Below are 54,842 nucleotides of genomic sequence, written 5' to 3'. Positions count from 1 at the left end.
TGGCCCGGCATTCAAGACCGACAACGCTTCGAGCTGGGTCACCCGCTCGCGCCAGTTCTACCTGCAGGACGACATCGTGCTGAACGATACGTTGAAGCTGGGTGTGGGTTTCAAGGCGGTGGACTTCCGCACCCACGGCGGTGGCCTCGGCGACGCCGCAGATCGGCCGGTGAACGGCACGCTGCGTGCGAAGAGCAACTTCCTGCCGCATGTCTCGCTGTTCTGGAGCCCGACCGAATCCACCGATGCCTTCATCGACCTGGCCAACACCATGAACGGCTACCGCGTGGCCCAGCGCGGCAACATCGGCTACACCGCTTCAGCGTGGACCATCACCGACCAGGAGGAGTTCGATCGTGTGGCCGGTACGCTGCGCCCGGAGAAGAACTGGAATCTGACCGTGGGCGCGTCGCATCGCTTCGAGCGGCTGACGATCACCGGCGACGTGTTCTACAACGACATCCGCAACCGCCTGCTGTCGGCCGCGATCGGCACCCAGTTCGCGCAGATCAATACCGTTCGGCTGATGCCGAAGATGCATGTGATCGGTGCGGACCTCGGCATTACCGCCGACCTGACCGATCACCTGCAGTTCTACCAGGGCGTGGCCGTGGCCCGTTCGTACTACGACAGTGATTTCGTGGTGGGCGACACGGTGTACCCGATCAAGGGCAACGCGCAGCCGGGCTACCCGCAGCTCTCGCTGGTCAGCGACCTGTCCGCCCACTTCGGTGACTGGCGTTTCGGCGCGACCAGTACCTCGTACCTGCGCCAGCCCTTCACCTACGAGAACGATATCCGCGTGCCGACCTTCTGGCAGGTCAACACCTATGCCGCGTACCGGTTCGGTGCGGACAGCGCGGTGCCGGGGCTGGAACTGCGTCTGGACGTGAGCAACCTGTTCAACCGCCACAACATCGGCACCGCCACCATTGCCGGCTCGTCGTTTTCGGGCGATTACCAGACCCTGCAGCGCAGCGCGCCACGGCAGCTGATGTTCAGTACCTCGATGGCGTTCTAAGGCGATGAGGAGCGGGGTCAGAGCCCTTCGCACCGCAAAGGGATCTGCCCCCAGAATCCGCCGACGAACCCGCCTTGCGCAATCCGCAGCGATTTCCTGGCGGGAACGCAAGGTTCCCACAATGTTGCTGGTCCATCCTATCCACATGGCACAGCACGACCCGCGATCATCGCTGCATGACATCCGGCGTCCAGGACGGGCCCGGCAGGCGTTGTCCGTGGCGCCTGGGTTCGACCTGCAGACCGAGTACCAGTTCTGGCAGATGTACGAACGGGTGGTGCGTCCGCTGCCCGGAGGAGGGCTGCGGCGTGCCTGGCTGGTCTGCCAGAAGGTGTACCGCGACCGGTGGCAGTTTCCGGATGACAGTGATGCCGCGGCGCTGTCGCGGGTGTTGTTCGGCGGGAACATGACGGCGGGCCGGGCATCGGAGCTGGCGGAGCTGCATGCGCTGGTCAGTCGTCGGGTGGCGCTGCTCGCCCGGCGTGGGCGGATGGATCCGGCGGCGTGATGCCCCGCAATGGGGTCAGATCCCTTTGCTGGGCAAAGGGCTCTGACCCCGTATCCAGCACGCTCACGCTTTCCCCCGGTCCAGCTGCCGATACCCGATCGCCTCGGCCAGGTGCGCCGTCTGGATCGTTTCACAATCAGCCAGATCCGCAATCGTGCGCGCCACCCGCAGAATGCGGTGCATTGCCCGCGCCGACAGCTGCAGGCGCTCGATGGCCTGCTCCAACAGATCCTGATCGGCCTCGCTCAGCTTCGTGCACGCGCGGAGTGCGGCAGGCGGCAGGTGTGCATTGAGCCCACCACGCGCCTGCTGGCGGGCATGGGCGGCTTCCACCCGCGCGCGGACCGCAGCACTGGGCTCGCCCAGCGGCGTGCTCTCGCGCAGCTCCACCGCATCCATGCGGGTCACCCCGATATGCAGGTCGATACGGTCCAGCAGCGGGCCGGAGACGCGCGCGCGGTAGCGGTTGATGCGCTCATCGCTGCACAGGCAGCGGTTGCTGCGATCACCGGCCCATCCGCATGGGCAGGGATTCATTGCGGCCACCAGCTGGAATCGCGCGGGATACTGCACGCTGCGTGCCGCGCGCGCGATGCGGATGTGGCCGGATTCCAGCGGCTCGCGCAGCGTTTCCAAGGCGCTGCGGTTCCACTCAGGAAGCTCGTCCAGGAACAGCACGCCATGGTGGGCCAGTGAGACTTCACCGGGGCAGGGCGGGTTGCCGCCTCCCACCAGCGCTGCCGCACTCGCGCTGTGATGGGGTGACCGGAAGGGTCGCTGCCGCCAACGCCTCGGGTCCAGGCCCTCGCCACTCACCGAGGCAATCGCGGCCAGCTGCAATGCTTCGGCTTCCCCGGTGTCCGGCAACAGGCTGGGCAGGCGCGAGGCCAGCAACGTCTTGCCGCAGCCGGGGCTGCCGATCAGCAACATATGGTGTCCGCCGGCAGCGGCCACTTCCAGCGCACGCCGTGCGTGCGCCTGGCCGCGCACGTCGGCCAGGTCAGGCAATGGCAGCGGCGTGGTGTCCACACGCTCTACCGGCGGCAGCAGGCGTGGGTTCCCCAACCCGGCGCAGCACTCCAGCAACGTACGCGCTACCCGCACATCAGCGTGCTCGGCCAGTGCAGCCTCGGCGGCATTGCCTGGCGGCACCACCAGAATGCGTCCGGCTGCAGCGGCCGCGATCGCGGCGGGCAGTGCACCGGCCACCGGGCGCAGCTCGCCGGTCAGGCCCAGCTCGCCCAGGAACTCGTACTGCAGCAGCGATTGTGGATCGACCTGTCCACTGGCCGCCAGAATGCCCAGCGCGATGGCGAGGTCGTAGCGCCCGCCCTCCTTGGGCAGGTCGGCGGGTGCCAGATTCAAGGTGATGCGCCGCTGTGGAAAGTCGAAGCGCGCGCAGAGCAGGGCGGCACGCACGCGCTCGCGCGACTCACGCACGCTGGCCTCGGCCAGGCCGACGATCTGGGTGACAGGCAGGCCACCGGAGAGATGTACTTCCACCCGCACCAGCGGGGCCTCGACCCCGGCGCGGGCACGGCTGTGGACCAGCGCCAGGCTCATGTGTGGATTCCTGCGGGAACTGGCAGCAAGAATGCCGTGCGACGTCGATCAGGCGTATCGGAAGACCTCGCTCCGTGGTGTCGGCTTCTGGCGTTCGATCAGTTGATGATCTCGCCGCTGCCCGATGCAACAAATGCCCTCAACTGCCCAATGAACGCCGCATCGTAGGCCTCCCACTCGGTGATCTCGCCCACGACCCGCAGCGGCTGCGCGCTGCGATATGAGCGCGTGGGATTGCCGGGAAACTTCTTGTTGGTCACGTTCGGATCGTCCTCGAACGGTCCGGTTGGCTCCACCACGTAGACGCGAGGCCGCCCACCGCCCCGGGCCATTTCCGCAGCCAGCCCGGCGCCTTTGGCAACCGTGGTGAAGTAGATGTGGTTCATCACCACGCTGTCGCGATAGTTGGAGCGGAATCCAGCGCTCAGCAGCTCGCCCACCGCAAGGTCAGCGCGGGTGCCGTGATAGAACGGCCCGGCAACCTGGTCGCAGGTGTCATGCGCAACGGGTGTCCAGTCGGTGTCCTGCGTCATCGCCACGTCCCCCGCATTGTCCTGCCGGATCGGCAGGTGGGCGAGTCTAGGGCGCCGTGAGGGCCTTGCCGCAAGGCCCCATCAGGGAAATAATCTGAAGGTGGGAGGCGCAGTGCGCCTCCTTTTTCATTCGGCGGTGCCGCGGCCTTCCAGCTCGCGCACGGCCTGTTCCAGCGCATCCAGCTTCTGGCGGGTCTTCAGCAACACGGCGCGCTGCACTTCGAACTCCTCGCGGGTGACCAGGTCGAGCTTGGCCAGGCCGGCCTGCAGTGCACTCTTGAAGGTGGCCTGCAGTTCCTCGCGCGATTCGCGCAGGCCCGGCGGCACCAGGTCGCTGAGGCGACGGGCGAGGTCATCGATTTGATTCAGGTCGATCATGGGGTGCTCCGTGGGGTAGGGCCCGTGCATCCGGCGCGGGCAGGCCGATCGGGCACAAGGATACTGCCGGCACCCACCGGCCGGACAGGCTGCAGCGGCTTCGCATGGGCCGCGTTCAGGCGCTATCCTCCACGCCGGAATACAGGAGATCGACGATGAAGATGGTCATGGCGGTGATCAAGCCGTTCAAGCTCGACGACGTGCGCGAAGCGCTGGCCGAGCGTGGGGTCACCGGGATCACGGTGACGGAAGTGAAGGGCTTCGGGCGCCAGAAGGGCCATACCGAGCTGTACCGTGGCGCGGAGTACGTGGTCGATTTCCTGCCGAAGGTGAAGCTGGAAGTGGCGGTGACCGATGACCAGGTCGAAGCGGTGGTCGAGGCCATCGTGAAAGCGGCCGGCACCGGCAAGATCGGCGACGGCAAGGTGTTCGTGTACGACCTGGGCAGCGTGGTACGCATCCGCACCGGCGAGCTGGACGCGGACGCGCTGTAAACCTGCTTTTCGTAGAGTCGAGCCATGCTCGGCTGCATGTCGCGCGATGCAGGAAGAGCGGTCGAGCAAGCTCGACTCCTACCGGTGAAGCGGAGCGGCGCTTACCGCCGCTTCGCCCACGCATAGAACCGCTTCCAGCGTTGGCGCACGGCGGCCACCCAGCCGGGGTCCGCGACCAGCGCGGCCTGCGCGGCACTCGGTGCCAGGCCGGTCACGCGCTGGCGGATCTTCAGCAGGTTCTTCATGTCGCTGCGGCGCATCTGCCGGCTCAGCGGGTTGCGACGCAGCCAACGCGGTGCGCGCCAGGCCGAGGTGAAGTCCAGCAGCACCGGCACGCCGCCACTGACCACCACGTTGGTGCCATGCAGGTCGTTGTGGGTGATGCCGGCCGCATGCAGGCGGCTCAGCGCCTGCTGCAACTGCTCGAACACTTCGTTGCCGACCGCCTGGGCGCTGCTCAGGGTCTGGCCGGGAATGAACTCCATGCCCAGCGCCAGGCCGCCGAGGGTGCCCAGCAGGGCGGGGGCGTGTTTCCAGCCGCCGAGGCGCTGCAGCATGCGCGCCTCGCGCCGGACCATCAGCCGTGCGACGAGCGACAGCGGGGTGCCACGATAGCGGGAGTAATCCTTGATGACGGCTTCGCGTCCGTCCAGGCAGGTGCGGTAGACGTCGGGGGCCAGGAAGCGTTCGCCGCGCTTGAGCAGCAGCGGTGCCGCGGCGTCATCGCCGCAGGAGGAGGGAGGTATTGCGGGGAGGTACATGTCGGGGTCTCGGACGACCCGGTGGGTGGCGCTGAGCGTCAAGCGAACCGGTAGTGCGGGGGAATACTAAATGTTTTGTTAATTTTAGTACTCGCCAGTTTGCTATTCCACGATTTGTCGGAGAAATGTCGGCGCCGCCGCTGGAACAGTTCGTCACGCATATTCGGACAATACTGTCTCACTTGCCATTTTCGCCTTTTACATCATTGACTTGGACACGGGTTCCGTGGCCAGACGCTGGACAAACGGCAACAGCGCATCACGTAGCTGGTCCAGGCCAGGCTGCTCAATGGGGAAGTGGCCGCAGCCCTCCAGCGACACCTGCTGCTTCGGCGCCGCCAAACGCCGGAAGAAGCGATCGCTGATCGCCATCGGCGTCCAGTCGTCACTGGCCGGGTGCACCATCAGCACCGGACAGCGCTGGAACTGCTCCGGTTCCAGCGCCGGGGCGCTATCGAACAGCGAGGCCAACAGGCCCAGCGGCACACGGTTGCCACCGCCCAGCGGGTCGGCACACACCAGTGCGGTCAGGGCGGGGTCGTGCGACATCCGCTGCATGTGGGTGAACCAGCGCACCGGTACGCGCAGGCCGCGGGTCAACCGGCTCAGCGGTCGCAAGGCTGGCAACAGGGCCCGCATCCACGGCCGCCGGACCAGGGCAGCCTGCACGACCGGATCGCGCGGATCGGCGAGGGTGGTGACCACCAGCCCACGTACCCACGGCGATTCGGCGGCGACCAGGTAGGCCAGGTAACCGCCGATGCTGGCACCCAACAGGATCATCGGGCGGCAACGGCGCTGCTGCTCGGCCTCGATCAGGGCCAGCAATGCCAGCTTCCAGACGCGGTAATCGATCGCGCTCCAGGGTGCTGCACTCAGGCCATAGCCGGGCAGATCCGGCGCCAGAACTTCATGGCCTGCGGCAGCCAACCCCGCCGCCAGGGGCGCGAACATGCGCCCATAGCCCCCGGCGCCATGTACCAGCAGCACGGTCAGGCCGGCATCGGGTGGCCCATGGCGGTCCATCCGCAGCGTGCCGCCGCCCCACCTGAACGGCTCGCTGCGCGGCGTGGCGGCGGGTTGGCCGGCGAAGAAGTCCGCATAGCGGGCGCTCAGGGCGGGGTAGGGATCGGTGTCGAGTGCGGCCATCGCGCCAGTGTAGGTCAGCTGTTCAGCAACGCGACGATGAACCGGACGCACGGGTAACTTGACCCCGGTGCACCGGCTGCGGACCATAAGCTGTTAACCCGCGACATCGGCGGCCGCCCCTCTCCGGCACGTCCCCGTCCCCTGCCGCGTCCCCCACCGGTGCTGGCCGCCAGGCCGTGCATCGCCCCGTTTCCCGTTCCGGCCGCGGCTGGAGGAAAGTGTTTTGATCATCAAAATCGTACTTGCAGCGCTGTTCGTGGCCTGCGTGCTGTACATCCACTTCCGTGGCAAGGTCCGCGCGCGCTGGTCGCGCCAGCTGCTGGATCATTCCAGTTTCATGGCCCCGATCAACGTGGTCATGTACATGTTTTCCAAGGTGCCGACCACGCCGTTCCTGGACCCGGGCAAGGAGTTCCCGCAGCTGGAACCGCTGCGCCAGAACTGGCAGATGATCCGCGACGAGGCGCTGGCACTGCGCGACGCGCAGAAGATCGCCGCCTCCAGCACCTTCAACGATGCCGGCTTCAATTCGTTCTTCCGCCGTGGCTGGAAGCGCTTCTACCTGAAGTGGTACGGCCCCTCGCACCCGTCGGCGAAGGCGATGTGCCCGAAGACCACCGCGCTGCTGGAGTCGCTGCCGGACGTGCGTGCGGCGATGTTCGCGCAGCTGCCGTCGGGCAGTGAACTGCGCCCGCACCGCGATCCGTTCGCCGGTTCGCTGCGCCTGCACCTGGGCCTGGCCACGCCCAACCATGACGGCTGCTACATCGAAGTGGACGGCATCAAGAAGAGCTGGCGCGACGGTGAGTGGATGATGTTCGACGAGACCTACATCCACCATGCGCACAACGAGACGCCGGATGACCGCGTGATCCTGTTCTGCGACATCGCCCGCCCGCTGCGCTTCGGCCTGCCGGGGCTGTTCAATCGTGCGGTGGCGGCTACGCTGCTGGCCGGTGGTGCCTCGCCGAACCTGCCGGGCGACCCGACCGGCGGCGTCAACAAGGCCTTCGGCAGCGTCTACAAGGTACGCCTGAAGGCCAAGGCGCTGCGCGAGCGCAGCGTGGTGGCCTACCAGCTGATCAAGTGGGGCCTGGTGGTGGCGGTGATCGCGGGCATCTGGGCGCTCTGATTCCTGCCTTGCATGAGGTTGCCGGCCAGCGGCCGGCACTACCGGAACATGAAAAACCCGCGCTGTTGCCAGCGCGGGTTTTTGTTTTGCATCGGTGGGTGCCGACCGTGGGTCGGCACGCCTTACTTCAGCGCCGCCTGCACGAACGGCGGGGTCACCAGCACGCCGGTGTGCAGCGCAGCGGTGTAGTACAGGGTCTCGAAGGTCTTGGCGGCCGAGTCGGCCTGGCGGAAGTCGAAGCTGCTTTCGCCCTTGCGCGCCAGGGTCACGCTCCACCAGCCGGTCGGGTAGCACGGCTGCGGGAACGGCAGGGTCTTGAACGAGCCGAAACCGGCCTTGCCCATCTCGGCGCGCATCTCGTTGATCAGCGCCAGCTGCATCAGCGGCGATTCGGACTGCTGCACCAGGATGCCGTCGTCCTTCAGGGCCTTGAAGCAGCTGGCGTAGAACGCCTTGTTGAACAGGCCTTCACCCGGGCCGACCGGATCGGTCGAGTCCACGATCACCACGTCCACGCTGCCGGCCGGGCAGTTGGCCATGTAGGCCACGCCGTCGTCGAACAGCAGTTCGGCGCGGGCGTCGTCATTGGAATCGCACAGTTCCGGGAAGTGCTTGCGCGCCATCACCGTGACCTGCTCGTCGATGTCGCACTGGGTCACGCTCTCCACGCCCTTGTGCTTGAGCACTTCGCGCAGGGTGCCGCAGTCGCCGCCACCGATGATCACCACGCGCTTGGGCGCGGCGTGGGTGAACAGCACCGGGTGGCTGATCATCTCGTGGTAGAAGAAGTTGTCCTTGCTGGTCAGCATGATGGCCCCGTCGATGGTCATCAGGTTGCCCCAGTCGGTGGTCTGGAAGATCTCGATCTTCTGGAACGGCGACTGCACCTCGTCCAGCTTGCCGGTGATGCGGTAGCCGATGGCCGAGCCGGTGCGCTCGAAGTGTTCGATGTACCAGTTGTTGCTGTCAGTCATTGAAAACAGTCCTGTTCGGAGGGGTGAAGCCGGGCTGGCGGGCGGGGCCGCGTGGCACAGATGCCACATCCGGACGGATCGGCCCGTTCAGGTTGAAACCTGTCACGGGCGCGGGCGCGCATGATAACGAACCTGTGGGCATATAGGCGTTATCATGCCCCCCCTTTTATTGCCAACAAGGCCGACTGAAATGACCGATTGGTCCCTCGACCAAGCCCGCAAGACCTACTCGATCCCGCATTGGGCGGACGGTTACTTCGACGTGGATCAGGCCGGGCACATGGTGGTGAGACCGACCGGGGCAGACGGCCCGGTGGTTTCGCTGCCCAAGGTGGTCGATGCCGCGCGCGCGGCCGGTGCCAAGCTGCCGCTGCTGGTGCGCTTCCCGGACATCCTCGGCCAGCGCCTGGGCAAGCTGCAGGCGGCCTTCGCCCAGGCCCAGCAGGACTGGGAGTACAGCGGCGGCTACACCGCCGTGTACCCGATCAAGGTCAACCAGACCCGCGGCGTGGCCGGCACCCTGGCCAGCCACCACGGCGAGGGCTTCGGCCTGGAAGCGGGCAGCAAGCCCGAGCTGATGGCGGTGCTGGCGCTGTCGCGCCCGGGCGGCCTGATCGTCTGCAACGGCTACAAGGACCGCGAGTACATCCGCCTGGCCCTGATCGGCCGCAAGCTGGGCCTGCAGACCTTCATCGTCATCGAGAAGCCGTCCGAACTGAAGCTGGTACTGGAAGAATCCAAGGCGCTGGACGTGAAGCCGGGCCTGGGCGTGCGCATGCGCCTGGCTTCGCTGGGCGCCGGCAAGTGGCAGAACAGTGGTGGTGACAAGGCCAAGTTCGGCCTGTCGCCGCGCCAGCTGCTGGACCTGTGGAAGTCGCTGCGTGACACCGAGTACGCCGACTGCCTGAACCTGCTGCATTTCCACATGGGGTCGCAGATCTCCAACGTGCGCGACATCGCCAACGGCATGCGCGAAGCGACCCGTTACTTCGTGGAGCTGTCGCGCCTGGGCGCGAAGATCACCCACGTCGATGTCGGTGGTGGCCTGGGCGTGGACTATGAAGGCACCCGTTCGCGCAGCTTCTGCTCGATCAACTACGGCCTGCATTCCTATGCCAGCAACATCGTGCAGCCACTGGCCAATGCCTGCGAAGAGTTCGGCCTGACCCCGCCGCGCATCGTCACCGAGTGTGGCCGTGCGATGACCGCGCACCACGCGGTGCTGATCGCCAACGTCTCGGAAGTGGAAGAGGCGCAGGAAGGCCGGGTGCCGGACCAGCACGACGATGAGCCGGCGGCGATCCGCCACCTGCGCGAGATCCACGACGAGCTGGACGTGCGTCCGGCGGTGGAACTGTTCCAGGAGGCGCAGCATTTCCATGCCGAAGGCCTGGCCAGCTACGCGCTGGGCCAGATCGACCTGCCGCAGCGTGCGCGCATCGACGACCTGTTCTATGCCATCGCGCACGGCGTGCGCGCGCGCCTGAGCTACGACGAGAAGAGCCACCGCCCGGTGCTGGATGAGCTGAACGAGCGCCTGGTCGACAAGTACTTCGTCAACTTCAGCGTGTTCGAATCGATCCCGGATGTGTGGGCGATCGACCAGGTGTTCCCGATCGTGCCGATCGAGCGCCTGGACGAAACCCCGGATCGTCGCGGCATCATCGCCGACATGACCTGCGACTCGGACGGCATGGTGGAAACCTATGTCGAGAACGAGAGCCTGGACAGCTCGCTGCCGCTGCACAAGATGAAGCCGGGCGAGAGCTACCGCATCGGCTTCTTCATGGTCGGCGCGTACCAGGAAATCCTGGGCGACATCCACAACCTGTTCGGCGACACCGATGCGGTGGAAGTGCTGGCCGATGCCGATGGCTATGCCATCACCCAGCAGCGCCGTGGCGATACCACCGACGTGATGCTGGACTACGTGGGTTACCGCCTGGACGAGCTGCGCGCGACCTATGCGCAGCGCGTGGCCGCGGCCGAGCTGTCGCCGGAACGTGCGCAGGAGCTGTCGGAGGCGCTGGAAGCCGGCCTGACCGGCTACACCTACCTGTCCGACGAACCGCTGGTCTGATGCAGGGCGCCGGGCCTGCCCGGCGCCACGCCTGCCGATGAGCGCCCGCGCGATCTTCCATCTGTTCCTGCATGCCGCCGTGCCAGCCCTGCTGGCATGGCTGTTCTGGCGCAAGCGTTTCGCCTCGGCCTGGCTGCTGATGCTGCTGGGCTGGATCATCGACCTGGACCACCTGCTGGCCGATCCGATCTACGCGCCGAACCGCTGCAGCATCGGTTTCCATCCGCTGCATACCGCACCGGCGATCGCGGTCTACGCCGGCCTGTGCGTGCCGAAGAAGACGCGGCTGCTGGGTATCGGCCTGATCATCCACATCGTGCTGGATGCGATCGACTGCTGGTGGATGCACCACCGTTGATGCCTGGGGGATGCCGACCTTGGTCGGCGCGTTTGATGCGTGTCGACCCAGGTCGACACCTACCGGGGGCGCGTGAACCGGTAGCGCCGGGCCATGCCCGGCGAGCGCAGCGGTGCGTCACCCCGCCGGCAACCACACCGTAGCCCGCAAACCCGGCGCCGCATTTTCCAACGCCAACCGTCCGCCATAGCTGGCGGAGACATCCCCTACGATCGCCAGGCCCAGCCCACTGCTGCCCTCGCGCTCATCCAGCCGCACGCCGCGCTGGGTGACCCGTTCCAGCGCGTCTGCAGCCAGCCCGGGGCCGTCGTCGCGTACCTCGATGCGCAACTGCCCGTCGCTGGCTTCCGCTTCGACCGTGACCCGCTGTTTCGCCCAGCGCCCGGCGTTGTCGAGCAAATTGCCCAGCATCTCCTCCAGATCCGCACTGGCACCGGCGAACTGCAGCGCCGGATCGATACCCTCGGCCGTGAACGTAATGCCACGTTCACCATGCACGCGTGCCATCAGCCGGGACATCGCCTGTGCGACTGCCGCCACGCCGGCGCGCTGGCGGTGGTCTGCTGCCAACCCTGCGGCCAGGTAACGGTCGACACTGGCCTGCATGCGTGCACTCTGCTCGCGCACGGTGGCACGCCAGTGCGTGCCATCGCCGTCCGCTTCGGTGGCCAATACGCTCAACGGTGTCTTCAGCGCATGCGCCAGATCCTGTGCACTGGTGCGCGCACGCGCGACCATGCGTTGCTGGTGGTCCAGCAGCGCATTGAGTTCTTCACCCAGTGGTGCGACTTCCGCGCCCAGCTCCTGCGTGTTGATGCGCTGCGCATCGCCGCGCCGTACCCGTTCCAGCTGCGTACCGAGGCGATGCAACGGGCGCAGGCCGAACTGAACCTGACTGACCAGCACCGCCAGCCACGCCGCAACCAGTACGCCCAGGGCGATGGCGGTGCGTTTGCGGAACGCAGCGACATCCGCATCCAGCGTGCTGCGATCGGTGGCGACCACGGCCAAGAACGGCTCGCTGGCGCGGGGCAGGCGGACCTGCTGCACGCGTGCGCGCAGGGATTGCTGCAGCGGTCCGGGCAGATTGCGCGTGGCTGGCCCGATAGCCGGTGCCGGCAGGGTTTCATCCCACAGCGAGCGCGACTGCAGCAGCACGCGGCCATCGGCACCGGCGATCTGCCAATAGGCACCGGAGAACACGCGCAGGAAGCGCGCGTCATTGGGTTCCTGGCGCAGGCGCAACTGTCCTTCCGCATCCACTTCGGCCTGTGCGATCAGGGTCAGCATGTCCTGTTGCAGTTCGTGGTCGAGGCGGTCACGCGCGCTGCGCTTGAACAGTTCGCCCAGCAGCGCACTGGCCAGCAGCGATACCAGCAGCAGGCCGATGCCGCCGGCCAGCAGCAGGCGCCACCGCAGCGACGGTTGCCGGTTCATGGCGCAGCCAGCCGCCAGCCCTGGCCGCGCACGGTCTGGATCAGGTCGGTGCCTAGCTTGCGGCGAACCCGTCCCAGCAGCACATCCAGTGCGTTGGAGTCCGGGTCATGGCCGCCGTCGAATACCTGTTCGCCCAGCCGATCCCGGCCGATCACCTGTCCACTGTGATGGATGAAGTAACTGAGCAGGCGAAATTCCTGCGGGCTGAGTGGCAGCGCGTGGCCATCCAGTTCAAAGCGGCCTGCGTTGACGTCCAGTTGCAGCGGACCGCAATGCAGGCGCGGGCTGGCGTGGCCATGGCTGCGGCGGATCAGGGCGCGCAGGCGCAGCACCAGTTCGTCAGCCTGGAACGGTTTGGTCAGGTAGTCATCGGCGCCGGCATCGAAGCCGGCCAGCTTGTCGTGCCAGCGTCCACGGGCGGTCAGCACCAGCACCGGGAAGCCGCGGCCGTTGCCGCGCCAGCGCTCGATCACGCTCAGTCCATCCAGGCCGGGCAGGCCGAGGTCGACGACGGCCGCCTGCAGGTCTTCGATCTGGCCGATCTCCTCGGCCTGGCGACCGTCGGCGACTACTGCCACCACGTAGCCGGCCTGTTCCAGCAGCGGCACCAGGCGCTGTGCCAGTGCGGCATCGTCTTCGGCCAACAGGATGCGCATCAGTCGTCGAGCTCCGTCTTCAGCAGCTTTCCGCTGCGCGCATCATAGTCCAGCTCCACCACCACACCGTCGCCGCGCAGGATCTCCACCTCGTAGACGCCGTCGTCCAGCTCCACTTCCAGCAGTTGGCCCGGAAAGCGCTTGAGTGCATCGCGCACCACGCTTTCCAATGGTACGTAGCGCCCCTGCTGCACGGCGCGGCGCGCGACCTGCTGCGCCGGGTCCTGTGCGGGCGCGGCGGCGGTCGGGGCGCTGACGAGGGCCAGCAGCAGGGGCAGGGTGGAGAGCATCGGGGCGCGGGGAGGGCTGGAGGAACAGGCGTGAGTGTGCCGGGGGTGACTAACAGCTGGCTAACAGGGCCGGCTAAGGCGCTGTTAACCACGGGGTGCAGTGTGGCGTTGCCGGGATGGTCCGGCCACAAACACGAACAGGAGAACCCCATGTTGAAGTCGCTCACCCTCGCCACTGTTGCGCTGCTGGCCGTCGCACCGGCCGCACAGGCCGCACCGCTGGGCATGGCCCAGGTCGAGCAGGCCCTGCGCAAGGCTGGCTACACGCAGATCCACGAAATCGAGCGCGATGATGGCCTGTGGGAGGCTGACGTGAGCCGTGCCGATGGCCGCTTCAGCGAGGTCTACGTCGATCCGAAGACCGGCGAGATCTTCGACGAACACAGTGGCCGCGCACTGCTGGATACCCCCCAGGTGCTGGAGCGGGCAAAGGCACACGGCCTGCGCGACATCCACTCCCTGGAACGTGACGGTGCGACCTGGTCGCTGGAAGCCCGCAATGCCCGCAACCAGAAGGTGGACGTACGCCTGAGCGGGTACGACGGCCGGATCCTGCACAGCGAGCGTGATGGTTGGCTGGATTGACGAACGGGTAGCGCTGGCTGCTGGCCGGCGACCCATGATCCTTCCTGAACCAGGAAGTCGCCGGCCAGCGGCCGGCGCTACCGCAGGTTCGGCAGCGGATACATGTTCCCGTGGTGGCCGACCAGGGTCGGCCCGTATCCCGCAGGTGGCGTTACCAGCCAAACGGCGGCGGGTAGTCCCAGTAGCCCGGGCCGCGCCCGTAATAGCCGCCATACGGGCCGAAGAAGCCCGGACCCTTGCCCTCGCTCACGTGGATGTTGAGGTTGACCCCGTGGGTCTTGCCTTCATCGGTGGTGTAGTTCTTGCTGAGGTTCAGCGTGGCCGCGTTGTAGTGGCTGTTGCCACCATTCTTGGAATAGCCGATGCCGGTGGTGAAACTGCCGGATACCTTGACCTTGTCGTCGGTGACGTCGGCGATCTTGGCATCGTCGTGCACGCGCGGGCCGGTCTTGTCGCCGTAGAACGTCCCCGGCGGGTCCTGCTGCAGGGTGGGGTCGTTGAGATAGCGCATCGGCGCCTGCGGCAGCGACAGATCCAGGCCCGCCGCCTGCGGCGCGGTGGCGCCGGCAGCGGACTGGGCCAGCACGGTTCCCGGCAGGGCCAGGCACAGCAGCAGGGTCAGGGGGCGGATCATGACAGCGCTCCAGCGGACGGGTGGCCGCGCAGCACGCGGCGGTACAGGCCGACGCTAGCAGGGGCTGCTTGAATGATGCCTGTCGGCGCCGCGTCGCGGTAGAGCCCGGCCATGCCCGCCGGCAGGCTACAGCCGGGCGAACCCGAACAGGCCTTCCAGCGCGTGCCTGCGCCTCTCGATCCGCGCCCGCAGCAGCTGCGCGCCGATCATCGAATAGGTGATGCCGTTGCCGCCATAGGCCATGGCGAAGTGCACCCGCGCTCCCCATTGCTGGTGCGGGCCGAAGAAGGGCAGGCCATCTGCGGTCTCGGCGAAGGTGCCGGCCCAGGAGAACGCGGGTACCGGGTCCAGCCTCGGGAACCAGTGCCGCAGCTGCTTCATCAACTTGCCGGCCTTGGCCTCCACGCGGCGGTCGCGGCGCGCTGGAATGTCGATGGCGTCGTCCAGGCCGCCGACCAGCAAGCGGCGCTCACCGGTGGCGCGCAGGTACAGGTAGGGGCGCGCGCTTTCCCACACCATGGTGCGCTGCAGGCGGCCCAGCACGTCGGCATCGATGGGGTCGGTGATGAAGGCGTAGCTGCTACGGTTGCGCGCGACCCGTTGCTGCAGCCAGCCCTGGTTGGCATAACCCATCGCCAGCACGACGTGGCGGGCGTGGACCGTGGCACCGGCCTCGGTGAGCGCGCGGACGCCACGCGTCCCGGTCGCCAGCGAATGCAGTACGGTGCGGTCATGCACCTGGCCGCCGCGGCGGCGCACGCGTTGCAGCAGTGCATAGGTCAGGCGATAGGGATCGACCCGCGCGGCCCGGCGGGTCAGCAGGGCGCCACCGGCCTCCACGTCGAAGCCTGCCTGCAGCGCCTCCGGGTCCAGCCAGCGAGCGTCCAGGCCGATTCCGCGCCGCGCGGCACCCTCGGCCATCAGTCGCGGTACGTCGCGCCGGCGGCTGGCCAGGTACAGGCTGTCCATCCGCCGGAAGTCGACATCCAGCCCGCGTGCCACCTCGGCCAGTGCCGGAATCGCGTCCGCGCAGGCCCGGTAGGCCTGCGTGGCAGCATCCTGGCCGTAGCGCTGTGCCAGTTCCAGCAGATGGGTGTCGATCTCGTACTGCAGCAGCGCGGTGCTGGCGGCAGTACTGCCCCAGCCGATATCACGCTGCTCGATGACGGCCACGTCATGGCCATGCGCGGACAGTTCATGGGCGACCAGGGCGCCGGTGACGCCGCCACCGACCACCAGCACATCGCAGCGCAGGTCCTGCTGCAAGGGCGGGAAGGCGTGGATCAGGCCATTGCGCACCGCCCACCAGGGGTAGCCACTCTTCAGGTCCATGGGCGGCGGCGGCTCAGGCGGTGGGATGGCCGGTATGCGGGGTCTTGATCAGTTCGGACAGATCGAAGCCCTGCAGCCGGGCGGTCGCCAGATAATGGTCCTGCACGGTCGCGTCCAGCCGGGGTTCGCGGGCCAGCAGCCACAGGTATCGGCGGTCCGGGCTGCCGACCAGTGACACGCTGTAGTCGGGTGCCACCTGGATCACCCAGTAGTCGCCCTTGGCGAACGGCAACCAGCGCAGGCCCTTGGGCAGGAAGCTCACCTCCAGCCGCGCGCTGTCATTGTCGACCGGGCAGGCCTCGCCATTGGCTTCCTCGACCTCGCCGTCCATGCGGCAGCGGTTGGTGACGCCGACATTGCCGTTGTCGAGCAGGCTGTAGTGCGCCGACACGTCGGTGCAGCCTTCCGGCTCGTGGCGCATCGGCAGGCGCGCGATCTCATACCAGGTGCCCAGGTAGCGGGGCAGTTTGAGGTCGGCGACGGTCTTCAGCGGCGGATGGTCGGTCATCGGTGTTCGTGGCTGGGGCGAGCCTCCACGATGCCGATGGCCTTGCCATGGGCGGGTGAAGCCGGGGCGATGGCCGTGTCCAGAACGTTGCGTCGCCCCGGCGGAGCGCGCGTTGTCACCGGCGCGGCGGTATCCTGCTGCCAGCGCCGTGTTTTCCTGATCCAACCGAGGTGGAGGTGCCGATGTACCAGGTGATCCTGTTGAAGAGTGAATCCGCGTTCGCACGCGAGCAGTGGCCGCAGGTCGATGACCTGGTCGACTACGAGGGGGTCAGCTACAGCCTGCGCGCCGGCCCGCGCCAGCCGCTGCCCACCGACCATGACTGGCACCCGGTGGCGGTGTATGCGCCCGACGAGATCACCGAGGAAGAGTTCCAGGACTGGTATGCGCTGCAGCAACCCAGCGTGGAAGAGCTGCGCCTGAAGTACTGATGCCGCCGGCGGACAGGCCCGCCCATCCGGCCTTTACCGGCGGTGCCGTATAGTCGCGCGCAGGCGCGGTGGTCCGCGCGAACCGGTGTGGCTGGCTTGTCTTCTTTCCTGCGATCGATCCGTGCACGGGGACCCTGGTGGGTCCTGCTGCTGTGCGCTGCCTTCCTGCTGTCCGCGCCGGTACTGGCCCAGGATGAGGACCCCACGCCGAAGCAGCAGCTGGCGGATATCGACTCCAGGCTGAAGGAGGTCGAGCGCAAGCGTGGTGATGCTGAAGCCATCGAAACGCTGGCGATGCTGTCCGAGAATGCCTCGCAGGCACGGCGCGATGCCGAAGCGCTGGAGAAGGCCTTGCAGCCGCAGCTGGATCGGATCAGCGAGCAGCTGGCGCAGTTGGGTACGCCCGCAGAGGGCACTACCGAGCCGCCTGAACTGGCAGCACAACGACGCACCATCACCCGGCAGCGCGATGGCCTGGCCGCTTCGGTGGCCCAGGCCAAGGCCAGTGCCGTACGTGCGCAGCAGCTGGCGACCGATATCGATCAGCAGCGTGCCGCGCAACGTACCGAAGAGCTGGGGCAGAAGGTCGCCTCGCCGTTGTCGCCTGCGTTGTGGAGCAAGGTCGCCGAGCGCCTACCGATCGATATCGCGAGGGTTGCGCCGTTGGCAGAGCAGGGCCGCGATGCGCTGGTTACCGGCATCCGTGCCAATGGCTGGGGCACGCCGTTACTGGGCCTGGTGGCGGCGTTGGTGATGATGTTCCCGCTGCGGCTGTGGTTGCGCGCACTGGGGCGCCGCTTCGCCGCTTCCGAGCGTGCCCCCGATGGTCGGCTGCGTCGCTCCGGGCTGGCCATGTGGCTGCTTCTGGTGGGTACGCTGCTGCCGGGCTATGCCGTGGTAGTGCTGATGGCGGCACTGGACGCGATTGATGCCATCGCACCACGCCTGCAGGTGGTGGCCGATGGCCTGGAGACCGCCACCTTCCGTGCGGCCTTCATCGCAGCGCTCAGCGCCTGTCTTCTGGTGCCCAAGCGCCCGTCGTGGCGGCTGCTGAACCTGGACGACACCGCCGCACTCAAGCTGCGCAAATATGCCTGGGGCGCCGCAGCACTGGCCTGGTTGAGCACGGTGCTGGTCGCCGTCGACCAGGCCACGCGCACCAGCGATGTCACCACCGTGGCGCTCGACGGCTTGATTGCGCTGACCTACCTGGGCCTGATCATGGCCATGCTGGTGACCCTGGCGCGCCTGCATCGCCGGCAGACAGCCGAAGCCGAGGCCAAACTGGAAGCGCAGGCCGATGGACTCGGTGCGAGCACACCTGTGCGCCGCAGCAGCTGGCTGGTGCTGGCACGGGTGGCAGGCAATGTTGCGGTGGTGGCCGCCATCGTCGCGACCTTGCTGGGCTACCTGAACTTCGCCAAGTTCGTGAACCAGCAGCTGATCAACGGAAGCATCGTGGTGTTGGCTGCGACCCTGCTGTTCAAGTTCGTCGATGACCTGAGCACCTGGATGCTGAATGCTGACAGCAAGGTTGGCCAGACCATCCTGCTCAGCACGGGCTTGAGCGTATCGCGGCTGGAGCAGGCGGGCGTGTTGTTGTCGGCGGCACTGCGCACGATTGTGGTGCTGATCGCACTGCTGGCGCTGGTGGCACCGTTCGGCAACATCGCCGCGGTGGTCGAACGTTTCGCTTCGCTGTTCACCTCCGGATTCGACATTGGCGGAACCAAGCTGGAGCCGGTGCGGATCGTGCTGGCGGTGCTGGTGCTGCTGGCGGGGTTGGCGGTTACCCAGCTGGTGCAGCGCTGGCTGACCGATACCTACTTGCCCAAGACTGAGCTGGATCTTGGCGCACGCAACTCGGTGAGCACGGTTGCCCGCTATGTGGGCATCATCATCGCGGTGATCTGGGCGCTGTCGGCAATGGGCCTGCAGCTGAGCAAGCTGGCCTTGCTGGTCAGTGCGCTGTCGGTGGGCATCGGCTTCGGTCTGCAGGTGATCACCCAGAACTTCGTATCCGGTCTGATCCTGCTGGCCGAGCGGCCAGTGAAGATCGGCGACTGGGTGAAGCTGGGCGACCAGGAAGGCGACATCCGGCGCATCAGCCTGCGTTCCACCGAAATCCAGGTGGGCGACAAGTCGACGCTGATCGTGCCCAACTCCGAGCTGGTCACCAAGACCGTGCGCAACATGACGATGGGCAACAACCAGGGCCGCATCCAGATCCAGTTCGCGGTGCCGCCCAGCACCGATGTCGGCAACCTGCGGCAGGCGCTGCTGGATGCGTATACCGCGCATGCCAACGTGCTGAAGCAGCCGGCACCGACGGTCTACATCGACAGCATTGCCGGCGGCCAGATCACCATCAACAGCTATGCCTACGTCGCCAGCCCGCGGCAGGTCTACGCCACCCGCAGCGATCTGTACTTCAGCCTGCTGCAGATCCTGGCCGAGCGGAACATTCCGCTGTCGACCCCGACCGATATCCATATCACCCGCGATCCGCAGGAGTAGCGGTTTGTTTGCAGGGCTGTGCCCTGCACCCGCAGAGGCCGGAGCAACAGCAAAGGCAACGGCAAAAGCTGATTTCCTGTGGGATGGCGGGGTGGGTCCGGTTGCGGGAGACGCCGTAAACCCGTCCATGGGGGCTTGGCCGCGGCATCCATGCCGCGGACACTCCCGCAACCGGACCCACCCCGCCTTCGACAGATTTCCGCGATCTGTTGGAAATGCGCTTGGGGTCAGATCCGCTTTCCTCCGGAAAACGGATCTGACCCCAGATTGATTTCGATATCTGACAGAAGTGTCGACCAAGGTCGACACCCACCAACAGCACACGGAATCTGTCAAAGGTGGGGCGGTGTGGGGTGGCGGGACCGTTGGCGCCATGGATGGCGCCATCGAGCCCCCATGGATGGGTTTACGGCGTGTCCTGCCACCCCACACCGCCCCGCCAAACCACGGAATGCACGCTTTTGCTGTTGTTGTTGCTTGTGCTTCAGCGGGTGCCGGGCGCAGCCCTGCAAGGAACCCTCATCCCCGCGGCCGGCCGCGCGACGGCACCAGCGCGAAGGTATCCACCGCCAGCTTCTCGGCATGGTTCAGCCACGCGCGGATTTCCAGGTCATCCACTTCGTGGTCCAGCCCGAACGTGACGTTGATCTTGCCGTCGGCATCGGGCTGCACCCACTGCTGCGCCAGCACCACCTTGCGCTGCGAGGACACCGCCTCGATCCAGAAGCCGCGATCCGGGCGCGTGCTCGCCACCAGCTGCAGCATGTACTGGCCGGCGCGGGTACGGCGGCCCTTCTGGGTGATCATGTGCGCCTGGCGCACGCTCGGGCGCGGGCCCTGGAACGCATCCAGCGGCGCATCGACGGCAATGCCGCCGCGCAGGTCGTTGTCGCGGTAGAGCTTGATGCCGTTGTCACGGTTGACCAGCAGGGCACACCAGTCACCATCGGCCGAGCCATCCTCGAATGCGGTGCAGCGATCGACGTAGGCCAGGGTATTGTCCGGGTCGGCATCATCGAACTGGCGCGAGGTGTTCTCCAGGTACACCGACTTCAGGCCCCAGTCCTTGTCGTACTCCAGCAGGACCGGTGGCTGCACGTGCTGCAGGCCGACCACCACCTGGTCATCGCCATCGATCTTCAGTTCGCGGGTCGGTTCGCCCAGCCACAATGAACGGGCGAAGGCCAGATACTGCGGATAGTCACGGCCACCATCGCGCTGCGTTGCGACGCTGGCGCTCGGCGCGCGCTGGCTATCGACCAGCGAACGGCCAAAGCCCATCGTCTTCAGGCTCGGGTCCAGCAGGCTGAGCAGGGTCGCACCCGAATCCAGGGTGGTGCCTGCGTCGGCGCTGAGTTGCTGCGGGGCAACGCCATCACCCAGGAACAGCAGCAGGTTCTCGCGCTTCTGCTGGGCCAGGATGTGGGTCAGATCGTTGGGCATCGCCAGATGGTCGGAGGCAATCACGATCAGCGTGTCCTTGCCGTACGGGCTGGCCTGGATGCGCTGCACCAGCTGCGAGATCAGCCGGTCACTGCACTTGAGCGCGTTGAGCATGTTGATGTTGCCGTACTGGCTCTGGTAGCGCTCGCCTTTGCATGACACCGGCAGGTGACCCGCCGGATGGTGGGTATCCATGGTCAGCGTGGTCAGCATGAAGGGCGAGCCGGCACGCGAGAGCTGCTCGAAGCGCTGGTAGGCGGTATCCAGCAGTACATCGTCGTGCACGCCCCAGGCCGAGTAGTGGATGCGGCCGATCTTCTTCTGCTGTTTGAACCATGCCAGGTCGTGCACTTCATCGAAACCGTGGCTGGCCAGGAACTGGCCCTTGCCGGCGAACTGGCCGTTGGCACCGCCGAGGTAGTGGTTGGTGTAGCCCTGCTGCTTCAGGTAGTCGCCCAGGCACACCGCCTTGGGCAGGAAGCTGCCCATGCGGTCCATGCTGTTCTCATCGCCCTGCGAGGTGGTCAGCGGCACGCCGCACATCGACGACACCAGGCCGGCGATGGTCCAGCCACTGCCTTCGGCCGAGGCCACGCCGCGCACGTCCAGTGACTGGGCGGCGAGGCGGTTGAGATTGGGCATCAGGCCGGGGAAGACGGCCTCGTCCAGGTAGGTGCGTTCCAGGCTTTCGCCGTAGATCCAGACGATGTTGCGCGGGCGCTGCAGTGGCTGCGTGGGCACCTGGTACTCGGGTGCGATGCGCGCGAAGTCGACCGGGCGCAGCTGCTGGTAAAGGCGTTGGCCGTCGCGGGCCAGTGGGCTGATCATGATCGTGGCCACCCACACGGCAGCGAAGCCGGCGAACCAGGCGCCGCCGTGGCCGGGCCGGCGCCAGCGCTTTACCCGCGTGGCGAACAGCGGCAGCAGCGAAACCAGTGCCAGCACCACGAAGCCGGCGATGTAGCCCTTGAAGTCGGAGACGCCGGCGCCTTCCATGTCGGCGCCCAGGTGATACAGGGTGGCGGCGTTGAGCCCGTCACCGGAGAGCTTGTCGATCAGCCACCACGCACTGAGCGTGAGCAGCAGCAGTGAAAGGGAGCCGGCTTTCCACCACACCCACCTGCCGGAGGCGAGCAACAACCAGCACAACAGCAACAACGACAGCAGCAGTATCCAGAGCATAGGCAGCTTCGGCAGTGACGGGGTGGTGGTGATGGACGTCGTACCGACGCGTGTCCATCCGACCGGCGCTGCCGCAAGCACATCCACATGACAGGCCGATGACCCGATAGTGCATGCACGAACCTGACTGAAATGTTTGTTGGAAATGCGCGCGCGAACACATGCCCAGATGGTAAATCGAGCGTGAAAGACCTCGTTGGATTACATTAAAAACCGCATGAATACGGCTGATTGAACGATGCGCTAGCGATGCCCGCGTTCTTCGCGCGCACGTGCACGGCGGTCGAACAGCAGGGCACTGGTGACGATGCCCAAGCCCAGCACCACGCCGATCATCAGCAGCACCAGCGCGATGAGCGGATAGCCGAAAAGATGCCAGCCGGTGTCGATCTTCATCATCATTGCAGCGGCCATGATCAGCGCCGCACTGATGATGCCGGCGGCGACGCGGTTGGCGATCTTCTGCAGGTTCTCCATCAACCGCGACTCTTCCAGCCCGGTCACCTTCATCTGCAGGCGGTTTTCGGCCAGCAGCGCCATGATGTCCGACAGCTTGCGCGGCCCATCGCGCAGCAGTTGCTGCAGCTCCATCGCCTCGCTGGCGATGTTGGCGGCCGACAGTGATTTCTTCAGCCGCGCGCGCATCACGTGCTGCAGCTGGCGCTCGACGATGCGACGCGTATCCAGCTCCGGCGCCAGCAGCCGGCAGACGGTTTCCAGGTTGAGCAGGGCCTTGCCGAGCAGGCTCAGTTCCGGCGGCGTGCGCAGTCCGCAGGCCGTGGCGATGCGGACCAGATCCAGCACCACGCGGCCCTCGGAGAAGCTGCCGCTGGCGGCGTAGCGTGCGATCAGCTGGCCGGTCTCGCGCAGGTAGCGTTCTTCGTCGAACGCTTCCAGCCGCGTGCTGATGCTGATCAGGTCGTCGGCGACTTCCTCGCCACGGCCATCCACCGCGGCGAACAGGATCTTCAGCAGCCGCTCGCGCAGGCGCGGTGGCATGTGCGCGACCATGCCCAGATCGAAGATCGCCAGGCGGCCATCGGGCATCACCCGCAGGTTGCCCGGATGCGGGTCGGCATGGATCTCGCCATGCACGAAGATCTGGTCCAGGTAGCCGCGGATCAGGGCCGCCGCCAACGGGTCCATCGATTGCTCGGTGCGGCGCACATCGGGGATCGCATCCACCCGCACGCCGGTGGCCAGCTCCATGGTCAGCACGCGCTGGCTGCTGTAGTCCCACAGCGGCTGCGGTATCCACAGCCGCCGGAACGGCTTCAGGTGGCGGCCGAAGCGGGCCAGGTTCTCGGCCTCGGCCTGGTAGTCCAGCTCCTGCATCAGCGTCTTGGCGAATTCGTTGAGCCAGTCGCGCAGGCGTACGCGGCGGCCGACCTGGGTCAGGTGGTCGGCGGCAAGCGCGAAGCTGCGCAGTGCCTCGAGGTCTGAACGCAGCTGCGCCGCCACTTCGGGCTTCTGCACCTTCACCGCCACCTGGCGGCCATCGTGCAGCACCGCACGGTGCACCTGCGCGATCGACGCGCAGCCCAGCGGCTCGGGGTCGAATGCGGCGAACAGCTTGTTCACCGGTGCGCCCAGTTCCTGCTCGACAATGGCGTGGATGCGCTCGACCGGGATCTCGGCGACCTTCTCCTGCATGCGCTCCAGTGCCGTGGCGAACTCCACCGGCACCATGTCCGGGCGCGTGGACAGCATCTGGCCCAGCTTGACGAAGGTCGGCCCGAGCGCTTCCAGGTCGCTGACGAACTGTTCCGGATTGCCGTCGGGGGGCACATCGGCGTGGTGGCTGGCAGCGTCCAGGTTCATGCCCGAGAACACCCCCGAATGGCGGTAGCGCATCAGCAGGCGCAGGATCTGGCTGCGCCGGTTCATGCCTTTGACCAGCGGAGGATTGCCAGCGGCGGAGGGCGGATTGCTCAAGCGGAACTCCCATGCGGCGAATACAGGTCGTGCCGGCCGCGGGCCGGCAATGTCCGGAACGGCGCGCTTGCTGGCCAACGGCCGGCACTACCGGATTTCGCAGTGTCGCCGGGGGGCGGTAGGCGTGCGGTGAACCCGATGGCTTCCGCAGTGGCCGCTGGATCGGTCAGAATCCGCTCATTCCCTCTCTTGGACGCCTCATGGCCGGTGCCAGCCTGTTCGCCCTGCTCGACGACATTGCCTCATTGCTGGACGATGTCTCGGTACTGACCAAGGTCGCCGCCAAGAAGACCGCGGGTGTGCTGGGCGACGACCTGGCGTTGAACGCGCAGCAGGTGACCGGGGTCAACGCCAACCGCGAACTGCCGGTGGTGTGGGCGGTGGCCAAGGGTTCGCTGGTCAACAAGGTGATCCTGGTGCCGGCGGCGCTGGCGATCAGCGCGCTGGAGGCCTGGCTGCACAGCCGTGGCTGGAACGTGCCGCTGATCGTGCCGCTGATGATGATCGGTGGTGCCTTCCTGTGCTTTGAAGGCGTGGAGAAGCTGGCACATCGATTCCTGCATTCAGCCGACGACGATGCCGAGCGCCTGGCCGAGCGCCGCAAGGCGCTGGCCGACGGCCAGGTGGACATGGTGGCGTGGGAGAAGGACAAGGTGAAGGGCGCGATCCGCACCGACTTCATCCTCTCGGCGGAGATCATCGTGCTGACCCTGGGCGTGGTCGCCGCCGCGCCGCTGGTCAACCAGCTGGGCACGCTGGCGGTGGTCGCGGTGGCGATGACCATTTTCGTCTACGGCCTGGTGGCCGGCATCGTCAAGCTCGACGACGTCGGCCTGTACCTGTCGCGCAAGGGTGGCGCCATTGCCGCCTTCGGTCGTGGCCTGGTCGCCTCGGCACCGTGGCTGATGAAGTTCCTGTCGGTGGCCGGCACCATCGCCATGTTCCTGGTCGGCGGCGGCATCCTGGTGCACAACGTGCCGGCGCTGCACCACGCGGTGCAGGCGCTGGGCGGCGAGGGCCGCTGGGGCTGGCTGGTCAGCGCGGCGGGCAACATGGTGGTGGGCATCATCGCCGGTGCCATCGTGCTGGCCGCGGTCACCGGCGTGCAGAAGCTGCGCGGGAAATAGGCCGGGTTTTCCCCATGGAGCCGAGCCTGCGCTCGGCTGCCTTGCGCCGCGGCGCTGCCCGGTAGAGGCCGACCCTGGTCGGCGCCTTGCTATCGGCGGGGTCAGGTCCCTTTTCCGTCGGGAAAGCGATCTGACCCCGAGCCCATCAACCCGCGTGCACGCGGTTCTTGCCCTGCCGCTTGGCGGCGTACAGCGCATCATCGGCGCGTCGCAGCAGGGTCTCGACATCGTCGCCGGGCTGCCATTGCGCCAGGCCCGCACTGAAATGCACCGGAACCCGCTGCTCGTGCACGGTCAGCACACGGTGTGCCAATGAACGCTGCAGGCGCTGCACGGTGGCCATGCTGTCGGCCCCCTGGGTTTCCGGCAGCACCAGCACGAACTCGTCGCCGCCCAGCCGCGCAATGCCGTCGGTAGCCCGCAGCAGCAGCTTGCACACGGCCACCAGATGCTGCAGCAGTGCATCGCCACCGGCATGGCCATGCGCGTCGTTGGTCTGGTGGAAATCGTCCAGATCGATCATCGCCACGCCCAGCGGCGAGCCGTTGCGTGCGGCACGGGCCAGCTCGCGCTGCAGCAGTTCGTCCAGCCCGCGGCGGTTCAGCGCCTGGGTCAGCGGGTCGATGCGGGCCAGGTCACCGGCGGCGCGTAGTTCCTGCTCCAGCTCGGCAATGCGTTGTTCCGCGCGCTCCACTTCCTGCCGCGCGTTGGCCAGGTGGTCGCGGGCCTGCGCCGCCTGCTGCTGCACCTTGCCGGTATCGCGCATCACGTCCTGCAGCAGCTGGTTGAGATCGGCGATGCTGCGCGCCTCGCGCAGCTGCAGTGCATAGCTGCCGATGCGGTCGTGGTACTCGCCGGTGCTGGTGGCCATGCCATCCATGCGTTCGATGAACTCGCCCATCAGGCCGCGCATCGCCGCCTTCGAATCGTCGATGCCCTGGCGCAGCAGTCCCTGCTTGTAGATCACTTCGCGCAACTCGGCGCGGGTGCGCTCGACCGCCTCGGCTTCCAGCGGCCCGTCCAGCAGCTGGCGTACCGCGGCAATCTGGCCCTGCAGCCAGCTGCGGTCGTCCAGCAGCTCGCTGACGTTCTCCAGCAGCAGCGCGAACAGTTCCAGCAGCAGCGCCTGCTGCTCCTGCCAGCTCTCGGCGCGTACGCCAACCTGGTGGCCGAGTTCGCGCACCCCTTGTTCGATCGGCTCCAGCGCGGTACCGGGCTGCCATTGGCGCAGGCGCATTGCCAGTGCCTGCGCCTGCTCGCGCAGGTCCGGGTCGTGCTGCAGCAGGGCGACCACCGCGCCGCCCAGCAGCAGCCGCAACTGCTCGGACAGGCGCAGGCTTTCCGGCTGCCCGTCCGGCGAATGCTGTTCGATGGTGCGGATGTACTTGTCGATCAGCTGCCGCATCGCCCGCCCGTAGCGGGGCCAATCGGCGCTGGCCTGTGCCGACTGCAGGCGGTCGCCCATGTCGCCCAGTTCGCCGGGCAGGGTCGCCATGCCATTGGCGAACGCCGCCAGCAGCGGCTCCGGTGCGTCGGCCCCGGCGAACAGCTGCTGCAGGGCTACCCCGCCGCCGCCCTGCAGCACCACGCGGTCGCCCAGCCCATCGTCGACCACCGCGCGCATGCGTGCCGGCGGCCCAAGGGCAGTACCGGGGGCGGGGCGGTGGTCAGGCTGGTCCGTCATCGAGTGAATCCCGGGGCTGGCAGGGGCTGGTTCCAGCATATCGGCGCGGCCGCCGATGGCTTGAACGGCTAGGATGGGCGACAGGATGCCGCAGTGGAGGTGGTGATGCGCGTGATGTTGCTGGGGGCGACCGGCCTGGTGGGCGGACTGGCCCTGCCCATGCTGTTGGGCGACCCACGCTGCACCGCGCTGGTCGCACCCACCCGCCGCCCATTGGCGGCCACCCACGGCAAGCTGCGGAACCCGGTGCTCGCCTTCGATGCGTTGCCAGCCGCGCCGGAGTGGGCGCGTGTGGACGCGGTCATCTGCGCACTGGGCAGCACCCTTGCCCAGGCGGGCAGCCGCGAAGCCTTCCACCGCATCGATCACGACTACCCGCTGGCGTTTGCGCGCGTGGCCCAGGCACAGGGCGCCCGCGCCTACGTACTGAACTCCGCCGCCGGTGCCAATGCGAAGTCGTCGATCTTCTACAGCCGGGTGAAGGGGGAGCTGGAGCGCGACCTGCGTGCGCTGGGCTTCGCCTCGCTGACCCTGGTAAGGCCGGGATTGATTGGCGGCCAGCGCAACGAGGTGCGTCGTGGTGAGCGCCTCGCACTGCATGTACTGGGGGCGCTGGGCCCGGTCCTGCCCAGGGCATGGCGGATCAATCCGGCCACGGTGATCGCCGCGGCGCTGGTGGAGGCCGCACTGGCCCCGCAACCCGGTGAGCATGTGGTGGCCTCGAGCGCACTGGTCGGCTGATGTCACGTGCGCTGCGCCTGACCCAGCTGCTGCAGCTGCTGCGCCGCCATCGGCGGCCGGTGGCCGGCCAGGCGCTGGCCGCTGCCCTGGGCATCAGCCTGCGCACGCTGTACCGCGATATCCAGACCCTGCGCGAACAGGGCGCGGACCTGAGCGGTGAGGCTGGTGTCGGCTACCTGCTGGCGCCGAGCGATACCCTGCCGCCGATGACCCTGCCACCGGCCGAGATCGATGCACTGGTGCTTGGCCTGCGCTGGGTCGCGGCACGTACCGAGCCGGCGCTGGCGGAGGCTGCGCGCGATGCCCTGGCGCGGATCGCGCATGTGCTGCCTGCGGCGCGCCGCGCGTCGCTGCGCGACAGCGGCCTGCGGGTCGGCCCCTCGCGTACGGCAGCTACGGTGCCTGCGGCACGCCTGCAGGCGGTGCGCGAATCGGTCGGTGCCCAGCAGCGGCTGCGGTTCGGCTACGAGGATGCGCAGGGGCGTCGCAGCGAACGCATCGTCTGGCCGTTCGCGCTGGGCTACTTCGACGAAGTGCCGATGCTGGCCGCGTGGTGCGAGCAACGCGGGGACTTCCGCCACTTCCGCCTGGACCGCATCCGCCAGGTACGCAGGCTGGAGGAACGCTACCCGGTGCCGCGCGCCACCCTGCTGCGGCGCTGGCAGAAGGCGCAGGGCATCACGCCGGACTGGCTGGACCGGTCGTAGCGTCGAGCCTGCGCGACGGCGCCTGATGGGATGGGATGGCGCCTTTGCTGTGTGCTCTTTGCGCCTGGTGGATGTCGAGCTTGCTCGACGGCCCTTGATCTTCGCGAACAGCCGTCGAGCTGGCTCGACCTCTACCAGGGCGAGGGCAACAGCCGTCGAGCAGGCGCGATGATGCTGACAGGATCTGTCAGCAGGGTGGGACCATGCTGAGGGCTCCCAACAACGGAGCTTCCCCATGTTCAAGCCCAGTACCCTGCTGCAGTACGTGCGCGATGTCGCCAGCAGCGCGGACTTCTACCGCGGCATCCTCGGCGTGCCGCCGGTCGAGCAGTCGCCCGGCTTTGCGCTGTTCCTGCTCGGCGACGGTGCCGCGCTGGGTCTGTGGCAGCGAGACGACGTGCTGCCGCCGGCGGACGCGCAGGCCGGCGCCGCCGAGCTGGCAATGCTGGTGGCTGATCCCGGTGCGGTGCAGCAGATGCACCATGCGTGGCTCGCACTCGGCGTACGGATCCTGCAGGCTCCCGTCACGCTCGAATTCGGCCATACCTTCGTGGGTGCCGATCCAGATGGGCATCGCCTGCGTGTCTACAGCCGCGCCGAGGGGATGGTCGCGCGCGATTGATCGCACGCATCGTGTAGATCCACGCGATGCGTGGGTGCGGGCCAAAAAAACGCCGGGCAGTGCCCGGCGTCTTTCCGTTCATGTGCCAACCAACGGTTGCCACCCACCGACGTGTGCCAACCAATGGTTGGCACCCACCGATCACCCGCCGATAAGGTGGGTGATCAGCTGGCCAGTGCCAGGTCGTCCATCATCGCGCGCAGGAAGCGTGCGGCTTCGCCACCGGTGGCCGCGCGGTGGTCGAAGGTGACCGACAGCGGGATCACCTTGTGCGCTTCCACGCCGCCCATCACCGGGGTCATCTGGTGGCGGGCACGGCCGGCACCGACGATGGCCACGCACGGCGGCACCACGACCGGGGTCGCGTAGCGGCCGGCGAACATGCCGAAGTTGGACAACGAGATGGTGTAGCCGCTCAGTTCCGAAGCCGCGATGGACCGCGACTCGACCTGCTCGCGCAGGCGGTTGACGCCTTCGCGGATGCCGCGTGCATCCAGCATGTCGGCGTTGCGCAGGGCCGGCACGAACAGGCCGTCGTCGGTGTCCACGGCAATGCCGATGTCGACCTGCGCATGCAGGGTACGGGTCAGCGCTTCGCCATCGAACCAGGCGTTCATCGCCGGCACCTTCTGTGCGGCGACCACGATCGAACGCACCAGGCGCGCGGTGACGTCGTTGCCGGGCAGCCAGGCGTGGATGTCGGCATCGTCGTTCAGCGTGGTCGGTACGACCTTGCTGTGTGCATCGGCCATCACCCGCGCCATGTTGCGGCGCACGCCCTTCAGCGGCTCCGGCTGGCCCTTGGCGACCACGCCCGGCGGCTGGGTACGCATCGGCTTGCCGGCGGCGGACAGCGGGGTGCGGGCTTCGCTCTGGACCGGGGCCGAGACTTGGGCCGGGGCCGGCGCGGCATAGGCGGCAGCCGCCACCGGGGCCGGCGCGGCGCCGAGCTTGGCGGTGCCGTTGGCAGCGGCCTGCTTGACGTCGGCCATGGTCACCGCGCCGTCGCTGCCGGTGGCACGCACGCGGCTGAGGTCCACGCCCAGCTTGCGGGCCATCGCACGCACCGCCGGCACGGCCTTGACACCACCCACGGCCAGCGCCTGCTCGGTGTGCACGGCATTGGAGCTCTGCATCGCGCCGACCACGGTACCGGCGTCATCGCGCTCGGCCTTGGCTTCTTCGGCGGCGGCCGGCGCCGGGGTCGGCAGCGGCGGCGGGGTCGGTGCGGCGGCCGCAGCCGGTGCCGGGGCATGCCCGTGGCTGTGGCCGGTATCCTGGCCATCGGCGCGCTGCGGCAGGTTCGGGTCGATCTCGAAGCTGGCCAGCACCGAGCCGGTCGGGATGATGTCGCCGGCGGCGCCAGACAGCTTCAGCACCTTGCCGGACACCGGCGACGGCACTTCCACGACGGCCTTGGCGGTCTCCATCGACACCAGCGGCTCGTCCAGCTTGATCACATCGCCTTCCTTGACGAACCACTCGACGATGGTCGCGTCCGGCAGGCCTTCGCCCAGGTCGGGCAGGTTGAAGTTCTTGGTCTGGCTCATTTGCAGTTCTCTTCCAGCAGTTCCAGTTCGCGGGCCGGCAGCCAGCCCGTCGCGCCATTGGCGCGCTCGGACCACCACCATCCACCGTGTTCGTGATGCAGCTTCACCATCTCGCCGCTTTCCACATCCAGCTCGCGGGCGTCGTAGTCGCACAGGGCTTCGGCGCGACCATCGTCCAGCAGCTGCAGCCAGGCGACGGGCGCCCATCCAGCGCGCCCATCGTTGGTGCGTACCCAGGCAAAGGCCGGCCATTCCTCGTCACGTACACCTACTTCGACGATCTGGCCGGCGCGGAACCGGAGCGGGTTGGGATATTGGCTGCGGTAAGCCCCAAGAAGGCGGGCCCGCATGTCAGCCCGCCGCCACCGCGCGCTTGGCCGCGGTCACGATCCGGTCCACGCTCGGCAGGTACTTCATTTCCAGGCGGAACAGCGGAATGTGGGTGTCGTAGCCGGTAACGCGCTCGACCGGGGCCAGCAGGTCGTACATCGATTCCTCGGCCAGGCGCGCGGCGATCTCGGCACCAAAGCCCGCGGTCTTCGGGGCCTCCTGCACGATCACGCAGCGACCGGTCTTGGACACCGACTCGGCAATGGTGGCGAAGTCCAGCGGACGCAGCGTGGCCACGTCGATGACTTCGGCACTGATGCCTTCGCCGGCCAGCTTGTCGGCCGCTTCCAGCGCTTCCTTGACCTGCGCGCCCCAGGCCACCAGGGTCACATCGGTGCCGTCGCGCAGCACGAAGCACACGTCCAGCGGCAGGGCTTCGCCGTCGTTGACGACCACTTCCTTGTACTGGCGGTAGATGCGCTTGGGCTCCATGTAGATCACCGGATCGGGATCACGCATGGCGGCCAGCAGCAGGCCGTAGGCACGCTGCGGGCTGGACGGCAGCACCACGCGCAGGCCCGGCACGTTGGTGAAGATCGACTCGTTGGCTTCGCTGTGGTGTTCCGGTGCACGGATGCCACCGCCCCACGGCACGCGCAGCACCATCGGGCAGTGCATGCGGCCACGGGTACGGGTACGCAGGCGCGCGGCGTGGCAGATGATGTGGTCGACCATCGGGTAGACGAAGCCGTCGAACTGGGCTTCGGCCACCGGCTTCATGCCCTGTGCGGCCAGACCGACGGTGAGGCCGGCGATGGTGGTTTCATCCAGCGGGGTGTCGAGGATGCGCTGCGAACCGAAACGCTGCTGCAGGCCGGCGGTGGCGCGGAACACGCCGCCGTTGACGCCTACGTCCTCGCCCAGCACCAGCACCGACGGGTCGTGTTCCAGCTCCCAGGCCAGCGCCTGGGTGATGGCTTCGATCAGGGTGATGGGGGTAGCGGTCATTGCGATGTCTCCACCGGCGACAGCGGCACTGTCGGCGGCATTGGCCTGGGAAGCGGAAGCGCCGGTCTTGATGTCATCCATGGCGCTGCTCCAGGGCAATGGCGGCCGCGCGCTGGGCCAGAAGATCCGGCGGCGGATCGGCGTAGAGGTAATCGAACATCGCCTCGACCGGCTGCACCGGGGTGTTGAGGTACTGGTTCACTTCCTCATCGACCTTGGCAGCGCATTGCTCGACCCAGGCCTTCTCTTCCTCTTCGCTCCACACGCCCTGTGCGGTGAGGTACTTGCGCAGGCGCAGCATCGGCTCACGGGTCCAGGCGTCCTTCACCTCGGCATCGTCGCGGTAGCGGCGCGCGTCGTCGGCGGTGGTGTGGTCGGACAGGCGATAGGTCATCAGCTCCAGCACGGTGCCGCCCTCGCCGGCCAGGCCGCGTTCGCGTGCCTGTTCCATCGCGGCCAGCACCGCGATCAGGTCGTTGCCGTCCACCTGCAGGCAGTGCAGGCCGCCGGCCAGGCCCTTCTGGGCCAGCGTTTCGGCACCGGTCTGCGCCGAGCGCGGCACCGAGATGGCCCAGCCGTTGTTGACGATGCACAGGATCAGCGGGAGCTTGTAGGCACCGGCGGAATTCAATGCGGCGTAGAAGTCGGTCTTGGAGCTGCCGCCATCGCCGCACACCGCCACCGCGATCTGCTTTTCATTGTTGAGCTTGAACTTCAGCGCAGCGCCGGCGGCGTGCAGGCACTGGGTGGAGATCGGCACGCAGAACGGGAAGTCCTTCACCGCGTTGCCGGTGAAGTCGTTGCCGCGCTCGTCGCCGCCCCAGTACATCAGCACGTCGTACGGGCGCACGCCACGCATGAACATGGCGCCGTATTCGCGATAGCTCGGGCCGAACACATCGCCGGCGTGCATCGCGGCACCGATGCCCACGTGCGCGGCCTCGTGGCCCAGGCAGGCGGCATAGGTGCCGAGCTTGCCGGTGCGCTGCAGCGCAATGGATTTGCTGTCGAACGTACGTACGTACAGCATCTGCTTGAACAGCGGTACCAGGACCTTGGGGTCGCGCAGCGACGCGGGCAGGTCGTCACGGACGAGCTTGCCGTCCGCGTCCAGGTACTGCAGGTATTCGATCTTGAATTCAGCGGCAACCGTCATTGCGTACTGCACCTTCGACAGAGAAGTTACAAATGATATGAATCACCATGTTAAGGAACGCGTACGGAATAGCCTTCCTGCGGCGCAACACGGCAATCCCCCGTTTTACCCCTGCCGGCGGGTGGGGGGCCAATAACAACAACGTATTCAGTCGTTGCTGCAAAGCATCAGAATATGCCCCTGGCTGACTGCCCGCGCAACGGCCGGATCGGTTCCACGCGCAGGCACGGCATCGCTCGATGCTCCACGGCCAACCGCACGCCCCGGTATGGATGGGGCGGCTGCCAGCGCGGCGGCAACGCGCTACCCTTGCCGCCCCCGATCTGGTCCCACCCATGTCCGTCGACAACAACCAACGCGATCTCGAAGCCGGCATCCATACCGACCTGCAGGGGCGCCTGACCTATGGCGGCTACCTGCGGCTGGACCAGCTGCTCAGCGCGCAGCAGCCGCTGTCCAGTCCGCCGCATCACGACGAGATGCTGTTCATCATCCAGCACCAGACCTCGGAGTTGTGGTTGAAGCTGCTCGGCCACGAACTGCGTGCGGCGATCGGCTTCCTGCAGCGCGATGAAGTGTGGCAGTGCCGCAAGGTGCTGGCGCGCAGCAAGCAGGTGCTGCGCCAGCTCACCGAGCAGTGGTCGGTGCTGGAAACGCTGACCCCGTCCGAGTACATGGGGTTCCGCGATGTGCTGGGCCCGTCGTCGGGCTTCCAGTCGCTGCAGTACCGCTACATCGAGTTTCTGCTGGGCAACAAGAACGCACAGATGCTGCAGGTGTTCGAGCATGACCCGGCCGGGCAGGCGCAGCTGCGCACCGTGCTGGAGGCGCCGAGCCTGTACGAGGAGTTCCTCAAGTACCTGGCCCGCTTCGGCCACGCCATTCCGGACCTGTACAACGGGCGCGACTGGACCCAGCCGCATGTGGCCGACGACGACCTGCAGCCGGTCTTCGCGCGCATCTACCAGGACACCGACCGCTACTGGCGCGAGTACTCGCTGTGCGAGGACCTGGTGGACCTGGAGACCGCGTTCCAGCTCTGGCGCTTCCGCCACATGCGCACGGTGATGCGGGTGATCGGCTTCAAGCGCGGCACCGGCGGCTCGTCCGGGGTGGGCTTCCTGCGACAAGCGCTGGAGCTGACCTTCTTCCCCGAGCTGTTCCAGGTGCGCACCAGCCTGCAGGTTGCGCCCCCGGCAGAGCTGGGCTGACCCCCCCATTCAGCTTTACCCCCGGCCGGTGGCTGGATCGTTTCAGATGCAAGTTCAGCGAGCAGGCCGGCACCTGCCTCAAACGGCGTGTATTTGACGTGAACGCCACAAGTCGGTGATCCTCGCGCGTTGCTCCAACTGCACAGCGGACGTGCTCGTCATCCACCGAACCAGGAAACCCGCATGAGCGTAAACGCCACTGCGAACACCCCAGAGCCGGCGCTGCCGGACTTCAAGACCACGATGGGCCATCCGCGTCCGTTGTGGATGCTGTTCATGACCGAGTTCTGGGAGCGCTTTGCGTTCTACGGCATCCGCTGGGCCTTGGTGCTGTACATCGTCGCCCAGTTCTACAACGGCAGCGCCGCCGGTGAAGGCGATGCCAGCCGCATCTACGGCGCCTACCTGGCACTGGTGTACGCCGCGGCGATCTTCGGTGGCTACGTGGCCGACCGGGTGCTGGGGTACCAGCGCTCAATCCTGACCGGCGCGATCATCATGGCCGCCGGCCTGTTCATGATCTCGCTGCCGCAGGAGCACATCTTCAAGCTCGGCCTGGCCACGATCATCGTCGGCAACGGCCTGTTCAAGCCCAACATCTCGACCATGGTCGGCAAGCTGTACGGGCTGAAGGACGAGCGCCGCGACTCGGGCTTCACCATCTTCTACATGGGCATCAACATCGGCGCGATGATCGCCCCGGTGCTGACCGAATACCTGGCCCGCAAGGTGTTCGGTACCTCGGAAATGCCGTCGTACAAGGTCGTGTTCATCGCCTCGGGCGTGGGCATGCTGATCTCGCTGGTGTGGTTCTACATCGGTCGTGCCGGCCTGAAGGGCATCGGTGCACCGCCGGCCGGCGCTGAAGGCTTCGGCCGCATCATCATGGTGCTGGCCGGTGCCGTGGTCGCCATCCCGGTGGCCTACTTCCTGCTCGCCACCGGCGCCACCGCGCTGGCCTGGATCCTGGGTGCGATGTTCACCGCGCTGGCCATCCTGCTGCTGGTCGAGGGCATCCGCGAAGGCAAGGTGCAGCGCGACCGCGTGATCGCCATGCTGATCATCTTCGCCTTCAACGTGATGTTCTGGATGTTCTTCGAACAGGCCGGCAGCTCGTTCACCTTCCTGGCCGAGAACATCGTCAACCGCCAGTTCGGTGAGTGGACCTTCCCGACCGCCTGGTTCCAGTCGGTCAACTCGGTGGCGATCATCACCCTGGCACCGATCATCGCCTGGATCTGGGTGGCCCTGGGCCGCGCCAATCCGTCGATCCCGCGCAAGTTCGGCCTGGGCCTGCTGTTCAACGGCGCCGCGTTCGCCCTGCTGATGTTCGCCCTGTCGCAGATGGTCGTGGACGGCAAGATCCCGTTCTGGACCCTGTTCATGGTCTACGTCATCCAGTCGGTGGGTGAGCTGTGCCTGTCGCCGATCGGCCTGTCGATGGTGACCAAGCTGGCCCCGGTGCGCCTGGTCGGCTTCGGCATGGGTGGCTGGTTCCTGTCCACCGGCATCGGCAACAACCTGTCCGGCATCTTCGCCGGCGTGGTCAGCGGTGAAGGCGGCATGACGGTCGAGTCGGCCCTGAAGGGGTATACCTTCGGGTTCTGGGCCCTGATCGGCTCCGGCGTGGTGCTGTTCCTGGTCGCCCCGCTGATCAACAAGCTGATGCACGGCGTCAAGTGATGATGAGAGGGTAGAAGGCATGCGCATGAAGCTCGGTGGTGCAATGGCAATGGTCTGTGCGGCGCTGATCGGCGCCTGTTCGCAACCCCAACCGCCCGCCGCCGCCGAGCCCACGCAGCCCTTGGATACCCGTCCCACCGAGCCACCGGTCGCTGATCCCAGCGAACCGGTGGCCTCGGGCAACACCCCGGTGGCGGCGGACATCGCCGCCATCGCCGGGCTCGGCGCACAGTTCGACCCGGCCCGTGACCCCGCCGATGACCTGGCCACCGCCAAGGTGGAAGCCCAGCGCGGCAAGAAACGCATCCTGCTCGAAGTCGGCAACGCCGCCTGCGATCGCTGCCAGGCGCTGGACGAGACGGTGGAAGGCAACGGCGAGCTGCGCCGCTTCCGCGATGCCCACTATGTGTGGGTGAAGGTCAACGCGAGCGACGAGCACCCCAACAGCGCCTTCTTCGCCCAGTTCCCGGAGATGGAGCGCGATTACCCGCGCCTGCTGGTGCTCGACGCCGATGGCAGCCTGCTGGTATCGCAGGCAACCGGCGAGCTGCGCCGCGGCGAAGCCTTCGCGCCTGCGCGGGTGGCCGCCTTCCTCAAGCAATGGGCACCTGACAAACCGGAATAGGGTAGTGCCGGCCGCTGGCCGGCAGCTTCGGTGGGTGCCGACCGTTGCTCGGCACTGATGTTGGGTCGCATCCACGCATGGCGTGGATCTACTGCGTGCGCGGTCACATTCCGTGGATTGCCGCCTCAATTTCACCGCGCGCGCGCCGCTACCGGCAAGGACCTCAGTCGACATCCCGTCGATGCAACCTACCGGAACGCCCATGCACAGCGACCACGCCGAACGATTGCCCGAACCTGCCAGCGACCTGGCCGAGGGCAGGGCAGGCGACGGCGTGACCCTGCCAGCACAGCAGGCGCTGCTGGACGATGCCGGTACCGGCGAGGACACCCTTGAGCTGGCTCCGCCGCGCCATCGGCTGCCGCAGATCGCGCTGCCCGACAACGTGGTGCTGAAGGGCGCCGTGCAGAAGCTGGTGGAACAGAAGTCGCGGCTCGATGCGCTGGCCGCCGAGGGCCAGCTGGCCGGGCTGCTGCCGCCGGAATGGCAGGGCCACGGCGTGCGTGCGATCGAACTGTCCACCTTCATCCAGGGCGTGCTGCCGTTCCTGCAGCCGGGCGAGCGTGGCGAGACCGCCGCGGCGCGGCTGCCGGTGCGCCACGTGCTGGGGGATGACAGCCGCTGGGGCCTGGACGATGTCTCTGAACCGAAATCGCTGGCCTGGTATCTGGCCAGTGACGAGCGCGCGACCGCCGGCAGCAAGGACGTCGCCGAGGCCTGGCTGGTTGGCGCGTTGGGCCTGGCGTGGATGCAGGAAGGGCGCAGTCGCCCCGGCTTCCTGCGCGCGATGGGCCAGGACAGCCTGGCGGCGCGGGTGACCATGCTCGGCTATCCACCGGCCAACGAGCTGGCGCTGTACAGCGTCAGCGCACACGGGCAGCAGCAGATCTGGTGCGTGCACGGCCGCCGCCGCATGCGGCCGCTGGTGGCGCCGTGGCTGAGCGTGCCGCTGCTGACCGCCTACGGCGTGCCGGCGCCGGTCGCCTGGCCCTCCAGCTTCCCGCCGGTGGAGGCGGTGGCCGAGGCCCTGGCAAGCGCGCGGCTGGGCCGCGCACTACCGGAAGTGGACTTGGGCAAGGTGGTGGCGAAGATCGCCGAAGACACCGCTTCCGAGGCCTGGCAGCCGGTCAGCCTGCTGCAGCTCAACACCTGGTCGCCGCGCTGGCACTTCTTCCTGGGCACCTTCGTCGGCCTGCCGTCGCTGCTGCTGGTGGCCGCTGCGCTGGCACTGCCGGGCGCGATCGAAGCCGCCACCGTCGCCGCCTCGCTCGGCTTCGCCGGCGGCGCCATCGCCGCGCTCGCGGTGCCGTGGATCCACGCCCGCCGCAAGCACCTCAGCTGAAAAAAAGGGGACGGAGGGGATTAAGTCGCTTTGGCCCCTATGGCGCCGATCGCGACTTAATCCCCTCCGTCCCCTTTTTGCTCAGACGCCTTCACCCATCCGTTCCAGGCCTTCGCCGGCCAGGCGCAGGATCAGCTTTTCCAGCACCTGCTCTTCCTCGTCGCTCAGCACCGACATCAGCTTGCGGGTGATCTCGATCACCATCGGTGCGATGGTCTCGTACACCTCGAAGCCGGCGGCCGACAGTGCCAGCACCGAGCGGCGGCGGTCGTCGCCGTGGGTCTCGCGCTTGATGAAGCCGCGCTCCAGCAGGCGGGCCACGGCGCGGCTGACCGCCACCTTGTCCATCGCCGTGCGGTCGGAGACCTCGCTGGCCGAGGAGCCCGGATACAGCGCCAGGATGGTGATCACCCGCCACTCGGGGATCGCCAGACCGTAACGATCACCGTATAGCTTGGCGATGTTGCCGCTGACCCGGTTGGACAGCACGCTCAGCCGGTACGGCAGGAACTGTTCCAGGTCGAGCAGGACGTGCGAGGCACGCAGGCGGGTCGAAACGGGATCGGCGGGGCTCATGTTGCGGTGCACCTTGCTGGTGGTTTCAAGTGTAACTATAAGTGTTGGGTCCAGACCCTGCATTCTCGCCGGGTCCCTACCTGCCCGCACCTGGTTTGTACCGATGCGGTACCGATTCGGAGCCACGCCATGAATACCGCAGTCCCGACCGCCTCGCACCCCAATCCCGGCATGCAGGTCACCACCTTCGAGAACCCGATGGGCATCGACGGCTTCGAGTTCGTCGAATTCGCCGCCCCGGCCGGCCGTGGCCAGGAGCTGCACGAGTACTTCCGGAAGATGGGCTTCAGCGCGGTGCTCAAGCACAAGCAGCGTCCGATTACCGTCTATCGCCAGGGCGACGTCAACTTCCTGGTGAATGAGGACCCCGATTCGTTCGCGGCCGACTTCGCCGAAAAGCACGGTCCGTGCGCCTGCGGCTTCGCCATCCGCTTCAAGAAGCCGGGCCAGGAGGTCTACCAGACCGCGCTGGGCAATGGCGCCGAAGCGATCGCGTTCAAGCCGGACAGCAAGGCGGTCAACGCGCCGGTCATCAAGGGTATCGGCGACTGCATGCTGTACCTGGTCGACCGCTACGGCACCGCCGGCAGCATCTACGACGGCGACTACGAGCCGATCGCCGGTGCCGACCTGCACCCGGTGGGCTTCGGCCTGACCTTCATCGACCACCTGACCCACAACCTGTACTTCGGCAACATGCAGCAGTGGTCGGATTACTACGAGCGCCTGTTCAACTTCCGCGAGATCCGCTACTTCGACATCAAGGGTCTGAAGACCGGCCTGGTGTCCAAGGCGATGACCGCGCCGGACGGCATCGTGCGCATCCCGCTGAACGAATCGTCCGACCCGAAGAGCCAGATCAACGAATATCTGGACGCGTACAAGGGCGAGGGCATCCAGCACATTGCCTGCTTCACCGACAACATCTACGACACCGTCGAAGCGATGCGCGCGCAGGGCGTGGACTTCCTCGATACGCCGGAGACCTACTTCGATGTGATCGACCAGCGCGTTCCGAACCACGGCGAGGACGTGCCGCGCCTGGCCAGGAACAAGATCCTGATCGATGCCGATCCGGAAACCCACCAGCGCAAGCTGCTGCAGATCTTCACCCAGAACTGCATCGGCCCGATCTTCTTCGAGATCATCCAGCGCAAGGGCAATGAAGGCTTCGGTGAGGGCAACTTCACCGCGCTGTTCGAGAGCATCGAGCGCGACCAGATCCGCCGCGGCGTGCTGTAAGGTCTGCAGGGATTGCCTGCCGTTGGCCGGCGATCCCTGTCCGAATGGTCGTGCCGGCCGCTGGCCGGCAACCTCTGGAGTTTCCATGTCCCCCTCCATCACCGCCCGCGGCTACCAGTCCGGCTTCGGCAACGAATTCGCCACCGAGGCCGTCGCCGGCGCGCTGCCGGTCGGGCAGAACTCGCCGCAGAAGGTGGCCCACGGCCTGTATGCCGAACAGCTGACCGGCACCGCCTTCACCGCGCCGCGTGGCAGCAACCGCCGCAGTTGGCTATACCGCATCCGCCCGGCGGTGACCCATGGCGAATTCACTCCGTTCGCGCAGTCGCAGCTGCAGTGTGATTTCGGTGCGCAGCCAGCCTCGCCGAACCAGCTGCGCTGGAGTCCGCTGCCGCTTCCGGAACAGCCGACCGACTTCGTCGAGGGCCTGTACACGATGGGCGGCAACGGGTCTCCCGATGCGCATGCCGGTGTCGGCATCCATCTGTACGCGGCCAACCGCGATATGGTCGGCCGCTATTTCTACGATGCCGATGGCGAACTGCTGATCGTGCCGCAGCTGGGCGCGCTGCGCCTGCTGACCGAGATGGGCGTGGTCGAGATCGAACCGCAGCAGATCGCGGTGATTCCGCGTGGCGTGCGCTTCCGCGTGGAACTGCCCGATGGCCCGAGCCGGGGCTACATCTGCGAGAACTACGGCGCGCTGCTGAAGCTGCCCGACCTCGGCCCGATCGGTTCCAACGGGCTGGCCAACCCGCGCGACTTCGAGACCCCGCATGCGGCATTCGAGGATGTCGACGGCGACTTCGAACTGATCGCCAAGTTCGAGGGCCGCCTGTGGCGCGCGCCGATCGACCATTCGCCGTTGGACGTGGTGGCCTGGCACGGCAACTACGCGCCGTACCGCTATGACCTGCGCCGCTTCAACACCATCGGCTCGATCAGTTACGACCACCCGGACCCGTCGATCTTCCTGGTGCTGCATTCCCCCAGCGACACGCCGGGAACCAGCAACATGGACTTCGCGATCTTCCCGCCGCGCTGGCTGGTGGCACAGAACACGTTCCGCCCACCGTGGTTCCACCGCAACATCGCCAGCGAGTTCATGGGCCTGGTGCACGGGGCCTATGACGCCAAGGCCGAAGGCTTCGTCCCCGGCGGCGCATCGCTGCACAACTGCATGAGCGGCCACGGTCCGGATGCCCCGACCTTCGACAAGGCATCCCATGCCGATCTGTCCAGGCCGGACGTGATCAAGGACACGATGGCCTTCATGTTCGAAACCCGCGCCGTGATCCGCCCGACCGCGCAGGCGCTGGCCGCCGGCCACCGCCAGGGCGATTACCAGCAGTGCTGGAACGGCCTGCGCAACAACTACCGCTGACCACAAAAAGGGGACGGAGGGGATTAAGTCGTTTGTGCCACAAACGACTTAATCCCCTCCGTCCCCTTTTTTCTCAGGCGAAGGCGTTGCCGTGTTCCAGTGGCAGTGCCTCCAGCAGGCGCTGCCGCACGCGCTCGCAGTAGCCCTCCGAGGTCAGCCCGGGCAGCATCTGCATGGCGGATTGCATCCGCAACAGCACCTCTTCTTCGGCGCGTGCCTGCTGCAGGTCGCGGAACAGCGCCGCGGCCTGCGGATGGCGCTGCATCTCCAGGATGCCCAGCACATAGATGCGCGCTGCCACCAGCGAACGTCGGCGCTCGACCGGCGTGGCCGCGGCCACTGCCGTCGGCAACGGTGCGGCGGCTACCGGAAGGGCGGTGGCAGCGGGGACGGGCGCGGGATCTGCCGTAACCGGCCCCGTGCTCAGGTAGCCGGCCTGCACCAGCTGCAGGACCATGGCCGGTGCGTCCTGGCCGAGCAGGCCGCTCAGGTCGGCGAGGGTGCGCTGGCCGTCACACAGGATCAGCAGCCGGCGCTGGCGCATGTCCAGCGGCGCGCGGTGGGCCTGCAGCGCGGTTCGGGCGAGGTCGGTCTTGCGCGGTTGCATGGAAGGGACAGCCAAGTCGGTGCACGCCGAGCCTGAACGAGGGCGATGAAACCGCGATGACAATGCAGCGCCTGCACGCGCGTTGCGCTAGCGTGCAGCCACCTTCGTGCCAGGGAACCGCACCCATGAAGCATCTTCCGCTTGCCGGCCTGTTGCTGCTGTCGCTCACTGCCTGCAACCGCAGCGCCGAGGCGCCTGCGGCAGCCGCTGACGCTCCGTCGGCCACCGCCGCGGCCCCCACACCCCCGGCACCGACGTCGGCCGCCGCGGCCGCCGAACAGGGCCCTGCCCATCTGGACGGCTTCGGCGGCGCGAAGCTGGGCGCGGGCATCGCGGAGGTACGCAGCGGCTTCGCTACCCCGCTGCAGGGGCTGGGCACCGATGCCAGCGGCACGCCGCTGCCGGCCGACGACGGCAACGACGGCTGCTACTTCCTGCGCCCGCAGGGCGCCGAGGATCCGCGCCTGATGATCGAAGGCCGCAAGCTGGTGCGCTACGACGTGCACAGCGCGGGCATCACCGCACCGGGGGGCGGCAAGGTCGGCATGACCCTGGGCGAGCTGCAGCTGCTGTATCCCGATCGGGGGGATGTCGGCCCTGACAAGTACGACGAAAAGGCACAGCACCTGCGCGTGCGACCGGCGCAGGAAGGCGGCGCGGTGATCGACTTCGCGCTCGGCGCGGATGGCCGGGTGGGGGCCTGGCGCGTTGGGCAGACTCCGCAGGTCGACTACGTGGAAGGCTGCGGCTGATCCTTGATCGACGGCCCAGCCCCGCGCGCGGGCCCAGCGTAGAATCGCGCCACGACCGCTGCGGGAGTGCTCGATGATCGCCATTGCCATTGCCTGGTTCCTGCTCGGCCTGCTGCTGCTGGCGCTGGGTGGGGACTCCATCGTCAAGGCGGTGTCCGGTCTGGCCCAGCGTTTGGGAGCCAGCCCGTTCACCGCAGGCCTGCTGCTGCTCGGGGTGACCACCTCGTTGCCGGAGCTGGCGGTCAACGCGCGTGCGCTGGCCGTCGGCCAACCGGAACTGGCACTGGGCAATGCGGTGGGCAGCAGCATCGTCAACCTGGGCCTGACCCTCGCCCTGGCGGCGGTTGCCGCGCCGCTGCTGCTGCGTGCACGCCTGCAGACGCTGCTGTGGTGGTCGTTGCTGGCGGCTGCCGTGCTGCTGATCCTGTTCGGTCTTGACGGCCGCCTGGCGCGCTGGGAGGGCGGCGTGCTGGTGGCCGGCTTCATCGTCGTGCAGGTGCTGCTGCTGCGCCGTGGCCGCAACGAGCGTACCGACGTGCAGGCCGCGATCGCCGAATCCGCACTGAGCCGCACCAGCCTGCCTCTGAACGTGCTGCGGCTGTTGATCGCCGCGCTGGCGCTCTACTGGGGTGCGCGCCTGGTGGTCGGTGCCGCCGCCGACGTCGGTGCCGCACTGGGCTGGACGCCGCTGCTGGTCGGCCTGCTGCCGGTGGCGATCGGCACCGCGCTGCCAGAGGTTGCCAGTGCCATCGCTGCGGCGCGTCGCGGTCATGGCGACATGGTGATGGGCCACGTGCTCGGTTCCAGCGTGGTCAACCTGCTGCTGGTGATCGGTGCGATGGCGATGCTGCAGCCGCTCGCGTTGCCGGCCTCGTTCGTGCGCCTGGAGCTACCGGCCCTGCTGGCGTTCGCGCTGGTGCTGTACCCGATGCTGCGCGGCGACCTGAAGATCAGCCGTGGCGAGGGCGTGATCCTGCTGGTGGCCTTCGGCGGCTGGCTGGCGCTTGAGCTGCTGCTGGTGACTGCACCGGCGTTGTAGCGCCGAGCACACAGTAGATCCACGCCATGCGTGGATGCTTTTGATTCCGTGCCGACCCACGGTCGGCACCCACCCACACAGGGTTACCCGCCCCGCGCGTGCTCTTCCCGCGCCGGCTCCGGCGGCGGCAGCTGCTCCTCGGCGGCCGGCTCGTTGCCCGGCAGGCTGGGTCGGGTTTCCATCAGCAGCGACAGCGCGGCCTTGGCCATCATGTGCGCGCTGATCGGCGCGGTGATGAACAGGAACACGGTGATCAGCAGTTCGCGCGGCTGCGGGTCCTGGCCGAGGAAGATGTGGTAGCACACCGAACACACCAGCACGCAGCCCACGCCCAGCGTGCTGGCCTTGGTTGGTGCATGCAGGCGCTTGAAGAAGGTGGACAGCTTCACCAGGCCCAGTGCGCCGACCAGGATGAAGAAGCAGCCGAACAGCAGCAGGATCGATACGCCGATCTGGATCGCGGTGATCATTCGACGATGTCCCGGCGCAGCACGAACTTGCTCAGCACCACGGTGCTGCCGAAGCCGAGCATGGCAATGATCAGCGCGGCCTCGAAGTAGATCGGCGAGTTGAGGTACATGCCGAACAGCATCAGCTCGGCGATGGCGGTCACCGACAGGGTGTCCAGCGCGAGGATGCGGTCGGGCACGGTCGGCCCGCGCAGCAGGCGCCAGGTGGCCAGCAGCATGGCCAGGCCGACCACGTGCATGCATACCACCAGGGTGGTCTGGATGACTTCAAAACCGGTCATGGGAAGATCTCCATCAACGGGGCTTCGTAACGTCGCTTGATCGTGTCGATCAGCGCCTGCGGATCCTCCAGGTGCAGCACGTGCACCAGCAGGAACTTGCGGTCGTCGCTGAGCGCGGCCGAGACCGTGCCCGGGGTCAGGGTGATCATGCTGGTCAGCGCGGCGATGCCGTGGATGTTGGCGATGTCCAGCGGCAACCAGATGAAGCCGGGGTGGATGTTCTTTTCCGGGCCCAGCACCTGGATGGCAACGCGGATGTTGGACATCAGGATGTCCCACAGGGTCACGCACAGCAGCTTCGGCAGCGGGCGCAGGGTGCCGATGCGGGCGAACTCGCGGTCCAGGCGTGCGGCGAACAGCGGCACCACCACGCCCAGCAGCAGGCCCAGCACGATCTGGCCGAGGGTGAAGCTGTCGGACATCAACAGCCAGAACGCGACCACCATGATGCTGAGCGCGGGCGAGGGGATGATGCGGCGGAACAGGGAGCGCTGGGCGGTCATGGCTGGCGGATCTCCGGCGGGGTCGCGCGCAGCTGCTGCACGTACTCGCTGGGGTCCAGCAGCTGTGCGGCGGTGGCGTCGGTGTAGCGCATCAGCGGCGCGGCGGCCAGGGTCATGCCGATGCCGTAGGCGAGCAGGATGCAGGCGGCATACAGCTCCACCCGGCGCAGCCGCGCCTTGCGCGGAACCGGCGCCTCCGGATCAACTGGCGGCACGCGCCAGAACAGGCGGATGCCGCCGCGGGTCAGGCCCATGATCACCAGCAGGCTGCTGACCAGCACGGCGGTCCAGACCGGGCCGGTGTACTGCGCGGGCATACCGGCCAGCAGTGCGGCCTTGGCCAGGAAGCCGGACAGCGGCGGCAGGCCCGCCACCGACACCGCGCCGATCAGGAACAGGACGGCCGGTGTTTCCTTGCCCGGCATCGGTGCGACCACTTCCTTGCGGTCGCTGGCACCACCGCGGCGGCGGCGGATCAGATCGGCGATCAGGAACAGCGCAGCGGCGACGAAGCTGCTGTGTGGCAGGTAGTACAGGCCGGCCGACAACACCTGTGGCGTGCCCACCGAGAAGGCGATGAACAGCGTGGCCGCCGACACGATCACCAGGTACGAGATCAGCACGCGCAGGCGGGTTGCGGCCAGCGCACCGAGGCCGCCGAGCACCAGCGTTGCCACGCCGGCCCACAGCAGCCAGTCGCGGCCGTAGCCGGCCATCGCGCCGGCGTCGTCGCCGAACCACAGCATCTGGATGCGCAGCACCGAGTACAGGCCGACCTTGGTCATGATCGCGAACAGCGCGGCCACCGCCGCCGGTGCGCGCGAATAGGCTTCGGGCAGCCACAGGTACAGCGGCATCAACGCCGCCTTGGCGCAGAACACCAGCAGCAACAGGCCCATCGTCGCCTTCACCAGGGTCAGCTGTGCCGGTGGTACTTCGGCGATGCGCTGCGACAGCTCGGCCATGTTGAGCGAGCCCAGCGAGGCGTACAGCAGGCCCAGCGCGATCAGGAACAGGGTCGACGCGGTGACGTTGAATACCACGTAGTGCAGGCCGATGCGCATGCGCAGGCCACGCCCGCCACTGAGCAGCAGGCCGTAGGAGGCGATCAGCATCACCTCGAAGAACACGAACAGGTTGAAGATGTCGCCGGTCAGGAACGCACCGTTGAGACCTACCAGCTGGAACTGGAACAGGGCATGGAAATGCGGTGCGCGGCGGTCCCAGCCCGAACAGGCATGCAGCAGGCAGGGAATGGCCAGCAGCAGGGTGGTCAGCAGCATCCAGGCCGACAGCCGGTCGGCCACCAGCGCGATGCCCAGCCGCGACGGCCAGTCGCCGAGCAGGTAGACGTTGATGTCGCCGCCGGCGGTGCCGGCGAACAGCAGGCCCACCGCCAACGCCAGTGCCGAGAGCGATGTCCAGGCCACCGCGCGCTGCACCCGCGGACCATAACGGCGGTGCTCGACGAACAGCGACAGTGCGGCACCGAGCAGGGGGATCAGGATCGGCAGGATCACCAGATGGTTCATGCGCGGTCCTCGCCCTGGCGCGGCGGCGCGTCGTCATCCGGCTCGTGGGCGTCCACGTGGTCGCTGTGGTTGTCGCTGCGGCTGCGCATGGCCAGCACGATGCTCACCGCGGTCATCGCGAAGGCGATCACGATCGCGGTCAGCACCAGCGCCTGCGGCAATGGGTCGGTGTAGTTGCCGAGGTGGCTGTCCACGCCCTCCTGCAGCACCGGCGCCTTGCCCAGCACCACGCGGCCACCGGCGAAGATCAGCAGGTTGGTCGCATAGGACAGGAAGGTCATGCCGAGGATCACGTCGAAGCTGCGCGCGCGCAGCAGCAGGTAGATGCCGATGGCGGTCAGCACGCCGATCGCGGTAGCCAGGGCCAGTTCCATCAGTGCATCTCCCCGGTGCGGGCCGAACGGCGTTGCAGGTCGATTTCACCCTTGCGGGCGGTGCGGGTGCGCGACGGCTTGATCGTGCCCATCATCGACAGCATCAGCATGGCGCCACCGAACACCACCAGGTAGACGCCGATGTCGAAGCCGATCGCGCTGGCCAGCGGCACCTCGCCGATCAGCGGCAGGTGCAGGTCGAGGTGGCCGCTGGTCAGGAACGGCACGCCGAACAGCATCGAGGCGCTGCCGCTGAGCAGGGCGATCAGCAGGCCCATGCCGATGCAGCGGATGTAGTCGAAGCCGAAGCGCGATTCCACCGACGCGGTGCCCTGGATCACGTACTGGATCAGCAGCGGTACCGCCAGCACCAGGCCGGCGATGAAGCCGCCGCCAGGTGCGTTGTGGCCGCGCAGGAACAGGAAGATCGACACGGTCAGGGTCAGCGGGAACATGATCTGGGCCAGGTCGGCCGGCACCGGCAGCTTGATCGGCGGGCCCGGCATGATCTGCTCCGGTGCCATCCGCGTGCGGCGCAGCAGGGCATGCACCACCAGCGCGGCGATGCCGAACACGGTGATCTCGCCGAACGTATCGAAGCCACGGAAGTCGACCAGGATCACGTTCACCACGTTCTGCCCGTAGGCCTCGGGCAGGGCCCGCGCCAGCAGCTCGCCGGCCATGGTGTTGGGCGGCAGGGTCATCGCGCTGTAGGCCAGCGCGCCGAGCCCGGCACCGGCGATGATCGCGATCACCGCATCACGCCGCTTGCGCCAGCGCGGCCGCTCCGGCCCGGACTGCGCGGGCAGGTAGTTCATGCCGAGCAGCATCAGGACCAGGGTCACCATCTCCACCAGCAGCTGGGTCAGGGCCAGGTCGGGCGCCGACAGGAACACGAAGGTCAGCGCCACCATCAGGCCGACGCCGCCGACCAGCAGTACCGCCAGCAGGCGCTGCTTGTAGACGCGCAGGGTGGCGAGCGCGCAGGCCATCATCACCAGCCACAGCGCCCAGCCCAGCAGCGGGATCGGCTGTGGCGCGGTCCAGTTCGGCGAGGCCGGGTTGGCCACGAAGGGCGCGGCGGCAACCACGATCGCCACCAGCACCAGGCCCAGCAGCATGCGCTGCAGGCTACCGTTGGCCACGCCGTTGGTCAGGCGCATGGCCAGCGCGGAGATCGCATCCAGCTGCGCATGGAACACATTGCGGCCGGTGGTGCGGGTTTCCACGCCGTGCAGGTTGATCAGCCTGCGCAGGCCGAAGTACAGCGCCACGCCGCCGACCACGCCGATCGCGCTCATCGCCAGCGGCAGGTTGAAACCGTGCCACACCGCCAGGCTGTACTCGGGCATGGCAGTGCCGAGGATCGAGGCGGCGGCGGCATGCAGCACCGGCGCCACGGTCAGGGCTGGGGCTACGCCCACCGCCACGCAGATCACCACCAGCAGCTCCACCGGCACCTTCATCCAGCGCGGCGGCTCGTGCGGCACGCGATCGAGGTCGTGCGGGCCGGAGCCGAAGAAGGTGTCGTGGACGAAGCGCAGGCTGTAGGCCACGCCGAACACGCCGGCCAGCAGTGCGGCGATCGACACTGCGGTGCGCATGGCACCCGGGCCGCCGCCGGCGGTCAGGGCTTCGGCGAACAGCATTTCCTTGGACAGGAAGCCATTGAGCAGCGGAATACCGGCCATGGCCAGCGACGCGATGATCGCCAGCGCGCTGGTGAATGGCATCAGCCTGCGCAGTCCGCCCAGCTTGCGCATGTCACGGGTGCCGGTCTCGTGGTCGATGATGCCGGCGGCCATGAACAGCGAGGCCTTGAAGGTGGCGTGGTTGAGGATGTGGAACACGCCGGCCACCACCGCCATCGGCGTGGACAGGCCGAACAGCAGGGTGATCAGGCCCAGGTGGGAGATCGTCGAATAGGCCAGCAGGCCTTTCAGGTCATGCTGGAAGATCGCGTTCCAGGCACCGATCAGCAGGGTCAGCGCACCGATGCCGCTGACCGTGTAGAAGAACAGGTCGCTGCCGGCCAGTGCCGGATGCAGGCGCGCCAGCAGGAACACGCCGGCCTTCACCATCGTGGCCGAATGCAGATAGGCCGAGACCGGGGTCGGCGCCGCCATCGCATGCGGCAGCCAGAAGTGGAACGGGAACTGCGCGCTCTTGGTGAAGATGCCGGCCAGTACCAGGAACAGCGCGTACGGGTACAGCGAGCTGGCGCGGATCTGTTCGCCGGCGGCCAGCACCACGTCCAGGTCGAAGCTGCCGACGATGCGCCCGATCAGCAGCACGCCACCGAGCAGGGCCAGGCCGCCGCCGCCGGTGATCACCAGCGCCATGCGCGCGCCCTCGCGGGCATCCTGGCGGTGTGACCAGAAGCCGATCAGCAGGAACGAGCTGATGCTGGTCATTTCCCAGAAGATCATCAGCAACAGCAGGTTGCCCGACAGCACCATGCCGAGCATGGCGCCCATGAACAGCAGCAGGTAGCAGTAGAAGCGGTGCGCGTTGTCCTGCTGGCTCAGGTAGTAGCGCGCGTACAGCACCACCAGTGCGCCGATGCCCAGCACCAGCCCGGCGAACATCCAGGCCAGGCCATCCAGGCGCAGGGTGAAGTCCAGGCCGATCTGCGGCAGCCACGGCAGCAGGGTGCGGACCACCTGGCCATCGAGGATGGAGGGGGTCAGCCAGCCGAGGATGGCCAGCCCTCCCAACGGCGCCAGCGCCGCCAGCCAGGCAGCAGTCGAGCGCGAACTACGGGGGAAGGCCGCAACGGCCGCTGCCATCAGGAAGGGCAGGGCCAGCAGCAGGGGCAGGCTGGGGAGCATGCAGGGAATCCATGATTCACGAGCAGGTCAGGGAGGATAACAGGCTGCGAAATGTCGCCGAAACCCATCGAACAGCGATCAATTGCATGTAACGTCCGCTGATTCATTTTTTCTGCGGCGCAACATCAGGTTCCGGTGTGACCTCTCCGGCAGCCCCCGGGCAGCACCCTACGCCCGCGCAGGGAGACCGCAGGCCCTGTCGCACAGGGGCTGCCGTCAATGGCCGGGAAGTGGGGAGTGGATCACCGGGGCAGGCTGGCAGGGCCGCCGTGGAGTGCGGGTGACGGAATCTGCCCGTTCAGGAAACGACGGCCGTTGCCGGCCGCCCGCCGGTCAGTAACGCCAGTCGAGCTTGCGGTAGAGCTTGGCCATCACCCAGGCCGGACCGATCAGCAGGTAGGTCAGGTCGGTCAGGAAGCTGGGCTTGCGCCCTTCGAACTTGTGGCCGATGAACTGCGCGATCCAGGCCACCACGAACACGCCCACCGCCAGCCAGCGCAGCGCATGCAGGCCGATCTCGGCCTCCAGCAGGCGGCACAGGCAGCCGAACACGAAGAACTGGATGAGCATGCCGATGCCCAGCGGGCGCGACAGCTTGTTGTAGAAGCACCAGGCACTGAACATCGCGAATGCCGACCAGATGCCGTACTGGAACCAGGTGATCAGCGGCGGGACGCACCACAGCAGGGCGACCACCGACCACAGGATCGCCGGCACCGCCACCACGTGGATGCGCTGGTTGATCACATTGCGGTGGTCATCGGAGTAGCTGGCGAAATAGCGGTCGATCGGCCGCGCAAGCTGGGTGGTGGTCTGCATGCTGCGTCGCTTCCTCGGACAACGGTAGTGCCGGCCGCTGGCCGGCAATCCAGAGCATAGCCGAGTTCACGAGGTTGCCGGCCAGCGGCCGGCACTACCGCAGGCAACCGACAGTAGAGCCAGGCCATGCCTGGCTGCAGGTTCGCCGGATGGCCGGCCAGCGGCCGGCACTACCACAGTCAGAACGCCCCCAACCCTGCCGGCTGGGGGCGCAGGGGGATCAGTCGACGCTGATCCCGGCCAGGCGCTGCAACGCCTCGGCGTACTTGGCGCGGGTGCGCTCGATGATTTCAGCCGGGATGTTCGGGCCCGGGGCGGTCTTGCCCCAGTCCAGCGTCTCCAGGTAGTCGCGCACGAACTGCTTGTCGTAGCTCGGCGGGCTGGTGCCCACCTGGTACTCGTCGGCCGGCCAGTAGCGCGAGGAATCCGGCGTCAGCATCTCGTCCATGATGTACAGGCGGCCATCGGCGTCGGTACCGAACTCGAACTTGGTATCGGCCAGGATGATGCCGCGCTCGCGGGCGTAATCGGCGGCGAACTTGTAGATGCGCAGGGTGGCATCGCGCACGCGCTCGGCCAGGTCGGCACCGACCTGCTTCACCATCGCATCGAAATCGATGTTCTCGTCATGGTCGCCGACGGCGGCCTTGGTCGAGGGGGTGAAGATCGGCTCGGGCAGCTGTTCGGCCTGGCGCAGGCCATCGGGCAGTTCGATGCCGCTGACCTTGCCGGTGCGCTGGTAGTCCTTCCAGCCGCTGCCGATCAGGTAGCCGCGGGCGATCGCTTCCACCGGCACCGGCTTCAGCTTGCGGGTGACCACTGCGCGCTTGGCGTACAGGGCCGGGTCCACGCCTTCGGGCAGCACGCTGGCCACGTCGATGCCGGTCAGGTGGTTGGGCATCAGGTGCGCGGTCTTGGCGAACCAGAAGTTGGAGACCTGGCACAGCATCTCGCCCTTGCCCGGGATCGGGTCGGGCAGGACCACATCGAACGCCGACAGGCGATCGGTGGCCACCATCAGCAGGTACTCGCCCGGAGGAGTTCCGGCCGGCAGCCGCTCGCGCGGGATATCGAACACATCACGCACCTTGCCGCGATGGCGCAAGGGCAGGCCGGGGAGATCGGATTGCAACAGCGTGGTTGGCACGGGCACTCCTGGGGCTTCGTCGAGACGGCTGCCCAGGGGACCCGGCGGGCCCGCAACTGGTCAGCGGGCGGCCTAGTGTAAAGCCGTCCGGGCCCGCTGTGACGTAAAATGAGCGTCCATTTCGTCGGTCGACCCCGGAGCGCCATGCGCTGGTACGGAAAACTGCTCGGATTCATCGCTGGGGCCCTGCTGTTCCGGCCCAATCCGCTGTTTGGCGCGGTGGTCGGCCTGTTGATCGGCCACGCCTTCGACTCGGACTGGTTCCGCCTGAACAAGGAGAACCCGTACCGGGAGCTGGGGCTGACCTCCGAGGCCACCGACGCCGAGGTCGAGCGGGCCTACCGCAAGCTGATCTCCCAGTACCACCCCGACAAGCTCGGCGGCGCCGCCCCCGAGCTGCAGCAGCAGGCCGAGCAGAAGTCGCGGCGGATCAATGCCGCCTACGACCGCATCAAGACCCTGCGCAAGCGCTGATTCCAGAGTCCCGCCTGCGGGCGGGACAACCTTTTCCCCGTTCCGAAGGCCCCGGCCATGTCCAACTGCCTCATCGCCCCGTCCATCCTGTCCGCCAACTTCGCCCGCCTCGGCGAGGAAGTCGATAACGTCCTCGCCGCCGGCGCGGACTGGGTCCACTTCGACGTGATGGACAACCACTACGTGCCGAACCTGACCATCGGCCCGATGGTCTGCCAGGCGCTGCGCAAGCACGGGGTCACCGCGCCGATCGACGTGCACCTGATGGTCGAGCCGGTGGACCGCATCATCCCGGACTTCGCCGAAGCCGGTGCCACCTACATCAGCTTCCACCCGGAAGCGAGCCGCCACGTGCACCGCACCATCCAGCTGATCCGCTCGCTGGGCTGCAAGCCGGGTATCGTGCTCAATCCGGCCACCCCGGTGGACATCCTCGACTGGGTGCTGGATGACCTGGACCTGGTGCTGCTGATGTCGGTCAACCCGGGCTTCGGCGGCCAGGCCTTCATTCCCTCGGCGCTGGACAAGCTGAAGGTGGTGCGCAAGATGATCGATGCCAGCGGCAAGGACATCCGCCTGGAGATCGACGGCGGCGTGAAGGCCGACAACATCGGCGAGATCGCCGCCGCCGGCGCCGACACCTTCGTCGCCGGTTCGGCCATCTTCAACGCCAAGACCAGCTACCAGGACGTGATCGCGCAGATGCGCGCCAACGTCGCCGCAGCCCGCTGACAAAAAGGGGACGGAGGGGATTAATCTCGCTTGATTCCCTCCGACCCCTTTCATGCACATGGCACTGTTGAACATCCGTCCGGCCACCGTTGCCGATGCAGGCCTGATCCTGCATTTCATCCGCGAACTGGCCATCTACGAGAAGGCCGAGCATTCGGTGCAGACCGATGAGATCGGCATCGCCGAGAGCCTGTTCGGTGCCGATGCCACGGCGCGCGCGCTGATCTGCGAAGCCGACGGCGAAGCGATCGGTTATGCCGTGTATTTCTACAACTACTCCACCTGGCTGGGCCGCAAGGGCATCTACCTGGAAGACCTGTACGTCAGCCAGGAAAAGCGCGGTGCCGGCGCCGGCAAGGCGCTGCTGAAGTACATCGCGCGCCAGGCCGTGGCCGAGGGCTGTGGCCGCTTCGAATGGTCGGTACTGGACTGGAACACGCCGGCCATCGAGTTCTACACCGCCGCCGGTGCCCGGCCGCAGGACGAGTGGACCGTGTACCGCCTGCAGGGCCAGGCCCTGCACGATTTCGCCAACGGTTGAGGTGAGTGCATCCACGCATGGCGTGGATCTACTGTGGTCATGCACGTTCTTCAGTAGATCCACGCCATGCGTGGATGCTTCTGGCAGACAAAAAAAAGCCCGCCAAACACGGGCGTGGCCCTGCTGCATGCGTGGGAGGCTGATCCTGCCTCCATCCGTCGTCTTCGCCAACGGTTGAGCCACGCCCCTTCGACCCGGTCGCACGCCGTTTCGATCACGGCGTGTCGCTTCCGCCGCTGAATTTCGCAGTTGTCGCAAGTCGCTCTGGAAGGGGCGTCGTCGCTGTGCATACTCGTCCACATGAGGAGCGGGTTGCGAAGGAGAAGGGCGATGACGAAGGCTGCCTGCACAGTCTGGCGTTGGGTGCGGCCAAGGGCATGCGCATGGGGGGCGCGCCGTGCGTGGCTTGGTGTGGGCATCACCCTGGCGGTGGCCCTGCTGCTGGCGGCCTGCTCACCGAAACTGCCGCTGAGCGATTACGGCGACCGCTTTCCGGTGGCCAAGCCGTTCGAATTGACCCGGGCCGGTGGCCGGGTTGAAGCGGATTTCGAGTTGTCGGCACGATCGGACGGTACCTGGCCGGACATGGTGCTGATCGGCTTCCGCACCGGCGGCCCCAAGGGGCGGCCGGACATGAAGCTGGGGGACGCGGATTACATCAATCATTTGGCGCTACCGCTCAAGGTCCAGTTGTGGCGGATCGACGGGGCGCAGCGCATTCCGGTGACCCTGCTGGAACAGCGTTTGGGCAGGGCGAGCGATGACACCTATCCCTTCGATCAGAACACCTCCCATGTCTTCACCAGGCATGGGGGCATGAGCATCGATGCCGCGACCCTGAAGGCCCAGGGCCGCTTCAACATGGATCTTGCCTACAGAAACAGCGAGATCGCGATCATTTCCCCAGCGCTGCCAGGGCGCTACCACCTGGAGGTGGAAAGCCTGCAGGACCACCCGCAGATCCGCCATCTCGATTTCGAGCTGCTGGTTGGCTATTTCCACTACAAGTAAGGCGTACCGATGAGCAGCCGTCTTGCCGATGGGCATCCTCATTGCTTGCATGGAAAACCTGTTCAGTTCGACGATAGGTGACGCTTCCGCCCTTGATTTTGGCTGTTGTCGCAAGTCGCTCTGGAAGGGGGGCGCTGCTGTGCATACTCGTCCACATGAGGAGCGGGTTGCGAAGGAGAAGGGCGATGACGAAGGCTGCCTGCACAGTCTGGTGTTGGGTGCGGCCACGGGCATGTGCTTGGGGGGCGTGCCGTGCAGTGGGCATCACCCTGGCGGTGGCCCTGCTGCTGGCGGCCTGCTCACCAGAACTGCCGCTGAGCGATTACGGCGACCGCTTTCCGGTGGCAAAGCCGTTCGAATTGACCCGGGCCGGTGGCCGGGTCGAAGCGGATTTCGAGTTGTCGGCACGGTCGGATGGTACCTGGCCGGACATGGTGCTGATCGGCTTCCGCACCGGTGGCCCCAAGGGGCGGCCGGACATGAAGCCAGATGACTGGGACCACATCTATCACGAAGCTTTGCCGCTCAAGGTGCAGCTGTGGCGGGTTGAGGGGGTGCAGCGCATTCCCGTGACCTTGCTGGAACAACGGGGGATCAAGGGCAGTAACGGCATCCGTCCCTTTGAAGAGAACACGTCCCATGTGTTCATCGAGCACGGTGGTGTTGGAGTGAATGCCACGACCCTGGAGGCCCAGTGCCGCTTCAACATGGATTTTGCTTACTTGAACAGCGAGATCGCGATCATTTCCCCAGCACTGCCCGGGCGCTACCACCTGGAGGTGGAGAGCCTGCAGGACCACCCGCAGATCCGCCATCTCGATTTCGAGCTGCTGGTTGGCT

Annotated in this window: 55 protein-coding genes (1 of these 55 running past the window's edge); 26 read left to right on the top strand and 29 right to left on the bottom strand. The window is 67.2% G+C overall.

Translation table 11 applies throughout. The features are described 5' to 3' along the window. Both Q0P60_RS10300 and Q0P60_RS10295 read left to right on the top strand, forming a co-directional pair. A protein-coding gene (locus Q0P60_RS10300) for a TonB-dependent receptor (RefSeq protein WP_294992265.1) crosses the window boundary here: on the top strand, positions 1-1,021 show its final stretch. Its footprint begins 1,286 nt before the window's first position; only the last 1,021 of its 2,307 coding nucleotides appear in the window; its start codon lies beyond the left edge, outside the window; its stop codon occupies positions 1,019-1,021. A gap of 121 nt (positions 1,022-1,142) precedes the next feature. Beyond that, on the top strand, positions 1,143-1,529 hold the full coding sequence (locus Q0P60_RS10295; RefSeq protein WP_345780326.1) for a hypothetical protein: 387 nt from the start codon (positions 1,143-1,145) through the stop codon (positions 1,527-1,529). Between the two features lie 63 nt (positions 1,530-1,592). On the opposite strand, the gene Q0P60_RS10290 is transcribed toward Q0P60_RS10295, so the two are convergent. The 3 genes from Q0P60_RS10290 to Q0P60_RS10280 form a co-directional block, all read right to left on the bottom strand. Further along, on the bottom strand, positions 1,593-3,092 hold the full coding sequence (locus tag Q0P60_RS10290) for a YifB family Mg chelatase-like AAA ATPase (RefSeq protein ID WP_294992256.1): 1,500 nt from the start codon (positions 3,090-3,092) through the stop codon (positions 1,593-1,595). A gap of 98 nt (positions 3,093-3,190) precedes the next feature. Then, positions 3,191-3,625, bottom strand: a complete 435-nt coding sequence (arr, locus tag Q0P60_RS10285; RefSeq protein WP_294992251.1) for an NAD(+)--rifampin ADP-ribosyltransferase — start codon at positions 3,623-3,625, stop codon at positions 3,191-3,193. A gap of 126 nt (positions 3,626-3,751) precedes the next feature. After that, positions 3,752-4,003, bottom strand: coding sequence for an accessory factor UbiK family protein (locus Q0P60_RS10280; RefSeq protein ID WP_294992247.1), 252 nt, complete (start codon positions 4,001-4,003; stop codon positions 3,752-3,754). A 155-nt stretch (positions 4,004-4,158) separates the two neighbouring features. Between Q0P60_RS10280 and Q0P60_RS10275 the strand changes: the two genes are divergently transcribed. Next, on the top strand, positions 4,159-4,497 hold the full coding sequence (locus tag Q0P60_RS10275) for a P-II family nitrogen regulator (RefSeq protein ID WP_005411374.1): 339 nt from the start codon (positions 4,159-4,161) through the stop codon (positions 4,495-4,497). A 101-nt stretch (positions 4,498-4,598) separates the two neighbouring features. On the opposite strand, the gene Q0P60_RS10270 is transcribed toward Q0P60_RS10275, so the two are convergent. Together Q0P60_RS10270 and Q0P60_RS10265 are read right to left on the bottom strand one after the other, a co-directional pair. Continuing rightward, positions 4,599-5,258 (bottom strand): RIO1 family regulatory kinase/ATPase, encoded by a 660-nt coding sequence (locus tag Q0P60_RS10270; RefSeq protein WP_294992242.1) that lies wholly within the window; start codon positions 5,256-5,258, stop codon positions 4,599-4,601. Between the two features lie 198 nt (positions 5,259-5,456). After that, the gene (locus tag Q0P60_RS10265; protein ID WP_294992239.1) at positions 5,457-6,458 is read right to left on the bottom strand and encodes an alpha/beta hydrolase; all 1,002 of its coding nucleotides are present in this window, start codon (positions 6,456-6,458) and stop codon (positions 5,457-5,459) included. Positions 6,459-6,633: 175 nt separating this feature from the next. On the opposite strand from Q0P60_RS10265, the gene Q0P60_RS10260 reads away from it, so the two are divergent. Next, positions 6,634-7,539: an aspartyl/asparaginyl beta-hydroxylase domain-containing protein gene (locus tag Q0P60_RS10260; protein WP_294992667.1), complete on the top strand. Its 906-nt coding sequence runs from the start codon at positions 6,634-6,636 to the stop codon at positions 7,537-7,539. 122 nt (positions 7,540-7,661) lie between these two features. On the opposite strand, the gene speE is transcribed toward Q0P60_RS10260, so the two are convergent. Continuing rightward, complete coding sequence (gene speE, locus Q0P60_RS10255; protein ID WP_294992236.1) at positions 7,662-8,513, bottom strand: polyamine aminopropyltransferase; 852 nt, start codon at positions 8,511-8,513, stop codon at positions 7,662-7,664. Between the two features lie 190 nt (positions 8,514-8,703). Here speE and speA point away from each other — a divergent pair, with 190 nt between their 5' ends. Together speA and Q0P60_RS10245 are read left to right on the top strand one after the other, a co-directional pair. Then, complete coding sequence (gene speA / locus Q0P60_RS10250) at positions 8,704-10,593, top strand: arginine decarboxylase (RefSeq protein WP_294992233.1); 1,890 nt, start codon at positions 8,704-8,706, stop codon at positions 10,591-10,593. Between the two features lie 37 nt (positions 10,594-10,630). Further along, positions 10,631-10,951, top strand: coding sequence for a DUF6122 family protein (locus Q0P60_RS10245; RefSeq protein ID WP_294992230.1), 321 nt, complete (start codon positions 10,631-10,633; stop codon positions 10,949-10,951). Positions 10,952-11,068: 117 nt separating this feature from the next. On the opposite strand, the gene Q0P60_RS10240 is transcribed toward Q0P60_RS10245, so the two are convergent. The 3 genes from Q0P60_RS10240 to Q0P60_RS10230 are packed head-to-tail and all read right to left on the bottom strand — an operon-like array spanning position 11,069 to position 13,334. Beyond that, complete coding sequence (locus Q0P60_RS10240) at positions 11,069-12,388, bottom strand: HAMP domain-containing sensor histidine kinase (protein ID WP_294992227.1); 1,320 nt, start codon at positions 12,386-12,388, stop codon at positions 11,069-11,071. Next, the gene (locus tag Q0P60_RS10235) at positions 12,385-13,044 is read right to left on the bottom strand and encodes a response regulator transcription factor (RefSeq protein WP_294992224.1); all 660 of its coding nucleotides are present in this window, start codon (positions 13,042-13,044) and stop codon (positions 12,385-12,387) included. Before Q0P60_RS10235 ends, Q0P60_RS10240 begins: the two co-directional genes overlap by 4 nt. After that, positions 13,044-13,334 carry a PepSY domain-containing protein gene (locus Q0P60_RS10230; RefSeq protein WP_294992221.1) on the bottom strand — a complete coding sequence of 97 codons (291 nt, stop codon included), beginning with the start codon at positions 13,332-13,334 and terminating at the stop codon, positions 13,044-13,046. The genes Q0P60_RS10235 and Q0P60_RS10230 overlap by 1 nt, the downstream gene beginning before the upstream one ends. 150 nt (positions 13,335-13,484) lie before the next feature. Here Q0P60_RS10230 and Q0P60_RS10225 point away from each other — a divergent pair, with 150 nt between their 5' ends. Continuing rightward, positions 13,485-13,919 (top strand): PepSY domain-containing protein, encoded by a 435-nt coding sequence (locus Q0P60_RS10225; RefSeq protein WP_294992218.1) that lies wholly within the window; start codon positions 13,485-13,487, stop codon positions 13,917-13,919. Between the two features lie 151 nt (positions 13,920-14,070). On the opposite strand, the gene Q0P60_RS10220 is transcribed toward Q0P60_RS10225, so the two are convergent. The 3 genes from Q0P60_RS10220 to Q0P60_RS10210 all read right to left on the bottom strand — a co-directional run bounded on the left by Q0P60_RS10220 (position 14,071) and on the right by Q0P60_RS10210 (position 16,393). Then, a complete protein-coding gene (locus Q0P60_RS10220) occupies positions 14,071-14,553 on the bottom strand; it encodes a hypothetical protein (RefSeq protein WP_294992215.1) in 483 nt (160 codons plus the stop codon). Between the two features lie 126 nt (positions 14,554-14,679). Next, a complete protein-coding gene (locus Q0P60_RS10215) occupies positions 14,680-15,885 on the bottom strand; it encodes an FAD-dependent oxidoreductase (RefSeq protein ID WP_294992212.1) in 1,206 nt (401 codons plus the stop codon). 13 nt (positions 15,886-15,898) lie between these two features. Beyond that, positions 15,899-16,393, bottom strand: coding sequence for a lipocalin family protein (locus Q0P60_RS10210; protein ID WP_294992209.1), 495 nt, complete (start codon positions 16,391-16,393; stop codon positions 15,899-15,901). A 182-nt stretch (positions 16,394-16,575) separates the two neighbouring features. Here Q0P60_RS10210 and Q0P60_RS10205 point away from each other — a divergent pair, with 182 nt between their 5' ends. Beyond that, positions 16,576-16,824, top strand: a complete 249-nt coding sequence (locus Q0P60_RS10205) for a hypothetical protein (RefSeq protein WP_294992206.1) — start codon at positions 16,576-16,578, stop codon at positions 16,822-16,824. An 87-nt stretch (positions 16,825-16,911) separates the two neighbouring features. Then, a complete protein-coding gene (locus Q0P60_RS10200; protein ID WP_294992203.1) occupies positions 16,912-19,341 on the top strand; it encodes a DUF3772 domain-containing protein in 2,430 nt (809 codons plus the stop codon). A 519-nt stretch (positions 19,342-19,860) separates the two neighbouring features. Here Q0P60_RS10200 and Q0P60_RS10195 read toward each other — a convergent pair. Together Q0P60_RS10195 and Q0P60_RS10190 are read right to left on the bottom strand one after the other, a co-directional pair. Continuing rightward, positions 19,861-21,966 (bottom strand): phosphoglycerol transferase I, encoded by a 2,106-nt coding sequence (locus tag Q0P60_RS10195; protein WP_294992200.1) that lies wholly within the window; start codon positions 21,964-21,966, stop codon positions 19,861-19,863. 243 nt (positions 21,967-22,209) lie between these two features. Beyond that, complete coding sequence (locus Q0P60_RS10190) at positions 22,210-23,901, bottom strand: AarF/UbiB family protein (protein ID WP_345780325.1); 1,692 nt, start codon at positions 23,899-23,901, stop codon at positions 22,210-22,212. A 200-nt stretch (positions 23,902-24,101) separates the two neighbouring features. On the opposite strand from Q0P60_RS10190, the gene Q0P60_RS10185 reads away from it, so the two are divergent. Next, the gene (locus tag Q0P60_RS10185; protein WP_294992194.1) at positions 24,102-25,028 is read left to right on the top strand and encodes a DUF808 domain-containing protein; all 927 of its coding nucleotides are present in this window, start codon (positions 24,102-24,104) and stop codon (positions 25,026-25,028) included. Positions 25,029-25,173: 145 nt separating this feature from the next. Here Q0P60_RS10185 and Q0P60_RS10180 read toward each other — a convergent pair whose 3' ends face one another. After that, positions 25,174-26,712 (bottom strand): GGDEF domain-containing protein, encoded by a 1,539-nt coding sequence (locus Q0P60_RS10180; RefSeq protein WP_294992190.1) that lies wholly within the window; start codon positions 26,710-26,712, stop codon positions 25,174-25,176. Positions 26,713-26,817: 105 nt separating this feature from the next. On the opposite strand from Q0P60_RS10180, the gene Q0P60_RS10175 reads away from it, so the two are divergent. The 3 genes from Q0P60_RS10175 (at position 26,818) to Q0P60_RS10165 (ending at position 28,782) form a co-directional block, all read left to right on the top strand. Continuing rightward, on the top strand, positions 26,818-27,453 hold the full coding sequence (locus Q0P60_RS10175) for an NAD-dependent dehydratase (protein WP_294992187.1): 636 nt from the start codon (positions 26,818-26,820) through the stop codon (positions 27,451-27,453). Next, positions 27,453-28,160, top strand: a complete 708-nt coding sequence (locus tag Q0P60_RS10170; protein WP_294992184.1) for a WYL domain-containing protein — start codon at positions 27,453-27,455, stop codon at positions 28,158-28,160. The genes Q0P60_RS10175 and Q0P60_RS10170 overlap by 1 nt, the downstream gene beginning before the upstream one ends. 235 nt (positions 28,161-28,395) lie before the next feature. Further along, on the top strand, positions 28,396-28,782 hold the full coding sequence (locus Q0P60_RS10165; protein WP_294992181.1) for a VOC family protein: 387 nt from the start codon (positions 28,396-28,398) through the stop codon (positions 28,780-28,782). A 164-nt stretch (positions 28,783-28,946) separates the two neighbouring features. On the opposite strand, the gene Q0P60_RS10160 is transcribed toward Q0P60_RS10165, so the two are convergent. The 4 genes from Q0P60_RS10160 to pdhA are packed head-to-tail and all read right to left on the bottom strand — an operon-like array spanning position 28,947 to position 32,826. Continuing rightward, on the bottom strand, positions 28,947-30,332 hold the full coding sequence (locus tag Q0P60_RS10160; protein WP_294992178.1) for a dihydrolipoamide acetyltransferase family protein: 1,386 nt from the start codon (positions 30,330-30,332) through the stop codon (positions 28,947-28,949). Continuing rightward, the gene (locus Q0P60_RS10155; RefSeq protein WP_294992175.1) at positions 30,329-30,682 is read right to left on the bottom strand and encodes an SH3 domain-containing protein; all 354 of its coding nucleotides are present in this window, start codon (positions 30,680-30,682) and stop codon (positions 30,329-30,331) included. Before Q0P60_RS10155 ends, Q0P60_RS10160 begins: the two co-directional genes overlap by 4 nt. Before the next feature lies 1 nt (position 30,683). Further along, a complete protein-coding gene (locus Q0P60_RS10150; RefSeq protein WP_294992172.1) occupies positions 30,684-31,751 on the bottom strand; it encodes an alpha-ketoacid dehydrogenase subunit beta in 1,068 nt (355 codons plus the stop codon). After that, positions 31,744-32,826, bottom strand: coding sequence for a pyruvate dehydrogenase (acetyl-transferring) E1 component subunit alpha (pdhA, locus tag Q0P60_RS10145; protein WP_294992169.1), 1,083 nt, complete (start codon positions 32,824-32,826; stop codon positions 31,744-31,746). The genes Q0P60_RS10150 and pdhA overlap by 8 nt, the downstream gene beginning before the upstream one ends. A 335-nt stretch (positions 32,827-33,161) precedes the next feature. Here pdhA and Q0P60_RS10140 point away from each other — a divergent pair, with 335 nt between their 5' ends. From Q0P60_RS10140 to Q0P60_RS10125, 4 genes are all read left to right on the top strand, one after another. Continuing rightward, on the top strand, positions 33,162-34,037 hold the full coding sequence (locus Q0P60_RS10140) for a tryptophan 2,3-dioxygenase family protein (protein WP_294992166.1): 876 nt from the start codon (positions 33,162-33,164) through the stop codon (positions 34,035-34,037). A 183-nt stretch (positions 34,038-34,220) separates the two neighbouring features. Continuing rightward, positions 34,221-35,720 carry an oligopeptide:H+ symporter gene (locus Q0P60_RS10135; protein ID WP_294992161.1) on the top strand — a complete coding sequence of 500 codons (1,500 nt, stop codon included), beginning with the start codon at positions 34,221-34,223 and terminating at the stop codon, positions 35,718-35,720. Positions 35,721-35,739: 19 nt separating this feature from the next. Further along, positions 35,740-36,345 carry a thioredoxin family protein gene (locus tag Q0P60_RS10130; RefSeq protein ID WP_294992157.1) on the top strand — a complete coding sequence of 202 codons (606 nt, stop codon included), beginning with the start codon at positions 35,740-35,742 and terminating at the stop codon, positions 36,343-36,345. 202 nt (positions 36,346-36,547) lie between these two features. Further along, positions 36,548-37,687 carry a hypothetical protein gene (locus Q0P60_RS10125; protein ID WP_294992154.1) on the top strand — a complete coding sequence of 380 codons (1,140 nt, stop codon included), beginning with the start codon at positions 36,548-36,550 and terminating at the stop codon, positions 37,685-37,687. A gap of 81 nt (positions 37,688-37,768) precedes the next feature. Here the strand turns inward: Q0P60_RS10125 and Q0P60_RS10120 are convergent, their stop codons facing one another. Next, positions 37,769-38,263 (bottom strand): MarR family winged helix-turn-helix transcriptional regulator, encoded by a 495-nt coding sequence (locus tag Q0P60_RS10120; RefSeq protein WP_042359011.1) that lies wholly within the window; start codon positions 38,261-38,263, stop codon positions 37,769-37,771. A 129-nt stretch (positions 38,264-38,392) separates the two neighbouring features. Here Q0P60_RS10120 and hppD point away from each other — a divergent pair, with 129 nt between their 5' ends. Both hppD and hmgA read left to right on the top strand, forming a co-directional pair. Beyond that, the gene (gene hppD, locus Q0P60_RS10115) at positions 38,393-39,505 is read left to right on the top strand and encodes a 4-hydroxyphenylpyruvate dioxygenase (RefSeq protein ID WP_294992146.1); all 1,113 of its coding nucleotides are present in this window, start codon (positions 38,393-38,395) and stop codon (positions 39,503-39,505) included. Between the two features lie 85 nt (positions 39,506-39,590). Beyond that, positions 39,591-40,889: a homogentisate 1,2-dioxygenase gene (gene hmgA, locus Q0P60_RS10110; RefSeq protein WP_294992141.1), complete on the top strand. Its 1,299-nt coding sequence runs from the start codon at positions 39,591-39,593 to the stop codon at positions 40,887-40,889. Positions 40,890-40,962: 73 nt separating this feature from the next. Here hmgA and Q0P60_RS10105 read toward each other — a convergent pair whose 3' ends face one another. Next, entirely contained in the window at positions 40,963-41,496 is a 534-nt protein-coding gene (locus tag Q0P60_RS10105) for a hypothetical protein (protein WP_294992137.1), read from the bottom strand. Positions 41,497-41,621: 125 nt separating this feature from the next. Here Q0P60_RS10105 and Q0P60_RS10100 point away from each other — a divergent pair, with 125 nt between their 5' ends. Both Q0P60_RS10100 and Q0P60_RS10095 read left to right on the top strand, forming a co-directional pair. Continuing rightward, positions 41,622-42,248 carry a hypothetical protein gene (locus Q0P60_RS10100; protein WP_294992134.1) on the top strand — a complete coding sequence of 209 codons (627 nt, stop codon included), beginning with the start codon at positions 41,622-41,624 and terminating at the stop codon, positions 42,246-42,248. 73 nt (positions 42,249-42,321) lie between these two features. Next, positions 42,322-43,287 (top strand): sodium:calcium antiporter, encoded by a 966-nt coding sequence (locus Q0P60_RS10095; protein ID WP_294992131.1) that lies wholly within the window; start codon positions 42,322-42,324, stop codon positions 43,285-43,287. Between the two features lie 83 nt (positions 43,288-43,370). Here the strand turns inward: Q0P60_RS10095 and Q0P60_RS10090 are convergent, their stop codons facing one another. From Q0P60_RS10090 to Q0P60_RS10055, 8 genes are all read right to left on the bottom strand, one after another. After that, a complete protein-coding gene (locus tag Q0P60_RS10090; protein ID WP_294992126.1) occupies positions 43,371-43,757 on the bottom strand; it encodes a Na+/H+ antiporter subunit G in 387 nt (128 codons plus the stop codon). After that, complete coding sequence (locus tag Q0P60_RS10085; RefSeq protein ID WP_005411334.1) at positions 43,754-44,038, bottom strand: K+/H+ antiporter subunit F; 285 nt, start codon at positions 44,036-44,038, stop codon at positions 43,754-43,756. The genes Q0P60_RS10090 and Q0P60_RS10085 overlap by 4 nt, the downstream gene beginning before the upstream one ends. Next, complete coding sequence (locus Q0P60_RS10080; RefSeq protein WP_294992121.1) at positions 44,035-44,541, bottom strand: Na+/H+ antiporter subunit E; 507 nt, start codon at positions 44,539-44,541, stop codon at positions 44,035-44,037. The genes Q0P60_RS10085 and Q0P60_RS10080 overlap by 4 nt, the downstream gene beginning before the upstream one ends. Next, positions 44,538-46,073, bottom strand: coding sequence for a monovalent cation/H+ antiporter subunit D (locus tag Q0P60_RS10075; protein ID WP_294992118.1), 1,536 nt, complete (start codon positions 46,071-46,073; stop codon positions 44,538-44,540). Before Q0P60_RS10075 ends, Q0P60_RS10080 begins: the two co-directional genes overlap by 4 nt. Next, positions 46,070-46,447: a Na+/H+ antiporter subunit C gene (locus Q0P60_RS10070; RefSeq protein ID WP_294992115.1), complete on the bottom strand. Its 378-nt coding sequence runs from the start codon at positions 46,445-46,447 to the stop codon at positions 46,070-46,072. Before Q0P60_RS10070 ends, Q0P60_RS10075 begins: the two co-directional genes overlap by 4 nt. Next, on the bottom strand, positions 46,447-49,278 hold the full coding sequence (locus Q0P60_RS10065) for a monovalent cation/H+ antiporter subunit A (RefSeq protein ID WP_294992111.1): 2,832 nt from the start codon (positions 49,276-49,278) through the stop codon (positions 46,447-46,449). The genes Q0P60_RS10070 and Q0P60_RS10065 overlap by 1 nt, the downstream gene beginning before the upstream one ends. Positions 49,279-49,611: 333 nt before the next feature. Next, a complete protein-coding gene (locus Q0P60_RS10060) occupies positions 49,612-50,097 on the bottom strand; it encodes an Mpo1-like protein (RefSeq protein WP_294992108.1) in 486 nt (161 codons plus the stop codon). A 220-nt stretch (positions 50,098-50,317) separates the two neighbouring features. Next, on the bottom strand, positions 50,318-51,244 hold the full coding sequence (locus tag Q0P60_RS10055; protein WP_294992105.1) for a phosphoribosylaminoimidazolesuccinocarboxamide synthase: 927 nt from the start codon (positions 51,242-51,244) through the stop codon (positions 50,318-50,320). A 144-nt stretch (positions 51,245-51,388) separates the two neighbouring features. Here Q0P60_RS10055 and Q0P60_RS10050 point away from each other — a divergent pair, with 144 nt between their 5' ends. The 5 genes from Q0P60_RS10050 to Q0P60_RS10030 form a co-directional block, all read left to right on the top strand. Next, complete coding sequence (locus Q0P60_RS10050) at positions 51,389-51,718, top strand: DnaJ domain-containing protein (protein ID WP_005411327.1); 330 nt, start codon at positions 51,389-51,391, stop codon at positions 51,716-51,718. Positions 51,719-51,775: 57 nt separating this feature from the next. Next, entirely contained in the window at positions 51,776-52,450 is a 675-nt protein-coding gene (gene rpe / locus Q0P60_RS10045) for a ribulose-phosphate 3-epimerase (RefSeq protein WP_014038744.1), read from the top strand. Between the two features lie 58 nt (positions 52,451-52,508). Further along, complete coding sequence (locus Q0P60_RS10040) at positions 52,509-52,991, top strand: GNAT family N-acetyltransferase (RefSeq protein WP_294992098.1); 483 nt, start codon at positions 52,509-52,511, stop codon at positions 52,989-52,991. A gap of 330 nt (positions 52,992-53,321) precedes the next feature. Continuing rightward, entirely contained in the window at positions 53,322-54,002 is a 681-nt protein-coding gene (locus Q0P60_RS10035; protein ID WP_294992095.1) for a hypothetical protein, read from the top strand. A gap of 257 nt (positions 54,003-54,259) precedes the next feature. After that, the coding region (locus Q0P60_RS10030; protein ID WP_294992092.1) for a hypothetical protein at positions 54,260-54,842 on the top strand (583 nt) is incomplete at its 3' end.

The organism is uncultured Stenotrophomonas sp. (genome assembly GCF_945952405.1).
Lineage (GTDB): Bacteria > Pseudomonadota > Gammaproteobacteria > Xanthomonadales > Xanthomonadaceae > Stenotrophomonas.
The sequence above is the reverse complement of the archived record's forward strand: the minus strand, read 5'-3'. Positions and strand labels throughout refer to the sequence as shown.

Excerpts from the sequence above, each read along its gene's own strand:
- Q0P60_RS10130 (WP_294992157.1), top strand. The coding sequence starts at position 35,740 with ATGCGCATGAAGCTCGGTGGTGCAATGGCAATGGTCTGTGCGGCGCTG.
- Q0P60_RS10090 (WP_294992126.1), bottom strand. The coding sequence starts at position 43,757 with ATGATCACCGCGATCCAGATCGGCGTATCGATCCTGCTGCTGTTCGGC.
- Q0P60_RS10210 (WP_294992209.1), bottom strand. The coding sequence starts at position 16,393 with ATGACCGACCATCCGCCGCTGAAGACCGTCGCCGACCTCAAACTGCCC.
- Q0P60_RS10205 (WP_294992206.1), top strand. The coding sequence starts at position 16,576 with ATGTACCAGGTGATCCTGTTGAAGAGTGAATCCGCGTTCGCACGCGAG.
- Q0P60_RS10215 (WP_294992212.1), bottom strand. The coding sequence starts at position 15,885 with ATGGACCTGAAGAGTGGCTACCCCTGGTGGGCGGTGCGCAATGGCCTG.
- Q0P60_RS10275 (WP_005411374.1), top strand. The coding sequence starts at position 4,159 with ATGAAGATGGTCATGGCGGTGATCAAGCCGTTCAAGCTCGACGACGTG.
- Q0P60_RS10060 (WP_294992108.1), bottom strand. The coding sequence starts at position 50,097 with ATGCAGACCACCACCCAGCTTGCGCGGCCGATCGACCGCTATTTCGCC.
- Q0P60_RS10240 (WP_294992227.1), bottom strand. The coding sequence starts at position 12,388 with ATGAACCGGCAACCGTCGCTGCGGTGGCGCCTGCTGCTGGCCGGCGGC.
- rpe (WP_014038744.1), top strand. The coding sequence starts at position 51,776 with ATGTCCAACTGCCTCATCGCCCCGTCCATCCTGTCCGCCAACTTCGCC.
- Q0P60_RS10120 (WP_042359011.1), bottom strand. The coding sequence starts at position 38,263 with ATGAGCCCCGCCGATCCCGTTTCGACCCGCCTGCGTGCCTCGCACGTC.
- pdhA (WP_294992169.1), bottom strand. The coding sequence starts at position 32,826 with ATGACGGTTGCCGCTGAATTCAAGATCGAATACCTGCAGTACCTGGAC.
- Q0P60_RS10140 (WP_294992166.1), top strand. The coding sequence starts at position 33,162 with ATGTCCGTCGACAACAACCAACGCGATCTCGAAGCCGGCATCCATACC.
- Q0P60_RS10245 (WP_294992230.1), top strand. The coding sequence starts at position 10,631 with ATGAGCGCCCGCGCGATCTTCCATCTGTTCCTGCATGCCGCCGTGCCA.
- Q0P60_RS10105 (WP_294992137.1), bottom strand. The coding sequence starts at position 41,496 with ATGCAACCGCGCAAGACCGACCTCGCCCGAACCGCGCTGCAGGCCCAC.
- Q0P60_RS10050 (WP_005411327.1), top strand. The coding sequence starts at position 51,389 with ATGCGCTGGTACGGAAAACTGCTCGGATTCATCGCTGGGGCCCTGCTG.
- Q0P60_RS10165 (WP_294992181.1), top strand. The coding sequence starts at position 28,396 with ATGTTCAAGCCCAGTACCCTGCTGCAGTACGTGCGCGATGTCGCCAGC.
- Q0P60_RS10150 (WP_294992172.1), bottom strand. The coding sequence starts at position 31,751 with ATGGATGACATCAAGACCGGCGCTTCCGCTTCCCAGGCCAATGCCGCC.
- Q0P60_RS10280 (WP_294992247.1), bottom strand. The coding sequence starts at position 4,003 with ATGATCGACCTGAATCAAATCGATGACCTCGCCCGTCGCCTCAGCGAC.
- Q0P60_RS10270 (WP_294992242.1), bottom strand. The coding sequence starts at position 5,258 with ATGTACCTCCCCGCAATACCTCCCTCCTCCTGCGGCGATGACGCCGCG.
- Q0P60_RS10100 (WP_294992134.1), top strand. The coding sequence starts at position 41,622 with ATGAAGCATCTTCCGCTTGCCGGCCTGTTGCTGCTGTCGCTCACTGCC.
- Q0P60_RS10180 (WP_294992190.1), bottom strand. The coding sequence starts at position 26,712 with ATGACGGACCAGCCTGACCACCGCCCCGCCCCCGGTACTGCCCTTGGG.
- Q0P60_RS10170 (WP_294992184.1), top strand. The coding sequence starts at position 27,453 with ATGTCACGTGCGCTGCGCCTGACCCAGCTGCTGCAGCTGCTGCGCCGC.
- Q0P60_RS10235 (WP_294992224.1), bottom strand. The coding sequence starts at position 13,044 with ATGCGCATCCTGTTGGCCGAAGACGATGCCGCACTGGCACAGCGCCTG.
- Q0P60_RS10160 (WP_294992178.1), bottom strand. The coding sequence starts at position 30,332 with ATGAGCCAGACCAAGAACTTCAACCTGCCCGACCTGGGCGAAGGCCTG.
- Q0P60_RS10040 (WP_294992098.1), top strand. The coding sequence starts at position 52,509 with ATGGCACTGTTGAACATCCGTCCGGCCACCGTTGCCGATGCAGGCCTG.
- Q0P60_RS10135 (WP_294992161.1), top strand. The coding sequence starts at position 34,221 with ATGAGCGTAAACGCCACTGCGAACACCCCAGAGCCGGCGCTGCCGGAC.
- hppD (WP_294992146.1), top strand. The coding sequence starts at position 38,393 with ATGAATACCGCAGTCCCGACCGCCTCGCACCCCAATCCCGGCATGCAG.
- Q0P60_RS10290 (WP_294992256.1), bottom strand. The coding sequence starts at position 3,092 with ATGAGCCTGGCGCTGGTCCACAGCCGTGCCCGCGCCGGGGTCGAGGCC.
- arr (WP_294992251.1), bottom strand. The coding sequence starts at position 3,625 with ATGACGCAGGACACCGACTGGACACCCGTTGCGCATGACACCTGCGAC.
- Q0P60_RS10220 (WP_294992215.1), bottom strand. The coding sequence starts at position 14,553 with ATGATCCGCCCCCTGACCCTGCTGCTGTGCCTGGCCCTGCCGGGAACC.
- Q0P60_RS10295 (WP_345780326.1), top strand. The coding sequence starts at position 1,143 with ATGTTGCTGGTCCATCCTATCCACATGGCACAGCACGACCCGCGATCA.
- Q0P60_RS10185 (WP_294992194.1), top strand. The coding sequence starts at position 24,102 with ATGGCCGGTGCCAGCCTGTTCGCCCTGCTCGACGACATTGCCTCATTG.
- Q0P60_RS10070 (WP_294992115.1), bottom strand. The coding sequence starts at position 46,447 with ATGGAACTGGCCCTGGCTACCGCGATCGGCGTGCTGACCGCCATCGGC.
- Q0P60_RS10035 (WP_294992095.1), top strand. The coding sequence starts at position 53,322 with ATGACGAAGGCTGCCTGCACAGTCTGGCGTTGGGTGCGGCCAAGGGCA.
- Q0P60_RS10155 (WP_294992175.1), bottom strand. The coding sequence starts at position 30,682 with ATGCGGGCCCGCCTTCTTGGGGCTTACCGCAGCCAATATCCCAACCCG.
- speA (WP_294992233.1), top strand. The coding sequence starts at position 8,704 with ATGACCGATTGGTCCCTCGACCAAGCCCGCAAGACCTACTCGATCCCG.
- Q0P60_RS10095 (WP_294992131.1), top strand. The coding sequence starts at position 42,322 with ATGATCGCCATTGCCATTGCCTGGTTCCTGCTCGGCCTGCTGCTGCTG.
- speE (WP_294992236.1), bottom strand. The coding sequence starts at position 8,513 with ATGACTGACAGCAACAACTGGTACATCGAACACTTCGAGCGCACCGGC.
- Q0P60_RS10195 (WP_294992200.1), bottom strand. The coding sequence starts at position 21,966 with ATGCTCTGGATACTGCTGCTGTCGTTGTTGCTGTTGTGCTGGTTGTTG.
- Q0P60_RS10230 (WP_294992221.1), bottom strand. The coding sequence starts at position 13,334 with ATGCTCTCCACCCTGCCCCTGCTGCTGGCCCTCGTCAGCGCCCCGACC.
- Q0P60_RS10065 (WP_294992111.1), bottom strand. The coding sequence starts at position 49,278 with ATGCTCCCCAGCCTGCCCCTGCTGCTGGCCCTGCCCTTCCTGATGGCA.
- Q0P60_RS10085 (WP_005411334.1), bottom strand. The coding sequence starts at position 44,038 with ATGACCGGTTTTGAAGTCATCCAGACCACCCTGGTGGTATGCATGCAC.
- hmgA (WP_294992141.1), top strand. The coding sequence starts at position 39,591 with ATGTCCCCCTCCATCACCGCCCGCGGCTACCAGTCCGGCTTCGGCAAC.
- Q0P60_RS10175 (WP_294992187.1), top strand. The coding sequence starts at position 26,818 with ATGCGCGTGATGTTGCTGGGGGCGACCGGCCTGGTGGGCGGACTGGCC.
- Q0P60_RS10080 (WP_294992121.1), bottom strand. The coding sequence starts at position 44,541 with ATGACCGCCCAGCGCTCCCTGTTCCGCCGCATCATCCCCTCGCCCGCG.
- Q0P60_RS10125 (WP_294992154.1), top strand. The coding sequence starts at position 36,548 with ATGCACAGCGACCACGCCGAACGATTGCCCGAACCTGCCAGCGACCTG.
- Q0P60_RS10225 (WP_294992218.1), top strand. The coding sequence starts at position 13,485 with ATGTTGAAGTCGCTCACCCTCGCCACTGTTGCGCTGCTGGCCGTCGCA.
- Q0P60_RS10075 (WP_294992118.1), bottom strand. The coding sequence starts at position 46,073 with ATGAACCATCTGGTGATCCTGCCGATCCTGATCCCCCTGCTCGGTGCC.